Genomic DNA, 57,671 nt, shown 5'->3' with positions numbered 1-57,671 from the left:
GGCGACGGACAAGCTGACTTGTATTTTGGGATGCGCCTGAATAAACTTTGCTAACAGTTGCGGCATGAAGTAGTTGGCAGTGCTGACAACCGAAATGCTCAATTGCCCGCGCTCCAAGCCTTTCATTTCATCGAACACCGATTCCATCTCCAGCATCAGTTGCAACATGGAGCGAGCATAGTGCAGAAATTCGGTACCGGCAGCAGTGAGGTGCAATTTTTTGCCAACCTGCTCGAACAAAGCCAATCCGACAGCACTCTCTGTTTGTTTGATCTGCATCGATACGGCGGGCTGCGACAGGTACAGCTCCTCCGCAGCACGCGAATGGCTCAAATTGCGGGCGACGCTCTCAAAAACCTGTAATTGGCGCAGAGTGATAGGCAACATAAAACGATTTATATCATAAGTAATGCTTATGGTTGACATAAAAACAATTGACTATTGATTATGATATGCGAGCGTATAGTTCGCTCCGTAGTTAATTCCAAACAAAGAGGAGAACAAAGATGGATCAATCGAATCGTTACTCGGATCTGAGCCTGAAAGAAGAAGATCTGATCAAGAATGGCAAGCACATCCTGGTGGCATATCACATGCGTCCTGCAGATGGCCATGGCTATTTGGAAGCAGCAGCCCACTTTGCAGCCGAATCTTCTACCGGTACCAACGTGGAAGTTTCGACTACGGACGAATTTACCAAAGGTGTCGACGCACTGGTTTACTTCATTGATGAAGTAAAAGGTGTGATGAAGATCGCGTACCCATCAGTATTGTTCGATCGCAACATCACCGACGGCCGCGCCATGATCGTGTCCTTCCTGACCTGCGCAATCGGCAACAACCAGGGCATGGGCGACATCAAGCATGCGCAAATGCAGGATTTCTACGTTCCGCCCGAAATGCTGATGCAGTTCGACGGTCCCTCTATCGACATCTCCGATATGTGGCGCATTCTCGGCCGCCCGATCAAGGACGGTGGCTATATATCCGGCACCATCATCAAGCCCAAGCTGGGTCTGCGTCCTGAGCCGTTTGCCAAAGCGGCATATCAATTCTGGCTGGGTGGCGACTTCATCAAGAACGATGAACCACAAGGCAACCAGGTATTCTGCCCGATGAAGAAAGTAATTCCATTGGTTTACGACGCGATGAAGCGTGCAATGGACGAAACAGGCGACGCGAAATTGTTCTCGGCAAACATTACCGCCGACGACCACTACGAGATGTGCGCGCGCGCCGACTACATTCTGGAAACTTTCGGACCGGATGCAAACAAGGTAGCTTTCTTGGTAGACGGTTTCGTGGGCGGTCCCGGCATGATCACAACAGCCCGCCGTCAGTATCCGCGTCAGTATTTGCACTACCACCGTGCCGGTCACGGCATGATCACCTCGCCATCGGCAGTTCGCGGTTACACCGCGTTCGTGCTGGCCAAGATCTCACGCCTGCAAGGTGCTTCCGGTATCCACGTAGGAACGATGGGATTCGGCAAGATGGAAGGTGGCGCCGATGACCGTAATATCGCTTACATGATCGAGCGCGACTCGGCAGATGGTCCTTACTACCATCAGGAATGGCTGGGAATGAAGCCGACGACACCGATCATTTCCGGCGGCATGAACGCTCTGCGTTTGCCGGGTTTCTTCGAGAACCTCGGTCACGGCAACGTGATCAATACGGCAGGCGGCGGTTCCTACGGGCATATCGATTCTCCGGCAGCAGGTGCGATCTCTCTGCGCCAGGCTTACAACTGCTGGAAAGAAGGTGCTGACCCGATCGCTTACGCCAAAGAGCACAAAGAGTTTGCACGTGCATTCGAATCATTCCCGAAAGATGCGGACAAACTGTATCCGGGCTGGCGCGAAAAGCTGGGCGTGCACAAGTAAATTCAGAAGTTTTGAATCTTTACGCGCCCCCACAAGCTGGGGGCGTTTTTTTCCGGGATTCAAGACCGTTCTGCATATGCGGTCACATTGTGGAAATTGGAGCAATTCATGACGAACATAGAACAATACAAAGTTCACGAAGAGCCGTTCTATCAGGAACAAGGCAATGAAGTAAAGCTGTACCAGGCAGCCTACGCTGCGCGCCTGCCTGTGATGGTGAAAGGTCCCACGGGTTGCGGAAAATCGAGATTCATCGAATACATGGCTTGGAAGCTGAACAAGCCGCTGATCACCGTTGCGTGCAACGAAGACATGACCGCCAGCGATCTGGTTGGGCGCTATCTGCTGGATGCAAACGGGACGCGCTGGCTGGATGGCCCGCTCACCACCGCCGCCCGCATCGGTGCGATTTGCTACCTTGATGAAATCGTCGAGGCGCGCCAGGACACCACAGTGGTGATCCACCCGCTGACCGATCACCGCCGCACCCTTCCATTGGACAAGAAAGGCGAGATGCTGCAGGCTCACCCTGATTTTCAGCTGGTGATTTCCTATAACCCCGGTTACCAAAGCTTGATGAAGGATCTGAAGCAATCCACCAAGCAACGATTCACGGCATTTGATTTCGACTATCCGGCAGCAACTGTTGAAGCCGGGATTTTGAGCAAGGAAGCGAAGATCGATATCGTGCTGGCAGCCCAACTGGTAAAGATCGGACAGGCAGCACGCAATCTCAAGGGACATGGATTGGACGAGGGAATCTCCACGAGATTGCTGGTTTACGCAGCAACCCTGATGAAAGGTGGCGTCGAACCCAGGGATGCCTGTCGCATGGCCCTGGTGCGTCCTATCACCGACGATGCAGACATACGCGATACTCTGGATCACGCGATCGACGCAACTTTCGCCTAGTAAGATGACACTACAGACCGTCAACATGCCGGAAGAATTGCAGCCCTACTGGAAGCAGCTTGATTGCGGCTTTCCACGTGTGGCTGAGGTGTTCCCGGATTGCATGCGCGAGGCGCAGGCTTTGTTGTCGGATGAAGGATTGACCGCGTACATCGAACACGCGCGATTCCTTGGAAAAATGGGCCGTGGCGCAGAGCCTATCCTGATCTTTCTGGAAGAGTGGCCGGAAGTCGCCAAAGTGGCTGGCGAGGAAGTGCTATCAGACATCATGGGATTCGTCCGCAAGATGTCGAAATCGCCAAACAGCAAGGCAATCGCCCCATTTCTGCAGTCGCTCCCCGCGACCGCGCGCAGGCTGCACACTCATGAGCAACTAAGAAACTACATTGCCATCGCGCAAGATCTGATGGAATCGACTACCGGCTCCGTGCATGGCATACACCAGACCTTTCCCAGTCCGGGATTGCCGGAGATGTTCAAGCAGATATCGCATTTGCTTGGGCAAATGTCGCTGGCAGGCCTGAAAAACTGGGTGGAATACGGCGTGCGGTATTACGAAGACCACCCGGAACGCCAGACCGAATACTTCAGCCTGCAGTCGGCAGACAGCAAGGCAGTGTTGATGCGCGAACGAAACGGTACGTTGCTGGTGAACAACGAACGCAAACTGGGCATGTATCTTCGCGGGCTATGGCAGGACGAAGATATGCTCATACCCTATTCCAGCGCATACGACGAACTGAGAAAGCCCATTCCCTATTACGACAAATTGGGTATACGCCTTCCCGATGTGTACGAAGATGAGCATGGCATAAGCGGACTGAATCGCTACCGTGCCGCGCTGGCACATATCGTCGCACACCGGCGTTGGACAAAAGCCATCATTGCGGACAATCTGAGCCCATTCCAGCGTATGGCTGCCGAGTTTCTGGAAGACAGCCGCGTGGAATTCCTGGCGATGAAAGAATATCCGGGACTGCGCCGCATCTTCCTGGCATTGCATCCCGTTCCAGAAGAAGATGCATGCGATGCGGAAAAAGAATCAGGGTTGCGTCATCGTCTGGCGATGCTGTCACGAGCCATACTTGATTCGCACCACCCTTATATAAACCCGTATGTGATCGAGTATGCGCAACGCTTCCATGGATTGATGGAGAGCGGGAAATCCAGCACACAGGAAATGGCCGATCTGGGCGTTGCCTTCATTACTAAGACACGTTTGCAAAGCGACAACCTGCCCAAGACCCACTTCAAAAATACCTTGGTGGACTATCGGGACGATAACCGCCAAATGTGGAAGTTCATCGAAGAGGGTGATGAGGAGGAGGCGTTCGATGAACCGCGCAAGATTGAACCGGGTGAAGAATTAAAGGGTTTGCCTCCCAGGCATTACCACGAATGGGATTACAAGAACCAGAGTTACCGCCCCGATTGGGTAAGCGTATATGAAGGATTGCATCCCCAAGGGAATGCAGCGGACATCGATCGTTTGCTGGAAAAACACGCGGGACTGGCCAAGCGCCTGAAGAAGATGCTAGAGCTGCTCAAGCCGCAAGACAAGGTGCGTATCCGCTATCAGGAAGAAGGTAGTGAACTGGATCTGGATGTGGCGATTCGTTCGCTCATCGACTACAAGAGCGGTGCCCAGCCCGATCCCCGCATCAACATGAGCCATCGCAACGACGGGCGCAGCATTGCCGTCATGGTGTTGCTCGATCTGTCCGAATCGCTCAACGAGAAAGCGGCAGGCAGCGAACAGACCATTCTGCAATTGAGCCAGGAAGCAGTTTCCCTGCTGGGGTGGGCGGTGGAAAAACTGGGAGACCCGTTTGCGATTGCGGGCTTTCATTCCAACACGCGACATGACGTGCGCTACCTGCACATCAAAGGATATAGTGAGCATTGGGACGATCAAGTTAAAGGCCGCCTGGCAGCGATGGAAGCGAAATACTCCACCCGCATGGGAGCAGCGATGCGCCATGCCGCGCATTATCTGGAAAAGCAGCAAGCCGACAAGAAGCTGATGCTGATCCTTACCGACGGGCAACCATCGGATATTGATACCAAAGACGGGGAACTTCTGATCGCGGATGCACGTCAGGCGGTACAGGAGCTGGACAGGCAGGGCATCTACAGCTACTGCATCAATCTCGATCCCAAGGCGGACGAGTATGTGGCAGACATATTCGGCAGGCAGTACACCATCATCGACAAGGTGGAGCAATTGCCGCAGAAGCTGCCCGAGTTATTCATTTCACTGACCAAATAGCCGTAGAGAGCAAATCGTAAAACCTGTAAAATTCATCAACTAAAATTCAAATCAGAGGAGAGCAGTAATGAGCAAGAGTTTGATCCAGTTCATCATCGAAGAACAGCGTCACATCCCCAATGCCAGCGGCGATTTCACAGGCTTGCTGAGCGATGTTATTTCAGCTTGCAAACAGATTGCCCATGACGTGAACAAGGGTGCATTGATCGGGGTACTTGGCAGCGCGGGCAGCGAAAACGTACAAGGCGAGACCCAGAAGAAACTGGACATCATCACCAACGAAGTGTTCATCAAGGCCAATGAATGGAGCGGCCACCTGGCTGCGATGGCTTCGGAAGAGATGGATGACATCTACCCGATCCCTGCCAAATATCCCAAGGGCAAGTACCTGATCACGTTTGATCCGCTGGACGGCTCTTCCAACATCGATGTGAACATCTCTGTCGGCACCATCTTCTCCATCCTGCGTTGTCCCGAAGGCGTGACCAATCCGATCGCTGCCGATTTCATGCAGCCCGGCACCAAGCAAGTATGCGCGGGTTACGCGCTGTATGGCCCGAACACCATGATGGTGATCACCACCGGTCAGGGTGTGAACGGCTTCACGCTGGATCGCGATGTGGGCGATTTCTTCCTGACTCATCCGAACATGACGATTCCGGAAGATACCGCCGAGTTCGCCATCAACATGTCCAACCAGCGCTACTGGGAAAAGCCGGTACAACGCTATGTTGAAGAGTGCGTGAAAGGCAAGGACGGCGGCCGCGAGAAGAATTTCAACATGCGCTGGGTTGCGTCCATGGTGGCCGAAGTACACCGTATCCTGACGCGCGGAGGCATCTTCATGTATCCGTTCGACACCAAGGATCCAACCAAGCCCGGCAAACTGCGTTTGATGTATGAAGCCAATCCGATGTCGTTCATCGTTGAACAGGCAGGCGGTGCAAGTTCCACCGGTCGCGAGCGCATCATGGAATTGAAGCCCACCGGCTTGCATCAGCGCGTGCCGGTCATTCTTGGTTCGAAGAAAGAAGTCGAACGCCTTGTGGGTTACCACAAGGGAGCCTGATTGATGTCCAGGCCGCTCGTTTCGATCGTGATGGGTAGCAGCAACGACTGGGAGATCATGCAACAGTCCGCGCGTGCGTTGCAGGATTTCGGTGTGGATTTCGATGCGCGAGTCATCTCGGCGCACCGGTCGCCCGACCTGTTGTTCGATTACATCAGGGAAATGAGTGCGCAAGGCGTGCAATGCTTCATCGCCGGCGCCGGCGGTGCGGCCCATCTTGCCGGTGTGATCGCCGGAAAGACGACGTTGCCGGTTCTGGGTGTGCCGATCCCATCGAAATATCTGAAAGGCATGGATTCGCTGCTCTCGATTGTGCAGATGCCGAAAGGCATACCGGTAGCCACCTTCGCCATCGGCGAGGCGGGCGCTGCGAATGCAGGCCTGTTTGCCGTTTCCATGCTGGCATTGAACGACAATAAATTGGCGCAGAAACTGGCCGATTACCGCAAGAAACAAGCAGAACAAATCGCCGCAACCACATTACCGACCTTGAATTGATATGAGCGCACTGCACGAATCCAATCTACCCAGCCTGAAATTCCTGCATCGCGGCAAGGTGCGAGACCTGTATGAAGTCGACGCCGATCATCTGCTGATCGTTCAGACGGATCGCTTGTCCGCGTTCGATGTGATTCTTCCCACGCCGATTCCAGGCAAGGGCGAAGTACTGACGGCCGTATCCAATTTCTGGTTCAAGAAATTGGGCAATGTCATTCCCAATCATCTTTCCGGAATCGATCCCGAATCCGTTGTGAAAACCGATGCCGAGCGCGCGCAAGTTCGCGGCCGCGCCTTTGTCACCAAGAAACTCAAGCCGTTGCCGATAGAAGCGATCGTGCGCGGCTATCTGGTAGGCTCCGGCTGGAAAGATTACAAGAAGACCGGTGCTGTGTGCGGCATCCAACTGCCTGCGGGATTGCAGGAAGCACAAAAACTGCCGCAACCGCTATTCACGCCTTCAACGAAAGCGGCCATAGGCGAGCATGATGAGAACATTTCGTTTGAAGAAGCCAGGAAACTGCTGGGTGCAGAGTTGGCCGAACAAGTGAAGAACGCCACGCTGGCGCTTTATACACAGGCTGCTGATTACGCATTGACACGCGGGATCATCATCGCGGACACCAAATTCGAATTCGGCGTGGACAAAGCGGGCAAGCTCTATCTGATTGACGAGGCCTTGACACCGGATTCCTCACGTTTCTGGCCTGCAGACCAATACAAAGTCGGCAGCAATCCGCCCAGTTTCGACAAACAGTTTGTACGCGACTGGCTGGAATCTTCAGGTTGGAACAAGCAACCGCCGGCTCCCCAGGTGCCCGCAGATGTTCTGCAAAAGACCGCGGACAAATACCGCGAAGCGCAGCGCTTGCTGACGGGCACATGAACACGATTCCACGCAAACTGCTCGAGGGCTTTCAGCGTTTCCGCGAGCGGCATTTCAAAAGCGACGACAGCTTATACCAACAACTGGTGACGGAAGGGCAAACACCCAGGACTATGGTGGTGGCGTGTTGCGACTCGCGCGTGGATCCGGCACTGGTGCTGGATTGTGAACCGGGGGATCTGTTTGTCATCCGCAACGTTGCTAACCTCGTTCCCCCTATCGAAGGCCGTGCCGGACATCACGGGACGACCGCCGCCATCGAATATGGAGTGCGCAACCTATGTGTCGAACACATCATCGTGCTGGGCCATGCACATTGCGGCGGTATTGGGGCGCTGGTGAGGAGCGGCGGCGTGAGCAACCCCGGTTCGTTTATCGACGACTGGATGTGTCTGGTTGAGAGCGCACGCAGAAGCGTAATGGCAGAGATGCCGAATGCAAGCCTGAAAGAACAGACCAGAGCCTGCGAGCAGCGCGCGATACTGGTTTCGCTGGAAAACCTGATGACGTTTTCATGGGTACGCGAACGCGTCGAGGCAGGAAAACTCAGGCTACACGGGTGGTATTTCGATATAGAAAACGGGCAATTGCTGCGATACGATGAAGCTGTCCGTGACTACATTGCACTGTGACCAGATTACTTGGTACCGGTACTTCCCGGTGACTGTCCCTTCAGTTCGCGATAACGCTGCTTGTCAGCATCGTAACGCGCTTTGACTGAAATCATTTCCTTCTGACTGGCATCAAGGTTCTTTTGCAGGTCGGCAACCCGTGCTTCGGCGGCGGCGATGTCTTCGGTGAGGGATTGAGGAACTTTGTGTCCTGCCTTGGTACGGGAATCGCTTTCGCGATGCAGGTCGTCAAGGGAAGCCTGAGCGGACTTGAGCACAGTGCTATAACTATTTACGCGGGCTTCAACCTGCATCAAATTCCGGTCACGCGCGAGGTCAATTTCCTTTTCGCTGCTGTAACTGTTCAGTAATGCCTCGTCATGCCGACTTGCTGCCAACGCCGCCTTGTCAGCATCAGTTTCAACCTTTGGAATTTTAAGTTTTTCGGTGTCGAAATTCTCGTTGCGGTCAGTTATGCGCCCATTACTGAGCTGCTTGGCATCACGGTTGGCGTATTCAGGCGGGATGGTCTCACCGTAATGTGTCGTTCCGCTGTCGTCCACCCATTTGTACAGTTTGGCTTCGGCATTGAGGCAGAATGCAGTACATGTCACGACACCAGCCAGCAAAAACATAAACCTAGATTTGATCATTCTTCACTCCATAGCGGTCTCGATAAGCTTGCACCGCGTGCAGATTTTGCACCAACTCGGCTTGCCCTTGCAAATAACCAAGTAAATCATCCAGCGCAGAAATGGAAATGACAGGAAGCCCGAAGTCGCGCTTTACCTCTTGCACAGCCGAAAGTTCACCCTGACCGCGTTCCATCCGGTCAAGCGCGATGACAACCCCGCACGGCGCTGCGCCGCCAGCGCGGATAAGTTCTATGGATTCGCGGACTGAAGTGCCTGCAGAAATGACATCATCAATGATGAGCACTCTGCCCTGAAGCTTTGCACCTACCGTGCTGCCCCCCTCACCGTGGTCTTTTGCCTCTTTGCGGTTGAAACAATACGGTACGTTACGGCCCATTTCCGACAAAGCAATGGAAGTGCCCGCTACCAGCGGAATGCCCTTGTATGCCGGGCCGAACAGCATATCGAATTCGACATTCGAAGCAAGGATGGCCTGGGCATAGAACTGGCACAGTTCGCGCAATGCTGCACCATCCTGGAACAAACCGGAGTTGAAAAAATACGGCGACAAGCGCCCGGCTTTGGTCTGGAACTCGCCAAAGCGCAATACATTCTGGGCAACGGCGAAGCGGATGAAATCCTGGCGGTAAGCGTGCATGAGAAGCAAGTGTACGGATTAATGAATGCCACTATTATAATGCGCACGTCCATCTATCGAGAGAATTCATGCGCATCATCACCCTCAACCTGAACGGGATCCGTTCCGCCTGCAACAAGGGCATGCTGGAATGGTTCGCCAAACAGAACGCAGATATTCTGTGCGTACAGGAACTCAAGGCACAAGCCGCTGACATGACGCCGGATATGCTCGCCCCGCTTGGCTACCACGGCTATTTTCACTACGCGGAAAAGAAGGGCTACAGCGGCGTAGGAATCTACAGCAAGCGCAAACCGGATAACGTGATAATCGGCCTGGATATTCCCGAATTTGATGCCGAAGGACGGTACATTGAGGCACAGTTTGGCAACTTGAGCGTGGTGTCGTTGTACCTGCCTTCCGGCTCCAGCGGCGAAGAGCGTCAGGCCGTGAAATTCAAATTCATGGAAGCCTTCATGCCGCATTTAAAGGCGCTCTATGCCAGCGGACGCGACATCATCGTCTGCGGCGACTGGAACATCGCCCACACCGAAAAAGACCTGAGGAATTGGCGCGGCAACAAAAAGAATTCAGGCTTCCTGCCGGAAGAACGCGCATGGCTCACCGAACTGTTCAACGAAGTCGGCTTCGTCGATGTATTCCGTAAACTGCACCCCGAGCTCGAGGCCTATACCTGGTGGTCCAACCGCGGCCAGGCATGGGCCAAGGATGTGGGCTGGCGTATCGACTATCAGATTGCCACACCTAGCATCGCCGCGAAGGCCGTCACGACGGGCATCTACAAGGAGCAGCGATTCTCCGACCATGCGCCGCTGATGGTGGATTACGAGAAAAACTTGGCCTAGCGGCTGGGTGTATCCGATGGCGGAACAGCCGAAGCAACATCGCTTGTCACCTCAACCGAACTTGCCGGAACACGCTCGGGTACTGGTTCAGTCGCAATGGGTTTGGCCGCCTCTGGCGTTCGCTGCATCACTGCAGCACGCTTCTTTTCCAGCGCAGCGTTGCCCAGATTGGTCATAGCCTCGGTCAGTAAGTATTTAGCCAAGATGATCACGGCGATGGTTACCAACAAGATCAATGCCAGGCGTATTAGTCTGCGTTCGTTCATGCAGCCAGTTTAGCAACGCGGCAGCAAGGCGCGCAATCAGGGGGAAAAATGAAAACAGGGAACGAGCCATTGTGGCTAATGATCACCGGCAGCATTCTGCTTGCCCTCACCGCCATCCATCCGCACGACTACACCACCTGGTGGATGGAGACCGCACCGATTTTCATCGCAGTTCCCGTCTTCGTTGCCACCTATAAAAGTTACACCTTAACGCCACTGGTCTATCGCCTGTTGTTCGTGCATGCGATCATTCTTATGGTCGGCGGGCATTACACCTATGCCGAAGTTCCATTGGGATACTGGATGGAGAACTGGTTCGGATTTGTGCGCAACGACTACGACAAGATCGGCCATTTCGCACAGGGATTCGTGCCTGCCCTTCTGTTCCGCGAATTGCTGCTGCGAAGCTCGCCGCTGCAACGCGGCAAACTGCTGTTCACGCTGGTAACGGCGTGTTGCCTGGCAGTCAGCGCGAGCTATGAACTCATCGAATGGGTGGCAGCGATCACCATGGGGCAAGGAGCAGACGCATTTCTCGGCACGCAGGGCGATCCGTGGGATACGCAGACGGATATGTTGATGGCGCTGATCGGGGCGGTTTGTGCGCAGGTGGTGTTGGCGAAAGTGCAGGATCGGCAACTGCGCACCGTTCGTGCTGAGCTTGTCGAAGCATGAACGATATTCAAACCCAACACCGTCGGTGGTTGCCCGACAGCAAGTCACTTTTCTCGTCTTGCCGAGAAAAGTAACCAAAAGAGGGCGCCCCCGGTGCGCCGCCTACTTCGTGGGTACCCTGCGTTGCTCGACTGGTCAGGCGGCTGCGGAACTCGCGCTACGCGCTCAGACAGTCCTCGCCGAAATCCCCTGACCAGCCTGCGCTACTCGGCGGCGCACAGGGGAAGACAAGCGGTGCAATGCGCTACGCTTATTGCACCCTACGCTGGCTAATTACAGCAGCGATAGCCCTAGGGAGTCGGAAAAGCTGCGGCCCAATGAGGTGACCACGATAGTTTGTGAATTCATTGGCCAATTTGTATAGCTCTTCTGACGTGACTGCACGAGTGGGAACGTTTGGCCTTCCAGATTGAACGTAGTCTGTCTTATCGAAACCGGCATAAATGCGACCATGAATAACAGCATTTCTGTCTTCGAATAAACCAATTCCTGCTCGAAGTACGCCGGGTAGTTTTACTAATTCTTCGCTTTCAAGACGCTCAACAATTTGAGCTGCATGCTCTAGCTTGCGACTAATTTGCCAACGTTGAATTTTCTCGTCAAATGGATGGATAGGAGAAAGTAAACGAAGAATGTCATCAACGTCTTCTTCGACCCAAGCTGAGTACATGGAGATGAAGCCGAGACCCCGAACAATGTCACCATCGTCTTGCACCATAGCTTGGCTCCTAGCTAAAAGTGGACACCTTAAAATGCATTAGCAGCGATACCTTTAAGAAACATTAACTGGACGTCAATTTGATGCATTCCTTGATGCTTCATTCCACGGCGCAACCTTGAACAACAACAGCATCCCCGGTATCGCCAGCAGCGCGCACAAAAAGAAAAAATTCATCCATCCCATCGTCTCGACCAGCCACCCTGTGGCCGCATTGGCAAAAGTACGCGGCATTGCCATCAGGCTGGTAAACAGGGCGAATTGGGTTGCAGTGTAGGCCGGGTGGGTGGTGCGCGCCATGAACGCGACGAAGGCCACTGTGCCCAGCCCCACCCCCAATGCTTCCATCCCGATGACCAGCGCCAACTGGGCACGTTCGATCCCACTGATCTCGGCGTGATGGCCGACCGAAGCCAGCCAGGCGAAGCCGAAGATGGATACCACCTGGACCACCCCGAACAGCCATAACGCGCGGTTGATGCCAATCTTGACCATCCAGAGCCCGCCCAGCAAACCGCCGATGATGGACGGCCATAGTCCTGCATTCTTGGCGATCAGGCCGATATCGGATTTGGAAAAGCCCATGTCGAGGTAGAAGGGCGTTGCCAGGGCGGTGCACATGCTGTCACCGAGTTTGTAGAACAATAAAAATGTGAGGATGAGCAGCGCGCTCTTCCAGCCTTGGCGGGTGATGAATTCGTGGAAAGGCTCAACGACGGCTTCGCGCAGGGTTTTGGGCGGTGAGGCCCGGTGCGGTTCCTTTACCATCATCGTCATGGCCATGCCGGGCAGCATGAAAAGCGCGGTGATGATGAACACCATGCTCCACGGCAGATGATCGGCAAGAATGAGCGAAAGTGAACCGGGCACCAACCCGGCGATGCGGTATGCATTGACGTGGATCGCGTTGCCCAGGCCCAGCTCGGCATCACTTAAGAGTTCGCGGCGATAGGCGTCGAGCACGATATCCTGCGTGGCGCTCAGCACGGCAAGCAGTGTCGCCACCCATGCGATTGCAACAAGATCGGTGGTCGGCGAGAAACCACCCAGGGAAGCGATCACAGCCAGCAGGCCGATCTGGGTCAGCAGCATCCAGCCACGCCGCCGTCCCAGCATCGGTGCCGCGTAGCGGTCCAGCAAAGGCGACCATAGAAACTTCCATGTATAGGGAAACTGAATCAGCGCGAACAGGCCTATGGTTTTCAGGTCGACTTGTTCGCTACGCAGCCACGCAGGCAAAAGATTGAACAGCAGGAACAGAGGCAGGCCGGAAGAAAATCCCGTGAAAACGCAGATGAGCATGCGCTTCGTAAAGAGTTGCTCCCAAACAGTCATGGATCAAGCGTCGAGACGGAAGCGATACACCGCGGTGCTCCCGAGCAGGTTAGGCATTGCATGAACGTTCCTGCCGCCTGCCATTACATGCCGTCCGAGTACACGAATATGCAAGTGCGCACAAAGAAATTCGAAATCGTCCAGCGTGCACAGGTGAACGTTGGGCGTGTCATACCACTGGTACGGCAATTCGTCCGAAACCGGCATGTTGCCCAGCAACACCTGCAAACGGTTTTTCCAATAGCCGAAATTGGGGAAGCTGACGATGCCTTCGCGTCCCACGCGCACGATTTCATTCATTAAGGCCTCGGTGTGGCGCGTTGCCTGCAATGTCTGCGACAGGATGACGAAATCGAATGACTGGTTTTCGAAATCGGCAATGCCGGATTCAAGGTCACTCTGGATCACATTGACGTTGTTGGCGATACAGGCAGCAATGTTGGCGTCGCTGATTTCCACACCGTAACCCTGCACCTCGCGCGTTTCGCGCAGGTAACGCAACAGGCTACCGTCGCCGCAGCCGAGGTCGAGTACGGACGAACCTTGAGGTATCCAGGCCGCGATGGCCGCGAAGTCAGGACGCGATTCGATGATAGAGCTATTCATGCAGCCCCTTCCCGCGCTACGCGATCCAGATAATTGCGCATCACCGAGAAATACTGTTCGTCATCCATCAGGAATGAATCGTGACCGTGTTGTGAAGAGATCTCCGCATAGCTCACATCCAGCTTGTTGTGCAGCAGCGCATGTACGATCTCGCGCGACCGCCCCGGTGAAAAGCGCCAGTCGGTGGTGAACGACACTACGAGGAATTTTGCCCTCGCCGCGGCAAATGCGCGATTCAGGTCACCGTCGAGTTCGCGCGCCGGATCGAAATAGTCCAGCGCCTTGGTCATCAGCAGATAAGTGTTGGCATCGAAATACGCAGCGAACTTGTCACCCTGGTAGCGCAGGTAAGACTCGATCTGGAACTCGATATCGAAGTTGAAATTCAGTTTTCCCGAGCGCAGCTCACGCCCGAATTTATCTGCCATCGCATCGTCGGAAAGATAGGTTATATGTCCGAGCATGCGCGCCAGGCGCAGGCCGCGAGTGGGTACTACGCCATGCTGGTAGAAATCGCCGCTGTGAAAATCCGGATCGGTCAGGATGGCGCTGCGCGCGACGTCATTGAAGGCGATGTTTTGCGCGGTGAGATGAGGCGCCGAAGCGATGGCCAGTACATGCCGCACGCGCTCGGGATAAGACAATGCCCACTGCATCGCCTGCATGCCGCCGAGACTACCGCCGATCACGGCAGCGAATTGAGTGATACCGAGTAGCGTGGCAAGGCGCGCCTGGGACTCCACCCAGTCTTCTACCGTGATGACAGGGAAATTCGCGCCATACGGTTTGCCGGTCTGGGGCTCTATGCTGGAAGGGCCGGTCGAACCGTGACAGCCACCGAGGTTGTTCAGCGCGATGACGAAAAATTTCTTGGTGTCGATGGGCTTGCCCGGTCCCACCATGTTGTCCCACCAGCCGACGTTCTTCTCGTTGTCGGCGTAGAACCCGGCGACATGATGATGGCCGGACAGTGCGTGGCAGATCAGGACCGCATTCGATTTGTCGGCATTCAATGTGCCGTAAGTCTCATACACCAGTTCATAGCGCGACAGCACCGCACCGCTCTTGAATGTGAGCGGTGTATCAAAGAATGCGCGCTGTGCGCTGACGATGCCAACCGAAGCGTTCAATGGAACCCCAAAAAGAAAACCCGCGCAGCTTGGGCTAGAGCGGGTCTCCTCGCTTTAGCTGGTATATTTAACGTGCCCCGCAAGCTGAACTCAAATCGGCACATGGCTAAAGTGTCAGTGTTTTGCTGTATCGTGTCAACCCCAGCGACTGCGCGGGGTTTGGAGGTACGGGATAAGAATCACGATGCGCTACCGAACAGTCATTCTTTCAACCATCTCGCTGCATCCAGCGCAAAATAAGTCAGTATCCCGTCTGCCCCCGCACGCTTGAACGCCAGCAACGCTTCCAGTACGCAGGCTTCCTCGTTCAGCCAGCCGTTCTGGGCTGCGGCTTTCAACATGGCATATTCGCCGCTCACCTGATAGACGAAAGTAGGTGCCTTGAATTCGTCTTTCACACGTCGCACGATATCAAGGTAAGGCATGCCCGGTTTGACCATCACCATGTCCGCGCCTTCCTGCAGATCAAGGCCGACTTCCCATAGTGCTTCGTCGGAGTTGGCAGGATCCATCTGGTAGGTGTACTTGTTGCCCTTGCCCAGATTGCCGCTGGAGCCGACCGCATCTCGGAACGGGCCATAGAAGCTGGAAGCATATTTGGCGGAATACGCCATGATGCGGGTGTAGATGTGATTATGTGCATCCAGCGCCGCGCGTATCGCACCGATCCGTCCGTCCATCATGTCCGATGGGGCAACGATGTCGGCACCGGCAGCTGCATGGGATTGCGCCTGCTTCGCCAGCACTTCCACGGTCTCGTCATTCAGGACATAACCGCTGTCGTCGATCAGGCCATCCTGACCATGAGTGGTATAGGGATCAAGCGCGACGTCGGTCATCACGCCCAATTCCGGAAAATTTTTCTTCAGCGCGGCAACTACGCGCGGTACAAGACCATTAGGATTATAGGCCTCGCGCGCATCCAGGCTTTTCAACGGCGCATCGATGACCGGAAAAATAGCCATGACCGGAACGCCCAGCTTCATGCATTGCTCCGCATCCTTGATCAACAAATCCAGTGTCTTTCGTTGTACGCCCGGCATGGACTTGACGTCCTCGGCCTTGTTGCTGCCTTCAAGTACAAAGACCGGATAGATGAAATCTTTCGGAGTGAGTATATGCTCTCGCATCAGGTCGCGTGAAAACGCGTCACGGCGCATGCGGCGCATTCTGCTTTGGGGAAATTGTCCGAGTGTTTGCATGGTTATTCCTAAAATTAACAAAATTTCCGGAACTATTTTCGCACAGTCCCGTCTGACTCTCCGAGTAGCGAAAGCTGCTTCCCGTTTCTCCTCCCTGAGCGGGCGTCTTTACCCTGTAAAGACTTTTGATGCCCCTGACCTCCCCCTTTGGTTCAGGGGCGTTTTTTTACCCATAAAATCCAAATGGCGTCGCCATACGGCGTTGCCCTCGCAAAACCTTGCTTGCATACTTAGTGTATGCGGCGCGGCGGCTTTTCTCCAGGCGCCTTGTCTGGCTTAGCCATTTGAATTTTCTGAATCTGCGGCGAACCAGCTCGCGATTACCGCCTCCGCCTCATCCGTGCCCAGTTTCTTAAGACTGGAAAACAATTGGGCTGTGCACTGCGGAAAATGTTCCTGCAAAAATTCTCTGACATCGCGCAGTGTTTGCGTGGATTGCTGGCGGCTCAGTTTGTCCGACTTGGTGAGCAGGATATGGATGGGTTTCCCGGTAGGGGCAAACCAGCCCAGCATGCCCTGGTCGCGCTCGGTCAGTGGATGCCGCGCATCCATGATGACTACCAAGCCACACAACTCATCGCGGGTTTGCAGGTACTCGCTCAACAATGCTTCCCAATGCGCCTGGACATCCGGCGGCACTTTGGCATAACCGTAACCGGGCAGGTCGACCAGGAATCTGTTTTCGCCAAGAGAAAAATAATTGAGGTGTTGTGTACGTCCCGGTGTCTTGCTGGTGTAGGCAAGACGCGTGTGGTTGGCCAGCGTATTGATGGCGCTCGACTTGCCTGCGTTGGAACGCCCGACGAACGCCACTTCCTTGCCGCCATGCCACGGCAAGTCCTTCATGTGATTGACGGTGGTAAAGAACTCCGCTTGTGAAAAAAGTCCCATTATGAGCGCACCAATAAATTCATTATTTGGGCGCACCGCGGCGTTGCACGGTGCTCGCTCTTTCGCCTACCTATCTGGTATGTCTCGGTCGCTGCGCGCCGTGCGCCTTGCGCTGCATCCCAAAATTCCGAATTTATTGGAGCGCTCATTTCCAGGCCGCGAAGATCTTGTCTGCCGCCGCGACGGTCGCCGCGATGTCGGCATCGGTGTGCGCAGCAGAAACGAAACCAGCCTCGAAAGCGGACGGCGCAAGGTAGTGGCCCGCGTCCAGCATGGCATGGAAGAAACGGTTGAACGCTTCCTTGTCGCCGGCCATCACTTCGGCATAGCTGGTCGGCACAGTCTTGCTGAAATACAAACCGAACATGCCGCCCACCGATTGTGCGCAGAACGGAACTCCGTGTTTTTTGGCTGCTTCAGTCAAACCCTCGGTAAGCTGCTTCGCAAGTTGCGACAAGCGTTCATAGAAACCGGGTGCCTGGACCAGCTTGAGCGTAGTCAGGCCTGCCGCGACTGCAACCGGATTGCCGGACAGCGTACCTGCCTGGTACACAGGCCCCAGCGGTGCCAGACATTGCATGATGTCGCGGCGTCCGCCGAACGCGGCGGCGGGCAAGCCTCCGCCCATCACTTTGCCCAGCGTGACCAAGTCGGGCTTGATGCCGTAATAGCCTTGCGCGCCCTGCAGGCTGACGCGGAAGCCGGTCATCACTTCGTCCAGGATCAACACGGCGCCGTATTTGGTGCAAAGGTTACGCAGCGCATCAAGGAATTCGCGCTTTGGCGCGATCAGATTCATGTTGCCTGCGACCGGCTCGACGATCACCGCAGCAATTTCCTTGCCCATTTCGGCAAACGTCTTTTCCAGTCCGGCTGCATCGTTGTAATCCAGTACAGTGGTCAGCGCGGCAATTTCGGCAGGCACGCCGGAAGAACTGGGTTGGCCGAACGTCAACGCCCCGGAGCCAGCCTTGACCAGCAGCCCGTCAGAGTGGCCGTGGTAACAACCTTCGAACTTGACGATGCGCGAGCGGCCGGTGAAACCGCGTGCCAGACGGATCGCCGTCATGGTGGCTTCGGTGCCGGAACTGACCAGACGCACCATTTCCAGGCTAGGCAGAAGCTTGCACAACAATTCGGCCATCTCCAGTTCGCTCGCGGTCGGTGCGCCGAAACCCAGGCCCTGGGCTGCTGCATCCTGCACTGCTTTAACGACTTCAGGATGGCAATGACCGGCGATCATCGGCCCCCAGGATCCGACGTAATCGGTATATTTCTTTCCGTCGGCATCCCATACGTAGGCACCCTGCCCGCGCTGGAAGAACAGTGGCGTGCCGCCCACGGAACGAAAGGCGCGCACCGGAGAATTCACGCCACCGGGGATGCGTAGTTGGGATTGCTCGAAAAGAGATTCGTTTTTGGAAGTCATGGGATTGTGAAAAGTCATTGCTTATGTCCTGCTGAAAAGTGTTGAAAATCCATGTGCGGCAAGTTCGATATCCGGTGCCTCAAACAGGGCGGTGATCACCGCCAATGCATCTGCACCGGCATTGATCAAGGCTGGGCCGTTGAGCTGCGTGATACCGCCGATAGCGACAATGGGCACGCTCAGCACGTCGCGAGCCGTTCGCAATAATTCTACGTCTGCTTTGACCGCACCGGGTTTGATACTCGAAGAAAAAAACGCGCCGAACGCCACATAATCCGCTCCTTGATGCACTGCTTCCTGCGCAAGCGAGGCGCGATTATAGCAAGACACACCGATGATCCTTTGCTTGCCCAACAGGGCGCGAGCTGCGGCAACACTGCCATCTTCGCCACCCAGGTGCACCCCGTCCGCGTCGACTTGTGCCGCAAGCCCCGCATCATCGTTCACGATGTAAATCGCACCAAATTCTTCGGTGAGTGCGCGCAAGGCCTGCGCCTGTCGCAATTTCAATGCGGTATCGGCGGATTTATTGCGGTATTGCAGCACCCGTGCACCGCCCTTCAAGGCCAAACGCACGCATAGCAACAACTCTTCTGTATCAGGGCGGTCCGGCGTGATGGCATAAAGGCCGCTAATGGTTTGCTGCAAGGTCAAACTGATCTCCGAACAACGAGTCTCACCTACATCTTCCCCGCCCACACCTTATCGGGGTTGTATTCGTTCAGTCCCGCCTTTAATGCCGGGTTTCGCTTTCATCTTCCGCGTCTTCGTCGCGCGCCCAGAACAGGCGATCCGGAATGTGTTGACCCATGCCGGGACGGAAACCGTATTTCAACGCTTCCCAAGTGTATTCCTGCGCTTCGTGCACGGCGTCTTCCATCGACAATCCGTTCGCCAGCAGTGCGGCGATCGCCGCGGCCAGGGTGCAGCCGGAGCCGTGATAGATGCCGGGCAGGCGCGGCCACGTGTCGCTGCGAACCAGACCGCGCTCGCCATACAGATTGTTGATCACCTTGGGCGTGTGCTCATGGGTGCCGGTGATCAACACATATTCGCAGCCCAGCCGCAGGATACGCTTGGCACACTCGGACAACTCCGGATCGTCGCCTTCATTTTCCTCATCAACGATGAGTCGGCGAGCTTCCATGCTGTTTGGCGTGAGGATAGTCGTCTGCGGCAACAGCAGTTCGCGCAGCGCATCCAGCATGTCTTCGTTCGCCAGTTCGTCGCCGCGGCCGGAAGCCAGCACCGGATCGAATACCAGCGGAATATCCGGATAATCCGAGATGATCTCCGCGATGACAGCGATGTTTTCCACGCTGCCCAGCAGCCCGATCTTGAACGCGGCGACGGGCATGTCTTCCAGCACTGTACGCGCCTGATCCGCCACCCAATCGGAATCCACGGGTTGCACATCATCGACGCCGCTGCTGTCCTGCACGGTGATGGCAGTGACTACAGACAGCGGGTGACAGCCCATGCTGGCGATGGTCAGGATGTCGGCCTGCATACCCGCCCCGCAACTGGGGTCGGTGGCGGCGAAGGTGAGAACGATGGGTGGAATGTCAGACATGATGGGACGCCGACTGGCTTGGATATGGTGAAGCGTGATTCTAACCGAAACCGGACTTATGCGCGCCCGCTCAACAGCCTGGTGATGCTGGCGAATTCCGCCACCCCCAGATTTTCGGCACGCAACTGCGCATCGATGCCGAGTTGCGCGAAGTCCGCTTCGCCCAGACGGCTCTTGAGCGTGTTGCGCAAGGTCTTGCGCCGCTGGCCGAAGGCCGCAGATACGACTTTGGCGAACAGGGCTTCGTCTTTCACCGTGATCTTGTCGGCGGGTATCGGAATCATGCGCACGATGGCGGAATCGACCTTGGGTGCAGGGCGGAACGATTCCGGCGGCACGTCGATCAGCTTTTCCATATAGAAGCGGTATTGCAGCATCACCGACAGCCGTCCGTATTCCGGCGTCGAAGGTGCGGCAACCATACGTTCCACGACCTCGTTCTGGAGCATGAAATGCATATCGGTGATGCGTGCCGCGTAGTCGGAAAAATGGAACAGCAGCGGCGAAGAGATGTTGTACGGCAGATTGCCGACGATACGCAAGGGTGCGGGAAGCCCGGCGAAATCGAATTTCAATGCATCGCCTTCGTGAATGACGATCTTGTCCTGCGGATAATCTGTTTTCAGGCGGGCGATGATATCGCGGTCGATCTCTACCACATGCAGTGTATTCAACAGCTTCAACAGCGGCCTTGTCAGTGCGCCAAGTCCGGGGCCGATCTCCACCATGTTGTCGTCGGCTTTGGGGCGGATCGCACGGATGATATCGGCAATGATCTGCTCGTCGACCAGGAAGTTCTGGCCAAACTTCTTTTTGGCCTTATGCGCGCTCATTGTGCGCCATTTCCGAAGCGACCCTGATCGCCTCAAGCAGGCTACCCGCTTCAGCTTTGCCCGTGCCCGCCAGTTCCAATGCGGTGCCGTGATCGACCGAGGTACGGATGAAAGGCAGCCCCAGTGTGATGTTTACCCCGCCGCCGAAGCTGGCGTGCTTGAGTACGGGCAGCCCCTGATCGTGATACATCGTCAGTACGGCATCGCACTCCTGCAAACGGTGTTGGGCAAACAGGGTGTCGGCAGGCAAAGGCGCGCTGACATTCATGCCTTCGGCACGCAGCCTGTTCAAAACAGGGATCATCACATCAATTTCTTCGCGTCCGAGGTATCCGTCTTCTCCGGCATGAGGATTGAGTCCCGCGACCAGGATGCGGGGTTGAGCGATGCCAAATCGGAATTGCAGATCGTGTTGCAGGATGCGCAGCACACTTTCGAGCAATGGCGCAGTGATGGCATCCGCCACCTCCCGCAACGGCAGGTGCGTTGTCACCAGCGCAACACGCATGCCCCCGCCGGCCAGCATCATCACCACTTGCGGAGTGTGAGACTGTTCGGCAAGAAATTCCGTATGTCCGGTGAAGGCGAAGCCCGCATCGTTGATGACACTCTTGTGCACGGGTGCAGTGACCATACCCGCAAATTCACCCGACATGCAGCCCTGCACTGCACGGCGCAGGGTTTCCAGCACATAAGTGCTGTTTGCCGGATCAAGCTTTCCGGCCTGAGCGGAGTGAACCAGGGGAATGTGCAGTACGCTGAGTTTGCCGGACAGGTGGGGCATGGCAGCAGTGTGGTCATGCAGCTGAAGGTCGATACCAAGTTCAGCAGCACGCTGTTGCAACAACGACTTGTCGGCAATGATCACCAGCGGTTGTTCATGCCGCGCCAGTTGCACGCACAGATCGGGGCCTATACCGGCAGGTTCGCCCGCAGTGATGGCGAGAGGTCGCTGCATTACTTCGATTCGTTGTGATACTCGACAAAAGCGCGGTCACGCAACTGGCGCAACCAGTCCTGATATGCTTCATCCGACTTGAAAGTGCGGATGGCATTGCGTGCACGCAAACGCTTCTGTTCGACACTTACATCGGTATTGCGGCGCTCCAGTACCTGAATCAGGTGCCAGCCGAAACCCGTTTGCACCAGACCGCTGATCTGACCGACCTTCAATGCATCCATTGCGCTTTCGAACTCGGGTACGGTTTCGCCGGGAGATAGCCAGCCCAAATCGCCGCCCTGGGAGGCACTGCCGTCGTCGGAATGCAGTCGCGCTTCCTCGGCAAAATCGGCTCCTTTGTCGATGCGCTGCTTGATTTCCTGCAAGCGGCTCTTTGCTTCGTTCTCGGAAACCAGCTCACTGGTCTTGATGAGAATGTGTCGAGCATGCGTTTGCGTGACAACGACGGCTGCATCCTTGTTGCGCCGGTCCAGCAATTTAATGATATGGAAACCGCTCGGGCTGCGCAGGACATCACTTACATCGCCGGGCTTCATCTTGGCCAAAGCATCGGCAAACATGGGTGGCATACGATCGGCCGGACGCCAGCCGAGTTCACCGCCCTTCAGCGCATCCTGGGCATCCGAATAGCCGGCCGCAACCTGCGCGAACGAAGCGCCGCCGCGCAACTTGGCAAGGGCCTGCTCTGCACGGCCGCGATAGTTCTGAATCTTGTCCGCACTGGCTTGTTCGGGAACGACCACAAGAATGTGGGCGAGCAGCAATTCATCGCCCTTTCCTTCCTGGCGCTCCTGATTGCTCAGATAATTGTCGACGTCGTTTTCGCTGATGACCAGCTTGCTGTCGACTTCCCTTTCGCGCAGGCGTACCGAGATGATTTCGTTGCGTATCTCTTCGCGAAATTCATTGAAATTTGTGCCATCCTGTTCCAGTTTTGCGCGAAAAGCGGCCACCGTGGCAAACTTGTTCTGCTGCGCGATGCGCAGGATGGTTTTGTCCAGTTGGGCATCGTCGATACGCAAACCGCTTTCCTTGGCAAACTGCGAAAGCAACATCTCGGTGATCATGCGTTCGAGAACTTGCCTTTCCAGTACGCTTTTGTCGGGCAGTGCGGTCTTTTGGCTTTGCAACATCTTTGACACACTGACGACGCGCTTTTCCAGCTCGAGGTGAGTAATAACATCGTCGTTTACGATGACTTCGATACTGTCGAGGGGAACGCCCTGCTTTTGCGATTCTGTTGCAGATGCAAACGCTGCAAAAGCAAACAGAATTAAGGCGAATATTTTTTTGCTCAAAATTTTCTCTTTCGTTTATTTTTCGACTCAACGCAGGCCCGGGTCAGGCTGAGCGGCAGGCAGACTGTTCATCTTGGTGTAACCGGGCACACTGAGGCGCAATGCATCCAGCGGATCGGAGCCGATGCGTACCAGATCGTTCAACTCAAGTTGTATGAAGATACCGGTGGCTTTAACATTGATAGCTGTCACGACACTTTGCGCAACGAACCGCATCGTCCAGCAAGCCTGATTATACTCAAGCCCGAACAGCGACTCCACAGGACTTTTATCAATCAGTGAATAGCTCCAGCTCGCCACACCAAGCCAGTGGCCGAATAGCGGCCATTCGGTGGAGATATCCGCCTGGCGCAGGGCGTAGGGCAAGCCAGTATTCAGGGCCAGGGCTTGACTTGTGTAACGGTAACCGAGATTCAATACCTTGCCGGGTTCCGGTTTGTAGTTCGCCGTCACGTTATACATCATGGTTTCCGACTGATTGGGGTTGTATTCGTAAAGGCTATTCATTGTCCAGGCTTTGGACAGCCTTCCGCCCAAGCCCGCCAGAATATCCGAACGGGCAGCGTTTTCCGTAGGCGCATACATGTACACCTGAGGTGTCTTGAAACTGAAGCGCTCTCCCAGCATTACGCGCAAACGCTCTGTGCCTCCCTCGTTATCGATCAGGCGCGAAGTCATTGCCATGGATACTGCATTGGCATCACCCACGCGATCGCTGCCAAAAAAGCGGTTTTCGGTGAATAGCTGCCCAAAGGTAAGCGGAGCCACTGCCGAGTCGAAAACAGGCAACTGGCTCTGGTCCCGATAGGGAATGTAGGTATAAAAAAGACGGGGTTCGAGGGTTTGCAAATAACTGCCGCCGAAAAGAGAAGGCAAGTCGCGTTCTAAAGTCATGCCGCTGTCCACGCTGAAGATGGGCAGGGCGCGCGATGCATCCGGCAATGCCGATGTATTGTTCGCGCCCATTTTGTATTGCGTATAGTGCAGACCCAGTTTTGGCGTCAGGTAATAACCGAGTTCGTCTATCAGCGGGTAGCTTACGGAAGGGTTGAGCACCAGACGCTCTCCGTTGACCAAAGTGTCGTGGTGAAAGTCATCATATTCGCTGGCAAGACGGACATTGGCGTCACCCAAATTCTCTTGCCCATTCAGAAGCAATTGCGGTTGACGCCTGTAAGGTGGCACGACCGGTGCGAGAGGATCTTGCAGGGTCTGGAAGCTTTGCACCCGCGCTACGGCCGCCCACGGACCGGTGTTATAGGTCAACGCGTTGTCACGCATCAGAATGGTTTGCGAGGTACCCATTACTGTAGTAGCGAGGTCGCGAAAATAATTATCGTCCGATACTCTGCTGACATCCATGGCATAGCCAAAACCGTCACCCAGATTTTGGGTGTGTTTCATCGACAGAAAGGAACGTGAAGTGCCGGTCAAGTGGTCATTCGCTAACTCTTCATAATGTAATTGTCCGGAATAGCTTGGCTCCAGGTAACGGAACTCGCTATTGTATTGCGTGCCGCGCTTGGCGATCCATCGCGGCGTAAGAGTCGCATCCGCGTTAGGTGCCAAGTTCCAGTAATAAGGCAGGGAAAGTTCCGTACCGCCTGTGCTGGTGCTGCCGAAACTGGGTGCCAGGAAACCCGAGCGGCGACTGTCGTTCAGGGCAAAGTCCATCCACGGTGTATAGAGTACGGGCACGCCTTTGAAATCCACCACTGTTTGATGTGCAACTCCGATTTGCGTCGTGCGATCGATATCCAGTTGATTGGCATTCAGCAACCAATCGTCGTTTCCGGCCGGGCACGTCGTAAAAGTCGTATTATCAAAAGAGTAGCTCTTTTTCCCGAGGATATGCATTGTTTCTGCCGCGCCGCGCGCGTGATTATCGGGAAACTCGAACTGCGGTTGACTCATCTCGCCCAGGTCGGTGGCAAGGTTCAACTTCAATACGGGTCCTGTGGCAATAACACCGGGTTGTTCGAGTCGCACCGCGCCTTCAGCGAGTACATCCTTGCTGACTTGTCCATAAATCAGATGGTTGGCGCTCACAATCTGTCCGTTCTGGCGCAATTCGACATCGCCGCTCGCCTCTATCTGATCGTCCTTTTTGGCTTCCACATGTTGCGCATTGATGAATGCGGCTGCACCTTCTACTTCGACCGGATGCCGCTTGAACGTGCGATCCAGCTTCAATTGCAATGCCGTATCTTCGGCATGGCCGAGTAGGGGAAACAGTCCTAGTACAAGAATCGCAACGGGGGAAAAGCGAAAAGGCATGGTGCGGGGCAAATATATTTAAGGTGCTAAAATCGCACAAAACCATCATTAAGGCAATCAAATGCAGCGTCAAAAACAGCTAATTGACTGGCTTTCCAGCCTGTACCCGAATCAAACCTTCACGATTGCCCCCGCTTCTGCCGATGCCAGCTTCCGCCGCTACTTCCGTGCCACGTTCGCTGACGGAACAACCAGGGTCGCAATGGATGCACCACCGCAACATGAAGATTGCCGGCCGTTCCTGCATGTGGGCAAATTGTTCGAGGACGCGGGCACGCATGTGCCGCATGTCTATGCGCAAGACCTGAAGCAGGGGTTCCTGTTACTGTCCGATCTCGGCAACACGACTTATCTGCAAGCATTGACGCAGGAGAGCGCAACCCGGCTTTACGGTGCAGCGACCGACGCGTTGATCCAAATCCAATTGGCTTCACGCGAGAACGAACTGCCACTTTATGACGAGGCGCTATTGCGCCGCGAGTTGAACCTGTTTCCTGAATGGTACATTTCCAGGCATCTGGGTGTGACGCTTAGTGCAAAACAACAAGCCAAACTGGAAGAAGTATTTGCCCGCATACTTGCAAATAACCTTGCACAACCAAGCGTGTATGTGCACCGCGACTATCATTCTCGCAACTTGATGCTGATTGAAAAGAACAACCCCGGCATCCTGGATTTTCAGGACGCGGTATTTGGCCCCATCACCTACGACCTTGCCTCCCTGTTCAAGGATGCCTACATCCGTTGGGAAGAAGAAGAGATCATGCATTGGATCATTCTCTACTGGGAGAAGGCACGTAAAGCCGGTTTGCCGGTGCGCGAAGATTTCGGCGAGTTCTACCGCGACTACGAAATGATGGGTGTCCAGCGCCACATCAAGGTACTCGGCATCTTCGCGCGGCTGTATCACCGCGACGGCAAGGATGGCTACCTGAAGGACATGCCGTTGGTGATGGACTATTTGCGCCTAGCGTGCGAGCGCTACATCGATCTCAAACCGCTTCTTAACATTCTGATCGAACTGGAAATGCAGGCGCATCAAACGGGAGCCTCCATTTAATGCTGAGCTTCTCCCCCTATCCAAATCCCCCTCGCTGCGCTCTCCCCCTGCGCAAGCGGGAGAAAGAGCAATCGTGAAAGGCGTAACCCCTTGATCGCGATGATCCTTGCAGCCGGCCGCGGCGAACGGATGCGCCCGCTCACCGACCACACGCCCAAACCCCTGTTGCAGGCAGGAGGCAAGCCGCTCATCGTGTGGCATATCGAGCGGCTGGTCCGCGCGGGTATCAGTGACCTCGTTATCAATCACGCTCACCTTGGCGTACAGATCGAGCAGGCATTGGGCGACGGCAGCGAGTTTGGGGCAAACATCCGTTATTCGGATGAAGGCACCGCGCTGGAAACGGCGGGCGGCATCGCGTTCGCCTTGCCCCTGCTGGGGAGCGAGCCCTTTGCGGTCGTCAACGGCGATATCTATTGCGATTACGATTTTTCGCGGCTTCTTGCGCGCGCCGAGCAGATGCGGTGCAGCCAGGACACAGTGCATCTGGTGCTGGTGGATAACCCGGAACACAACGCCAAGGGTGATTTCATCCTGCAGGGAAACCGCGTCATCCCCGAATATCCTGCCGAATCCGGTATCCCGAATCCGGCATCCCGAATCCTGACTTTCAGCGGCATCGGCCTGTATCGGCCTTCGCTGTTTTCCCATATGAAGCGCGGGGTCAAAGCGCCGCTGGCACCTTTGTTGCGCGAGCAAATTGTGCTGGACAGGGTCAGCGGCGAGCATCATCGCGGCATGTGGGTCGATGTGGGAACGCCGCAACGGCTGGATGAACTCGACAAGCAGCTGCGCGCACCGCAGAATGGTCGCCATGACTGACTTCTCTCATTTCCCCGAACGCCGCAAACGCCTGCAAACACAGATGCAGCAGGGTATTGCCATTATTCCCACCGCGCCCGAAGTGGCGCGCAATGCGGACACGCATTACGACTATCGCCACGATAGCCACTTTTATTACCTGACAGGCTTTACCGAACCGGAAGCCGTGCTGGTTCTGATCGCAGGCGACAAGATGCAGACCATACTGTTTTGCCGCGAAAAGAACGCGGAACGCGAGGTCTGGGATGGCTTCCGTTACGGTCCGGACGGGGCGAGTGAGAAATTTGGCTTCGACGCTGCTTATCCCATCGCGCAGCTGGACGAGAAGCTGGTCGAGCTGATGGGCAACCAGCCTGTGCTGTATTACCCGGTCGGTGCGGACACCGGCTGGGATGCGCGCATCATCAAGTTGCGCGAAGCCGTGAAAGCGAAAGCGCGCAGCGGCATCCGGGCGCCAAGCGAAATCCGCGACGTGCGCGAACCGATCAACGAAATGCGCCTGATCAAGGACAAGCACGAACAGGACATCATGCATCGTGCCGCTAGGATATCCTGCGGCGCACATCGCCGTGCCATGCGCTTCACCCGTCCGGGTCGGCACGAATACGAAGTGGAGGCCGAGCTGCTGCATGAGTTCTGCCGCCATGGCGCGCGCCATCCGGCCTACACCAGCATCGTCGCGGGAGGTGCGAATGCCTGCACGCTGCACTACGTGGGCAATAGCGCTCGCCTCAACGACGGCGACCTGCTGCTGATCGATGCGGGTTGTGAGCTCGACGGCTATGCTTCCGACATCACGCGCACCTTTCCGGTGAACGGCAAGTTCAGCGCCGCCCAGAAAGACGTGTACGAGATCGTGCTTGCCGCACAGGCCGCCGCCATCTCCGCCGCGATACCCGGCAAGCTGTGGAATGCACCGCATGAAGCCGCACTGCGTGTGCTGGCGCAAGGGTTCATCGACCTGAAGCTCTGCCAGGGCTCGGTAGAATCGGTGCTGGAAACCGAAAGCTACAAACAGTTCTACATGCACCGCACCGGGCACTGGCTGGGCATGGACGTACATGACGTCGGCGAATACAAAATAGGGGAGCAATGGCGGCCCCTGCAACCCGGCATGATGCTTACCGTCGAACCCGGCTGTTATATCCGCCCGGGCGACAGCGTGCCGCGCGGCCTGTGGAACATCGGCATCCGCATCGAGGACGACGTGCTCATCACGGCGAAAGGCAATGAAGTGATCACGCAGGATGCACCGAAGTCCGTCGGCGATATCGAAGAGGCGATGCGCCATGAATGAGAACAGGTGCGATGTCGCGATCATAGGCGGCGGCCCTGTCGGCGCTGCGCTGGCGATTGTCCTGCAGGGCAACGATCTGAACGTGGTATTGCTCGAAGCGCGCGAATCTGAGATCAACACCACCGACCCGCGCGCATTGGCATTGTCGTACGGCACGCGCCTGTTGCTGCAGCGGCTGGGCGCGTGGAACAGGATACAGAACGTCAGCGGCATCAAGACCATCGAAGTCACCCAGAAGAATTCACCCGGCCATACCACCATGCATGCCGACGAGATGCAGGTGTCGGAGATGGGTTATGTCCTGCCATACACCGCGCTGCATGCCGCTTTGCAGGAAGTCCTGCACAACGCGGACATTACCTGCCTCTATGGAGCCACGGTGAGCGATCTGGGCAGCACGAACGAAAACACCGTCATCACTTATCAGTACCAGGGACAGCCGCGCACGCTCACCGCGCGTCTTGCTGTCGTCGCCGAGGGCGGCAAGTTACTGGAAGCATCGCACCCGCCGCAGGTGCAGGATTACGGTCAAAGCGGCGTGATCGCCCATGTCACCAGTTCGCAGCCTGCCTGCGGCAAGGCGTTCGAACATTTCACCCCGCAGGGCCCGATGGCGTTGCTGCCGTATCTGGACGGTTACGAACTGGTCCTGACGGCCTCTCATGACAAGGCGCAAGAGATGCTGACCTGGGACGACCGGACGTTCCTGCAAAACCTGCAGGAACATTTCGGCGACCGCGTCGGTACGTTCCTCAGCGTCGGCAAACGCAGCTGCTACCCCTTGCGCCTGAAGCGCGCACCTGACATCACGTTTCCCCATACTGTGCTTATCGGCAATGCCGCACAGACCCTGCATCCGGTGGCAGGACAGGGTTTCAACATGGGTATTCGCGACGCGTGGGAACTGGCGCAGGCCATACTCGACAGCGCGCCGGAAAACATCGGTTCGGCAGCGATGTGTGCCGCATACCGCAAATCGCGCCGCATCGACCGCAATGCGGGCATCCGCTTCACCGACGGTCTCGTGCGCCTGTTCTCAAATGACTTGCCGCTGCTGGGACATGTACGCTCTGCCGCACTGACGCTGCTGGATTGCCTGCCACCGGTCAAAAAATTCGTGGCAAAGAGGATGATGTTCGGCGCAAACGGCTAATGAATACAGAGCAGCAAAAATCACAACTTTCGATTCTGTTTGCTGACATCAGTGGCAGTACCGCGCTTTACGACAAGTTCGGAAATGAACTGGCACTGCATCTGGTCTCGCGCACGCTGGATGTCCTGAAACAGGAAATGGCCAGGCATCAGGGCACATTGATCAAGACCATAGGCGACGAGATCATGTGCACATTTGCCAGTGTCACCGCTGCGGTGAATGCCGCGCGCGATATGCAGATGGCAATGGAAGAACAAGATCCCGTCAACGGACAGCATATCAATGTGCGCATCGGCGTGCATTGCGGCGATGTTATCCGGGAATCGGGAGATATATTCGGCGATGCCGTCAATGTCGCCGCACGCGTCACTGCGATCACCAGAGCCAGGCAGATACTGACGACCCAGACCGTGGTGGATCAGTTGTCGCAGGAACTGCGCAAGAAAGCCCGTCCAGTCATGCGCGGCGAACTTCGCGGCAAGGAAGGTACGCTCTCCATCTTTCAGATCATCTGGGAAAAAGACGATACGATGAGCACGCGCATCGGTATGTCGGCATTCCGCAAACCCGCTGAAGCGCTAAGCCGGCATGAATTGCTCTTGCGCCATCGCCAGCAAGTATTGACGATCAACGAGAAGGCAAGGAGCGCGTTATTGGGGCGTGACGAAACCTGCAACCTCATGATTCAGAGCAAACTGGCATCACGCCAGCATGCACTCATCGAATACAACTTCGGTAAATTTCTGCTTACAGATCACAGTGCAAACGGCACATACATTCGTTTCAGTGACGGACAAGTCATCCAACTCAATCACCAGAAGATCGTACTGCATGGTGCCGGGCAGATCAGTCTCGGCCAGTCGTTTTCGGAAACGCCCGTCGAAGTGGTTGAATATATCCTGCAGTGACCAGCCAAACGGGCCGGTCGACCAGCACTTACAGGCCGATCTGCCCGCGTCCAAGTTCGATCACCAAACCCGAAACAAAAATCCGCCCGCGCGGCTCTACCCGCAAACCCAGTAACGACGGGCGTCCCACGGCAGCACCCTGATGGATTATTTGCCGGAAAGGGAGTGCCACGCCAGTGGCAACGAACCATCCGCCGAGATTGGCGCAGGCAGAACCGGTGGCCGGATCCTCTGCGATCGAGCGCGTTTTGGGAAAGAAGAAGCGCGAGACAATTTCGCCGGCATCATTCGTCGTCCACACATAGGACATGCTTGCGCCGCGGATGGGCGAGAAAGCGTGTTGCGCCATCAGTTTGATATCCGGTGAAGCGCGCTCGACGGCTGCGACGGAACGCAACGGGATGATCAACTGTTCGCTGCCGGTATCGATCCACAACGGCCGTTCGCCGATATCTGCAACCTCGAGCCCCAGCATCCGGGCCAACTCGGCATGCGTAGCCTCGATGGGGCGTGTCCTGGCCGCATTGGCCTGCAGTTCCCAGCGGTTGCCCTGGGCTGCGACCGGGATGATGCCTGCCTTCATCTCCAGCGTGAGGCTGTCGCCGGCATGGTTGAGCGAACGCACGACCTGTGCCGTGCCCAGCGTGGGATGTCCGGCGAACGGCATTTCGAAGGAAGGGGTGTAGATGCGAACCCGCGCATTAGCGCGCTCGCTGGGGAAAATGAACGTCGTCTCCGACAGGTTCATCTGCCGCGCGATCGCCTGCATCTGTTCGTCGGTCAGGCCATGGGCATCTTCAAAAACCGCGAGCGGGTTGCCGGAGAAGGGATCGTCGGCGATGGCAAACACATTGAGCAGGCGAAAAGTGTAAGAGTTCACTGCGCCAGTCGTTTCAACAGTTTTTCGTGTATCCCGCCGAAGCCGCCGTTGCTCATCACCAGAATTTGGTCGCCGGATTTTGCCGCGTCAGCGATGGCTTCAATCAACTGGTCCAGGTCATCCTTGACCACGGCCTTGCCGCCGAGCGGGGCGAGCGAAGCGGCAGCATCCCAGCCTAGGTTTGCGCCGTAGCAGAACACCAGGTCGGCATCTTTCAGGCTGCCGGGCAGGGCATTCTTCATCACGCCCAGCTTCATGGTGTTGGAGCGCGGTTCCAGCACGGCGAGGATGCGCGCCGTGCCGACTTTGTGGCGCAGCCCGGCGACAGTGGTGTCGATGGCCGTGGGGTGATGCGCGAAGTCGTCATACACGGTGATGCCGTTGACTGTGCCGCGAACTTCCATGCGGCGCTTTACGTTCTTGAATCCGTTGAGTGCTGCCAAGCCTTGTGCGACGGGAACACCGGCATGGCGTGAAGCGGCCAGCGCGGCGAGTGCATTCATGCGGTTGTGTTCGCCCATCAGGTCCCACTTCAATGCGCCCTGCACCTTGCCGTTGAAACTCACTATATTGTCTTCGTCAATCTGCCAACCTTGCGCCGATACTCCCTCTCCCCCCGGGAGAGGGTTGGGGTGAGGGAGAGTCCCGAACTTTTCCACCGGCGTCCAGCAGCCGCGCTTGATCACGCGTCCCAAAGATTCCTCGCGCCCGTTGCTCACCACCAGCCCGTTGCCCGGCACGGTGCGCACCAGATGGTGGAACTGCGTCTCGATGGCCGCCAGGTCGGGGAAGATGTCGGCGTGGTCGAATTCGAGGTTGTTCAGGATCGCGGTGCGCGGGTGGTAGTGCACGAACTTGGAACGCTTGTCGAAGAAGGCGGTGTCGTATTCATCCGCTTCAATCACGAAGAAACCTCCATGACCCCCTCTCCCACCGGGAGAGGGTTGGGGTGAGGGCAAGCGCGCCGAGATGCCGAAGTTCTGCGGCACGCCGCCGATCAGGAAGCCGGGATTCAATCCCGCATGTTCCAGTATCCACGCCAGCATCGACGTGGTGGTGGTTTTGCCATGTGTGCCCGCCACACCCAGCACCCACTTGTCGCGCAGCAAGGTATCGGCCAGCCATTGCGGGCCTGAGGCATACGGCAGATTGCGGTTGAGTATCTCTTCCATCAGCGGGTTGCCGCGCGATACCACGTTGCCGATCACGAACGCATCCGGCTTCAACTCCAGCTGTTCCACACCCCAGCCTTCGATGAGCTCGATGCCCTGGGCTTCGAGTTGCGTGCTCATCGGCGGATAGACGTTGGCGTCGCAACCGGTGACGCGATAGCCCGATTGCTTGGCGATGGCGGCGATGCCGCCCATGAAGGTGCCGCAGATACCGAGGATGTGGATGTGTTTCGTTTGGCTCATCGTCAATTCCAATTTAGTCACTCCGGCGCAGGCCGGAATGACGAGTTAAGTCCTAAAAATAAAATACACCGCACCCATCAGGCACAGCCCCGCATACAGATAATCCATCTTCAACGGCTGGTTCATGTACAGCACAGCGAACGGCACGAAGATGACCAGCGTGATGACCTCCTGCATGATCTTCAACTGCCCGAGACTGAGCTGGGTGTAGCCGATGCGGTTGGCGGGAACCTGGATCAGGTACTCGAACAGCGCGATGCCCCAGCTTGCCAGCGCCGCCACATACCAGGGCGAATGGGCGAAGTTCTTCAGGTGTCCGTACCATGCGTTATACGGCGTGTTCAATTACACTTGCCTTAAGTACTATTCTGACGTATTTTGCTGTTATACGAAGGTCAAATTTTACTATGATTGATTATGGGTTCAAAGTGGTTTTTCCCGAGCCACAGTTTTTGAAAGAAGCGGGATTCGGAAAAGTTGCCCGCCTTCCTTTCATCTTCGACGGTGAACCTGGATATGCGAGGCTGCCAAACCAGTTTCTGATCGACAAGGGGCTGGGATATTGGGATCCGAAGTGGCGTGGTGCCAAGCGCAATCCGCTTCCGCCAACACGGCAATCGATGAAAGACTATGCCTACTGGTTGGCGAACGCCTTGGAATGGGCGAAGAAGCGAGGAGGCATTGATCTGATGACCGCGGATTACACCGACGTATTGATCAATCGCTACCAGGACGAGATGCTGAAAGGAATCTGGTCGCTCAACAATACGCCACTGGCTCCGGAGACAATCAATCCAAGGGCTCAGATCGCCCTTGAATATCAGATGTGGGCTGCAGACAAGGGGCTGCGCGAGCCGTTCCTTGTTCCAACGGTTACCAGCATCTACGTAGCAGGTTCGCATAACAACAGTAAATCCCACGAGGTGAAGTCTGTTGAGTCGAGAAAGGGTAAGGTCAAGGTCAACAAGCGTACACTTGTATTTCCGAGCGATGAGCAGATCGCAGCATGGCGTATGCGCGTCTATGCTAAACCGATAGTAGGCAAGACAGAAGGGCTGATTGCAGATGTCATACTCAGCACCGCAATCCGCCGCGAAGAAGCGTCATGCTGGCGTGTGGACACCCTGCCGCTCGATCCCAAGGAATGGAAGATTGTCAATCCGGATCAGCCCGAGGAATTTCAAAGCGTCATAGTTACGGTCAAGTACGGAGCCAAGGGAAAGGAATACGCCATTGATGAGCATGGTGACAAGCTAGGACCCGAGGGAACCATACACGTGCCCATATGGCTGGCTCGCCGGATTGACGAGTATCGAAACAACGACCGATTGCTGGCACTGAAGCCTGCCCTGAGGCAGGGGAAAACGGCAGAGGCGCAGCGGCGCATCCTGAAGCAAATGGTACATCTGTTTATCAATCCAAAGACCGGCAAGCGCTACACCGGTGATCAGATTTACCGCTTTTGGACCGAGGCTAATGGGCCGGACCATTGGAGTCCGCATTTGGGCCGAGACTGGTGGGCCTGCACCTATCTGTGGGAGCGTATGAAACAGCATACGGAACTGATACAGCAGGTCCTGAAAGTCCCCAACATGCAGAAGAACAACCACCCTATGCTTCTCGCGTTACGTGACACCGTTCAAACAGTCATACAGCTTGAGATCAGGCCCCAACTTCGCCATGCGAGTGCTGCAACATCGGAAATCTATCTCCAGTGGCTGTTCAATCAGCTGCGTGTCCCACTCAACCAGACGCGCCGATGGGCAGAGATGGGGGTGGATGAATCGACTGAGGAAGAACGCGCATGAGCATTGGAAACAAGACCAAGGACTACCTAAAGGAACATGCTGGCGTTGAACTGATCTCATCAGCCTCGGCACCCAAAAATGATGACCCACTGCGTTTCTGGACTGGTCATCCCACTGAAAATATCCTCGTCGATCTTCACCCGTTTGCTATCGGCGCGTACCAAAATCCACACCCCAGCGGCGGCGGCAACTGGGCCGGTCCTTTCCACGGTCGCCCAGTCTTGATTCGGGAACTGGCCCCAGCGATCCACGCACGATGTACCTTAGCTTCACAAAGTACGTCCCAAGGCTACTTGGCAGTGTTGCGGTTCTGGTGGCGACTTTTCGATGCTCTCGAAGCGATCCCGGATCAAAATGGGAAAACATTGGCCCGTGTCGAATCGGTAGCAGACCTTCATGCACTGCATGAGTCAGCGGCACACCAACGCAACATGTTACCTATCTACTTCACAGGTTTCGTCTTACTAGCCAACGATGCCAGAAAACTGCACAAGCCCCGCTTGTCCCGCCTGTCCTGGATTGCGCCCCGGCGAGATGATCCCGTACGGCGCCTCATTCCACAGGACCAGGCCAAGGCGATCAAGATACAGCTCAAGCAGGACTGGGAAGCAGTGCGCAACGCGTGGTCTCGCCATGACGCGATTCGTGCCGAAGCACAGCGGCGCGCTGCATTTGCCGACGATCCAGATGGTGGTGCCTGCAGTGGCGAACAATCGACCCAGCTCAGTGACGAGGCTGAGCGCCTTCTAAAGAACTGGGAGCACTTTCAACGCATCCAGCAAGCCTCAGGCCGGCTTCTGCCGTCCGGCGAGCAGTTGATGGATGGTATGAGTCGACCTGCTCTACACTATGAAGGGCTGGAACTGAAGGTCATGCGCGCCATTAGTTTTCCCACAGTAGAGGAAGCCGACGTCGCCTACCACTTAGCCTTGATGGGCAGCGGTTGGAACCCCAGTACGCTCGGACGGATTGATGCCAGTAAGCCCGACATAATCTTCGATCACCCCAAGAGTGGTGCGCAGAGGGTTCTTGCCTCCGAGGAGGTTGAGGAGGTCACCATGAAGGCCGACAAGCCACGGGCGCGTGGCAAGACGCAATATTTCACTGGCCTCAAGAAACACAAGTCAAGCCCGCCGATGATCGTTGGGGCCTATCTAGAACGCTCGGCACCTTTGCGCGAGCAACTGCGACAAGATTGCGACGCGGCGAAAGCTGAGTTGGACCGACTGCGTTCAATGACGGCGAATCAAACTGACATAGCGCGTCAGTTGAAAAAGGTGCAGGAACTACAGGAAGGTTGCCGAAGTGTGTGGCTTTACCTCGACGGGAAAGGCTGTATCAACTGGCTAGATTACAAACATTGGAACAGATACAAAAGAAATTCGGGCAAACTCGTCAGTTACCTTGACTTGGTCTTGGAGCGTCTAAACAAACAACGAGTGTCACGGGGCGAGCAGCCGATCCCCTCCGTAACGCCTTCCGACTTTCGCGACATCTATGGTCGCATGGTGTATGTCCAGTCCGGCGGCAACATCCTCGCTGTCATGCTTGCATTGGGGCACTCCTCAACTCAATCCACCAATAGTTATCTTGAAAACAATATCTTTAACGAAGAGAGCGACGAGCACGCACGGCGCTTCATGACCAGTCTGTTCTCTGAATTAGAACTGGGGCGGATCGATCTCACGATACTTGCGCATCTGGTACGCAATGGCCCGTTGACTCCGGAGATGCAAACGCGCCTTGAAGAATTCCGTCGGCTGATGCGCAGTCGAGTAGGTGTTGGCTGCGCCGATCCACGGCACCCGCCCGGGCACGTTGCGCCAGACCATCACGAGGGAAAATTGTGCGGAACGCAACTCTGCCTTCGCGACTGCCCTCACGCCAAGTTCCTGCCCGAGTCGATCGACGGCATTGCCATGCGCGTCGAGGAACTAGTCGCGATGTACGATAATCTGCCGCGCGAAACCTGGCTGCGGGGCGAATTTCCAGAGGAACTTGAGGCTGGCGAGTGCCTCCTCAACAAACTTTTTAAGCCCGGGATTGTGACGGCGGCACGAGAGAAGTGGCGCGGTAAGATCGCCAGTGGCGATCACCTGGTCCCGGGCATGGGGCCGATACCTGAACAGGAGTCCGCATGAATGCGCCAGAATCCTCGACACTCACGCCTGCTGATCCCGCAGAAGCGGCGCGACATAAGGTCCTGCAACAATTCAACGTGGAAGAGATTCAGCATCTTGTGCAGACTGATCTGCTGTTTGCTCAGAGCCTCGCCGGCCATGGAAACGTCTGGGGTGTTTGGCAGACCCCAGAATCTATATCGCCCGGGCGTCAGCATCAATGTAGTCGAAACATCGACCTCTATCAGCGCCTCCGGGACTACCTCGCAAAGGAGCCTGTGTCCAGTGCATCGCTGGACGCCTTGATCGAAGAAGGTGCCCTGCTCCTGACGCGCCTCGCTTTATTAACTCGTCTCGGACAGAGCGGTAGCATGACTGCGCGGCTGAAGCCCTCGACAGTCGCCATGTACCTCTATCAATATTGGCCAAAAATCACTGCACGGGCAATCTGGAGGAAAGCTATGGATCCGGACGCCGCCGCCGGACTGATGTGTTGCCTGACCGACGATGACGTGCGGGAATTCAAAGAATACAAGCAGACGCGGCTTGAACTTGAACGCCTTGATAGACTGGTGTTACTTGGCTTGTGGTCAGACGCTCCGCCATTGCCTGACATTACCAAGACGACCGATCCTTCGGGCATAGCCGAAGCACGGCCATCCCAGTCAGTACAGATTCCCCATCCTCCAATCCCGGATGAGTACATGGCCGCCATTGGCCCGCGTGTCCTTTGGGTAGTGCGCGACCTAGCTCCCTCTCTACTGTGCTTGTTGGAAGAGATTCCAGTCTTTCTGGGGACCGTCGACTGGTCTCTAGATCGTTCGACAATCCTTATGTCTCTACAGATCTTCATTGCGGACCATCTGCAGCAACACACATGGAAAGATCACATGGGTCAGCCGTTAGCGCCACCCTTTCCGCTGGCAATCGCAACCCATAACAAAAGTGGTCATGATGTAGATGTGTTCGAATGGCCCCCTCGCACGTGGTCCCATCTCAAGATATTGAGCTTGACACTGCAATCAGCCCACTTGTTCCTCACATTGCTTGCGAGTGCCGGGCGGATAGGTGAAGTTGAAATGCTGAATTGCGACTGCGTCGCGCCGACGAACGACGGCAAGGATTACTTGGCTGGGCGGACCTACAAGCTCAGCGGCAACCTCTTTGGCGATGCTAAGCAGTGGCCGGTGCCTGAATTGCTCGTCCAGTGCCTGGGGCAACAAACGCGACTTGCGAAGGTTTGGCGCCAACTACCACAGGTGGCTCTAAATAGGGGCCTTCCTGAAAATTCCAGCAGCGATGACAGTCTGTGGGTGAGTGTGGGTACATCAGGTGGAAACAAGCAAGAAGACTCAAGTCTAAACATCAACGCAGCATTAATGGCGCTTGCAAAGCGCGTTGGCATGGACCCCAAGCCAGGAGGCAAGAACCTGCATGCCCACCGCTTCCGCAAGACTATAGGACGTTTGGCGGGCATCGCCCTATTCAATTCGCCATTGGTACTCAAGCGGCTTTTTGGTCACAAGTCGATCGAGATGACGCTGCATTACATTCTGTGCGACCCGGACATCCGAGCCGAAGCGGAAAACGTGTTGCGCGAGTTGCGCATTATGCATTGCGCCGAAGCGCTGGAAGAAATTCACGAAGCGATGGACAGTGGCGCCTCGCTGCCGGGCAATGGCGGCCCGGGGGCTTCGCGACTGGTTCAGACGGTAATCCACGAACAGGAGCGGTTGAAAAAGAAGGGGCGAGTATGGGACAACGGCAGCGCCCACGATCTGGCCTTCCTACTCACTGCTAACGGTCAGGGCTGGCGCCTCATCAGGGAAAACATCGTCTGCGGCAAAGCGCCTGGGGAAAATGGGTTGTGCCAGCAGAGCCGAAACAAGGGAGAACCGAATACCTCAAACTGTAAGCCTGAGTGCGACAACCGCATCGTGCTGATGCGGCATCGGCGGGATATCGAGGCAATTGCCGAGCAATATCTCGACATTGCACACCAAGCCATGAAGGACGGGCAGGTGCTGGTGCTGGCACACACCATGGATAACCTGCGCGAAGAACTCGAAGCATTCCTTGATCTTAAGGAAAAGTTCCTTGCCGACCCTGCGGTTCAAGCGTTGTTCAAATATTGCGAGGAGGTCGGGGCATGAGCGAACAGCACAAAGCTGCTGCGATGAAGCGAGGAACGGAGCGTACCGCACAAATGGAGCAAGACGTGGCCGATGCCATGCGAGCCATCGTGGAGGAAATGCAGGCCAACAACGGAATCTATCCCCACAACGGCGGAGCAGTTTCCATGGCCGAGCTAGCGAGACGCGCGGGGATTAACGAGTCGACGCTATACAAGAAAGACAATGCATCGCTCAAGGAGCGAGCAAAGCTATGGCTCGACACCCTCAAGAAAAAGGAAACCGTGGGGCGCATGCGTGTTCGAAAGACTCACGCTGAGCGTGCCGATTCATGGGAAAAGAAATACAAAGCGCTGGAGTTGCGCCACATCTGCACCGAACTTGAACTCCAGTCGTTACAAGCGGAGGCGCAAAAGCTTCGAGATGACAATGCAGCCCTGCTCGAACAGATGCGCGTGTCCGGCAGGTCCAAGGTTACCCCTATCCCGAAAAGGAAAAACTGATGCCCCGCCCCAGCGTCATCCCAGGTATCAAAGCTCGCCTTGAAAAGGCAAAGGATAAGAAGCGAATGATGAAGATTCTGGGAACTGCAGAGTTGATGGAAGCGATGAAGGCTTGATGGCCTTTTGCTTCGCATATAAATTGCGGCGATGGAATGCAGAATCTGAATGAAACTGGTCTGTGGATGAAACTAGCCTATTATTGACTTCGCGTTTTTACACAGTCTGGGCCAATACCGGACGCTCACGGCGGTCCTCCAAATAGGGAAAAGAAATATGCAAAATGAAATTGAAAAGCGAAAGAAAGCAGCAATCGCCGCCATACGGAGTGCATTTGGTTCCGAAAATGATGAGTCTAGTGCTGACCTATTCGTAGAACATCACCTAGAAGAAATCGAAAGCGAATATTGGCAAAAACATCTCGGTACCGCAAAACCAGAACCAATTAGCGTACTCGACATCCTTGTACTTCGGTCACACTGGGGCGGTGAGGATGAAATTGAAACATTTGACTTTACGCTGCCTGAAAATGTAACGGATTATGTAATAAGCGTTCGCTTTGATGAATCTGGGCTAGTTGAAGATATATCAATGGAGAGCTAAAAAAGGAAAATCTAACGACTGCAAACTGGCGGGGAGCGGACGTTCGCAAGAAAGATGATCGTGGGGCGTAAACCGGCCATCAACGGACACTTACGAATGACCGCCTTGCATTCAAAAAGTGGGACACAATTTGCTACAAGCCTGTTACAAATCTTTATGGAGAAACTGTATTCCAATTCGCAGTTGGTTCGTTAATGGTCTTGTCGCGAATTATCAGCGATACCCATTCAGATTCATCAATACAGCTTCAGAAAGGAATATCATGAAACCTCTGCTGCCAATCGCTTTTGCATCACTAATGCTCGCCAGCGTGTCTGCCTTTGCAGAGCAGCCTATTATCAATCTCTCAGTCGGTGGAGAGGTTGCACCGGGTGTCTATGGCCAAGTGCAATTTGGTAACGCATCCCCACCCCCCGTTGTCTTAGCGCAGCCTACGATAATTGAGAGGCAGCCAAATATTGTTATGCAACCGATCTATTTGCATGTACCACCCGATCACCAGAGGAATTGGGCTAGGCACTGTCATGAATACCACGCCTGTAACCGACCTGTATACTTTGTAAAATCGCGTGAGTATGAACCGGGTTATCGACAAGAAATGCGGCACGATGACCGGCGTGAAGAGCGCAGGGACGACAGGCGTGAAGAGCACAGGGACGACAGGCGCGAAGAACGCAGGGACGAAAGATAAGGTTAATCAGAAATTGATTGGCGGAATTATCGTAGCAAAAAATTGGCGATAATTCCAAAATGCCGCCGTCGCTAAAAATAGCCAGGCGGTATTTTGATAACGCATTGAATGCCCGCTAATGATTTTAACGAAGCTTCAAAATGACAATTTTACTGTGGATATCCACCCCCGACTGAAGGTGCTGAAATTTGCCCATCTCGGTTCTTGATAGCCGATGCCAAAGGTTATCTTCTTCCTATTATTAATATCAAAACGGCCGAAATTTATTCCGTACGTCAGCACAAGCTGCTCCCTGCCGTCATAAGCACCCTTGCACCAGTGGGTGTAGTTTGCTTCAATCTCCGGCCAAAAATTCTGCAAAATATGTGCCTGCAATGCGAAAATCCATGACAGAGGTATGCCTGTTGTCGAAAGATTATTATTCGGCACACTTGCCGACAAGGAACTCTGAATGTTGATTCCGTATTGCCTTGTACCCCATCCCTTTCCGGCAGCGAAGGTTGGAGTCAAGATGGTATTGTGAGAAGAAAATTGGTCACTGCCAGTTGGCATGCTCAGACCAAACGAACCACTTACGATGTAGTTGCCATTTTCCTCATTGGCTGCTATGAATCGGAATCTGCTGAGGAAGGTTTCATCGGCCCAGCCTGAGGTGGCAGCCTTAGGCGTTTCCCTGTCTAGATACGCAGGAATGCCAATTTGAACCTCGACATTTTCACCAAGAATTAATTCCAGCCCTTTTCCCATACCGTAATTTGTAAGCTTGGAACTGTTGGGGAAAGATTGCTGATTATAGTTATAGCGAAGTCCTTGAGTTAGTCGTGGGGAGGGCATACTGAGCAGTGGCTCCCAATGTGGCTGAACTTCCTGAGTCTTCGTGACATTGTCCAACCAGTGAGAAAAGAAACTACTGTCCGGTTCAGTGCCTTCGTTAGAGGCAAAAGAATTTGTCACTGAAAATACCGATAACAGGATAATTATAGTGCCCTTTGTGTTCCAACTTTTCTGCTGGAAATGACTTGTTGACAGTAATCTGGATTGCTTCATTCGCGGCGTTGTTGAGAAAACTATTGCTGTGCCACACAGTTTAAACTGAAGCCACTTATTCCCGATAATTACATTTGTTCATATAATCATACCTTATTGGAATATATGAGTTATTCGTAGCAGTGAACGTGCACGACATTCGAATAGCATTTGATTTACTGATTTTCCATACTCACTGTATCCGCTTACGAGAAGCTGAATGGCAATAATGGGCGAGAAAGAAATGCTAGCATTGCACAATCACTGCCCGAAGCGGTCGGTCGATACAGACTGCATTGGGTTAGGAACCGAAGGTCGCGAATGTCTGCTTCTGCAAGAGCAGACGGTCGCAGCCTGCACAGAACTTCATTGGTGGGATTTAAAAGTTAGGACGACAAGATGAAAAGCTATTTACTGAGAACACACACATTTGTAACGTTGATGGCTGTCATGTCTTTATTCAACGCCGTCAGTGTGAATGCTCAAACACAGCAAGAGCATGTGCACAATATGTCGCACAGTGTAATGCCTTTCGATATGGCGAAGACAGTGCATATATTTAAGATGACTGAGTCTGGGGGTGTGCAGACGGTCGTTGTGAAAGACATAGAGGACACCAATCAAATCGCGCTCATTCAGCATCATCTGCATATGGAATCTGAGATGTTCCGGCATGGAAATTATTCAGATCCGGCATCACTGCATGGCGCAGATATGCCTGGGTTAAAGGAACTGCAAATTGGCGCATCCAGCATAAAAGTCTCATACACAGCCCTTCCAAACGGCGCAGAGATTACATTTGAAACGACCGATCTTCACTTGTTAACCGCACTGCATCGTTGGTTCGGAGCTCAACTGTCAGAACATGGAGCCGACGCTAGAGCAGAATGAGCAGGCTGCGGAACAAATATCGTCAGTTATGAATAATTAATGATGGTCCGCTTAGGAGATGAGCGGTCATTGACACCCAATTTATCAAACAGACGACTTCCGGCCAAGAACGGAACTTCGCGACAGTCCGCTATTCGGCAACCCGCACGAAGGAACTCTCCCATCAATAACTTCCCTTTCAACCTATAGCTGTGTACAAAAGTTTGCACGAAGGCATTGCTCGCCGTGATTTCACCACCCATGAAAAGGGAAACGCCGTCAACGCCTTCAATGCCAACCATGGCGAGTTCCAATTAATGAGCCGTCATCCATTTCTGCGAGCATAGAAACGACAGCGGTGGTGGGAAAAAAGACGTGCTGAATTCGAGTGTCGGAATTGTAAAGAATTTGGCCTTGTGACAGCGGAACCAGTTCCATGTCCACGACTTCGCTCTTCTGTAGACAACGCAGCAAGAAGCTGATTCTTGGTAGGCTCGTGACGGATGCCCATGCTTTTATTTAGACGGATGGGAGTTCCATTGTAGGAATAGAAAACCAGAGATGTTCATCATAAATCAAATTATTTGAAAGTTATGTCCATTTTCAGATAGACAGCAACTGCAGTTAGCAGTACTCTGAATAGGGTTTTATGCTTTAGTGTCCTCATCACGGACTGTGATCGTTGTAACCGTAGTAACTACCTGATTAACTCAACTATTTACGGTAGTTTGGGGGAATTTTGTTGTTAGAAGTATGTTTGTATAGGCTCTCAGACAGCTATCTCTATGTTGTAGCAGTCTGTAATAGAGTTATTTATTAATTGCGGATTTAATTTTAAGTGCACTTTTGACTTGATCCGCCAACCAGGAAAAGTGACATGGCTAAGTTTTGTACTCAATGTGGTTTTCAAAATGAAAACGATATTAATTTTTGTGGGCAGTGTGGGCAGCAGTCAGGGGCGGCAGTATTATCGAAAGCCTCATCGGAAAGCTCCGATTCTTCTCTATCCGTAATCTCAGTGGTGGTGTCAATATTTATACCAATTATCTTCCCTCTGATCATGTGGCTCACACAGAGAAACCAGAATAAACATGTTGAAGAAACCGCAAAAGAAGTGTTGAACTTTCAACTGACATACATTGTGTGCTTGGTTATTCTCATGATTGCGTTGGGGATTCTATCCTTCATGGGCGCATTATTGTCTCACGGGATAGGTGCTTTCTTTGGTGTTATGTTGATGGGGTTTGTTAATTTCTCTATGGGAGTTGGATACTTGGTTCTTATGATTATCGCTGCCGTCAAAGTTAGTAAAAAAGAATCCTATAAATTTCCACTTACAGTTCGATTGATACGGTAGAGTTTTATTGAGGGATTCCATTTAATTTTAATGGCAGATTCAAGAATGAATCGTCGATTCAGTAATTGTTAGACCTACCCAACGGCCCCTCTTCAGAGGGGCAATTTAAATTGGGGAGCTGGTCAGATGCACCAATTCAAAAGCCCAGCTAAACAGATGATTGATATCTTTGCCCAGCATATTTTTAAAAAAAAAGGATAGTTTTATCATGGCATTTTGTCCCTCATGTGGTAACGAAGTTAACGAGAATGCAACCTGAGCAAATCGTGCGGTTGTTCAATTCTTTGATGTTGGTAGGTATTAAGGGCACCTAAAACATTTAATGCTGTTGTATTGCAAACCATAAATAAATTCGCTGAAATGATTGGCCGTCATTGGGATGGAATAGCTTCTTATTGCAAGCCGGAGAATAAAGTTGCGTTGAGATTTGTCGAGGGATTCAACAACAAAATACGAATCATCCAGAGAAGATCGTATGGACTGCGTGATGAAGATAACTACGACTGAAAATCATGACTTGCATGTTGCCAATCCTATAAAAATGCCAATGAATTCCCAAAAGTTCGCCTATTAAAACGCGATGAACCATTAACTTATGGCGGGAGTGTTTTTGCATGCAAGCTTTATGGCTATGTTGGTTTAAGTAAAAAGCCCGCATGAGCGGGCTTTTGTCGGGCCGAAGCAGACTTACTTCTGGTAACCGCTTTCGTTCTTGTCAGCCACAATCTTGACCAGTCGTGGATTGTGAATTCCTTCGAACATCAACTCACCCTGCGCCTTGTAGTAATCGTCCCAGAAATAACCATTTTCGGCATCATTAACGCCATAAGGCACGGGAATATGATCCAGCAACTTGTTGTGATGTGTCCCAGTGGCGGTAGGCGGGCCGAGAATATCTGTAGCCTCTTTCCTACTCATTCCCAACGTCAGTTTGGCAAACTTGCTATGCGGATCAATAGTTCCTTCAATGGTTGGCTGAGTAGCGCAGCCGGCAAAGATCGCGTATAAAACTGTGAGCAATACAACTTTGATGCTTTTCATGTATTTCCTTTCGATTTAACGTACAAGTGATTAAAGATCAGATGAGGTATTTAATCTGAATATTGCATAAATAGGGCGAATAAGATAGTAACTATTTGACGGAATCGGAGTTATCTATAAACCGATTCGCAAAAAAATGCCTACTGCTTCACGCCCTGCTACCGATTTTTCCCCAGAACAACTCTGCATTCCGCCTGCTGCGGGCTATACGGTTCGCGAAGCGCTTTCACGGGCGGGGAAATATCCTCTGCCTGTGGGCCTGGATACAGGGTGCCGTGGATCGTCGTATCGGCCTGATCGATCGACTGACGGCGGCCATTGGCGATGGCCGTGAGCCGCCCAAATTGTTGCTGATAGTTCGACTATTATCGGGCAACAAATTTACATGCTCGGCTGTCCGGTAAGGGTTAGGAACAGCAGGTCGTGAAGGTCCGGTGTCGGGTTAGCTACGGACGGTGGTGTTAGCAAAGGCAAACAGGCAAAATTCGGCCAATAACGGTCACACGCAATGAACATCTAGTTCATTCAGTACTTCAGTCAAAGGAATGATTAATGGGCAACGAATCCAATGCTTCATTGCTGGTTAGCTTGATCGCAAGTTTTGCTTTTGTGTTTATATCTTCATCTTGTATAGCAAGAAGTGACGGCAACGAAGCACCATTATTTAGAGACAGCGTCTTTGCAATGGCTAAAATTAGCCAATCTGATGCAAGGGGACTAGGTTTAGATTATCCAAATGTTGTGGCATTTTTGGGAAATAAAAAAACCTATATGCTGTTTGAAGGTGGTGATGAATTGCAGAATGTTGGTCAAGAGCTTGATGGTAACTATTTCATAGTTCGTAATATATACCAAGGGTTGTTTATTAAAGATAACCAGGTTTGGGGAAGATTGCTTTTGGTATATTACAAAGGAGACGTAGATGTTAGTGCTGAAGAGAAATCCATACTCGAAAAAAGAGGCTTCGAAAAACTTCGTTCTGGAGATTATTTTCGAGGTTATTCCAAGCTAGTCAATGTAAAGGGAATAGCTTTTGAACCGGTAGCTATGACCGGTGACCAGAAACAACAACTCAAAATCAGTCGGGACCTTGATTTTTACAATTCCGAAGTAAGTCCGCCATCGGTTTTTTCCAAGATAAAAACAGTTGCTACTACTATCGTTACCGCACCACTAGTAGTAGTTGCCGGCGTGATGTGGGGGATGACCGTCGTTATTATGAGCGTTACGGGATCCCACTAAATTGGGATCACAAATTTAGTGGGAAAATAGATGGCCAGCTATCGGAAATCTTCTAAGTCTGCTTTCGAGCAAGCAACAGACGGTGGCGTTACCGAATGCAACCCGTCAGAATGCGGCCACTAGCAGTCTTTTCAGGTCGTTGTCCAGTTTTCCTGTAATCATATGGGGGCAGCATTTAACAAGAGTTATGGGGATACCATGAAACACCGTATGATTGAAAAAATTCTAACTTCCATCCTACTGCTAGCGGGGTTGTTAATGGCAACCCAGATTTTCGCTGCGGATACTGCCGTGCCTGATGATCAGACAAACGCTGAAGTGGAAATGGAAAAGACATGCGCGCAATTAAAAGACCTGCAGCCGCCCAAAGCCGATCTACCTTCCCAAAATCAGCGGGACAAACTTGTGAAGTGCGATGCGAGTCAACTTTATTACGATACTGAAAATGATCCCAAGACAACCCAAAACAATTGGGACAACGTGCGGGCATGCGCATTTACCAGAGATGATCGTGACGTGCTGTTGATGCTGTACGTCAATGCACTAGGTGTGAAATTCAATCCGGACCTCGCTATCAAGTACGCATGTATCGAAGATGAGGGAATTGGAGACTCCAGTATTCTTGTGCCGGACATCACAGATATAAAGAATGCAGGTGGGCCACCACGGGAAGCATTCGATACGTGCAAATACGCAGCTAACACGCTTGAGATAAATTATTGCCAAGGCATAGCAGAAAGGCAAGCTGACAAGGCTGCGAAGCGCGAACAGGATGAAATGAGCATCAACATGAGTGCGGAGCAGAAAGCGGCGCTTGCCAAGTTGCAGCAGACGGCTAAGGATTTCGCCGATGCATGCGGAACTGATGCGTATATGGAAAACATCGGCGGGTCTATCAGGAACCAGGCCGCTATATCTGCCCAAATGGATGAGAAGGGTTTCTTCCAGAGGAGTATCGAGCAAGCCGAAAAGGGCAAGCTTCCAAGCTACACCCAATCGGAATTCGCTGAACTCGATAAGCGACTCAACCAGGCTTATCAGACTTACCTGCGCGCGACGCCAGAAGCGAAAGGTCCATCACCTATCGATTCGGCTCTTACCAAAGATGGGGTTAAAAAGACCCAGAGGCTCTGGCTGAAATACCGCGATGCCTGGGTGGAATACGGACACTTACGCTACCCTTCAGTGCCTGCGCATGCATGGAAAGCTATGCTGACTGAGCGGCGCAATACGCAGCTGACTGAGACAGATAAAACTCCATAGCGAGTGAAGTCTGTTCATGAGCGTTCGGGAATGCGCTATGTCCCTTGTGGGGAGAGAAACAGACGTATGCGGGTATGATGAACTTGGGACAAAAATCGGCCAACAACGGACATTTGCAGCGATCCTCCAATAGGGTAAGTGATGGGTAAATTTCGATTAATGGCATTTGCTGCTGCAACACTGTTCGCCGTGTCTGTTGCAGCCGAACAACCAAAAATTCCTGCTTCAGCAGTTGTTGCTCAGATGTATAAAGATTTCAAATGGGAAACAGAGCCGGGAGTTACTGGCAAGGTAACCCTATTCGACTCCCCTCCAGAAGTATTAAGCAAATATTTCGACAAGACGCTTGTTGATCTGGTAACAAAGCGCAGAAACTGTAATTACCAAATGTGTGGTCTCGATTACAGCCCTATGTGGAACAGCCAGGATCCAGATGGCGTTTCTGTGACCATTAAAAGTACCGCTCGCGCTGACGTAGTAACTGTAGATGTGATTTACTTCAATGGTACATCTAGGTTGACCTATTACTTAAGGGAAACACCTGCGGGGTGGCGAATCAAGGATATGAAGAGTCCGTATGGTTCACTTGTGACGTTATTAGATGTTCCAGAACCTACGACTATTGTAGATTCGTTATTTGATGCGTCTTACGATCAAGGAAGTGTGCACTTTGAGATGATCAAAACACAAACGTTTTTGCCTAGTTGCCAAAAGTTCTTCTCCGACATAAATCCTTTACCAGAAGACCTAACACTCTATTCTTCTTATACAAGAGGATCGACGGCAATCTATATTGCTGGCATCGGGGATAACATAAAACTTGTTGTACTTAGAAATGGTGATTGCGATACGACCAACTTCCCGATACATAGTGTTAACCAAAAAGTAAATTCTTATACCCATGAGCCGGTAAAGCCAATCCTAACCGATGAGGAGGTCACAGGCGTTTTTGAAGACTATCTTGTCCGGCATGCCAAAGCATTTGGCGGTAAAGATGCCTTCTTTAAATGGTTGGATGAGGAAACGAATAGGATAGCAATATCGTGCAAAGGACAGTCAGAGTGGATATGTCCTGTCACCTATCACGGGCTACAGCCGAAATTACAAAAGACATTAGGCGATTTCAGAAAGAATTAGTCTACGGTTGAACGGCAGAAAACTGGCTGCGATTTCAACCGGTCGATGCAACACACTAGAATCTGCGTAAGCAGAAGGAGTGTTGCAGATGAAACGAAGAACCCGGATTTATTATACTGAAAGTCAAATAGCGTTAATGTGGGAGCGCTGGCAGAAAGGTGACTCTCTCCAGCACATTGCCCAACTGTTCGATCGAAACCATTCATCGGTCGAAGGGATTCTAGCCAAGACTGGAGGAATACGGCCGGCACAACGACGCCGTTCCAGACTGGCGCTGACGCTTCCTGAGCGAGAGGAAATATCGCGTGCGGTGGTAGCTGGCCAGTCGGCTCGCGCGATTGCAACCTCCCTCGGGCGTGCTCCATCCACCATCAGTCGCGAGATCAAGCGCAACGGTGGTCAGGAATGCTATCGGGCCAGTAAAGCTGACCAGGCTGCTTGGGATCGGACACTTCGCCCCAAGACCTGTAAACTGGTTGAGAATCGAGCGTTGGCGCACATCGTGGCCGCTAAGCTCCAAGGGCTGTGGTCACCGGAACAGATTGCCGGATGGCTGAAGCAGACATACCCAAGCGACGAAAGTTACCAAGTGTCACACGAGACCATCTACCGCAGCCTCTATATCCAGGCCAGAGGCGCATTGAAGAAGGAGCTTCTGGCGCACTTGCGGCGGACTCGCGTCATGCGTCGTTCACGTCATCATACTCAGAAGACAGAAGATCACGGCAGGATTATCGACGCCGTATCGATCAGTGAGCGTCCTGCCTCGGTTGAAGATCGCGCGGTACCGGGACACTGGGAAGGAGATCTGTTATGCGGCAGTGGTAGCAGTCAGATTGCGACCCTCGTTGAACGCCAGACGCGTTATGTGATGTTGGTGAGGATTCCCAGCAAAGATACCGAGATCGTCATCAACGCACTGATTAAGCATGCTCATAAGTTACCGCAGGAACTCTACAAATCGCTGACCTGGGATCGTGGCACGGAACTGTCCGACCACAAGCGATTCACGCTGGCAACCGACATCAAAGTCTATTTCTGTGATCCGCAGAATCCTTGGCAACGTGGAACGAATGAGAATACCAACGGCTTATTGAGACAGTACTTCCCCAAAGGAACAGACTTGTCGGTACACTCTCAATCGAAACTCAATGCAGTTGCTCGTCAGTTAAATGAACGTCCACGAAAGACGTTAAACTTCGAAACACCAGCAGAACGGTTTAACCAATGTGTTGCATCGACCGGTTGAAATCGCAGGCGAGAAGCAGTCATTCGCAGTTAACATGAAGAAGGGGGCTAATTTCGGCCAGAACCAGTCATTCGAGGGAGCCCTCCAATTAAGAGTTTCGGCACTGAAAAAGGGGCGGCATGAAACAAACGGTGCGAATACGTACCCACAATCCGCCAAACTAGCATCATTCCATGTACAGAATTGAGTTGAAATCCGAAAGTTCACTTCGGAGAAATTGCGATGACCAAACACCTGGCAATAATCGACCAGCAATGGTTATTCGCGGTAGTCTCCCAATTCAAGGATATCTGTTTTGGATAACGGTCAGTCGTCGAAAGTAATAGGCCAAATGGCATATTGTTCTGCGCTAAGAAGTCATGTAGTGTCCGAGCTCCTTCTAATAGTGTATTTGTATGCTCTCTCTGCTTATGGAATAACTTTTGGAGACTAAATGATTTTGCTGAGATATTGCGCTGTTGTTCTGGTTACGGTTTTTGTGACGGCTTGTGGAGGGGGGGCGACTTCAACCGGGAGCGCATCTAGCAACAGCACTCCCTCTGCAAATAATCCATCCGCTTGCAGTGCAACATCAAAGTTCGCTTATGTTAGCAATTCCGGATCCAATAATATCTCGGTTCTTAACTTCAATTCCGCGACCGGTGCTTTGACTACAACAACAAGCGGTACATTTAGTCCGTATACATCAGCCGTAAATCCCGTGTCAGTTGTGATTGACCCAACGTGTAGATTCGCTTATGTCCCCAGTAATTCGAGCAACAACATCTCTGCTTACGCTATCAATTCGTCTACTGGCGCGCTATCTCAAATAGCTGGAAGTCCTTTTGTGACTTCGACCCCCAATTCGATTGCGATTGACCCGACGGGAAAGTATTTATATGTAGCAAACTATAATTCGCACAATGTTTCAGCTTATACCATTGATACATCGACGGGCGCACTAACCCAGATAACCGGGAGTCCATTTAGCGTTTCCTCAGTACCGTCCACATATCCTTCATATGTCGCGGTTGATCCAAATGGAAGATTTCTCTATGTCGTGATTATCAACTACGGCATCTCGGCATATTCCATTAACTCAACGACTGGTGCATTGTCTCTTGTAGCAGGGAGTCCATTTGCAAATGGTTCTGGATCGGCAAGTGCTGGAGGAATAACGATTAACGCGTCTGGAAATATTGCGTACGTTGCGGACGGAAACAGCGCGACAGTAAATAACGTCTACGCGTATAGCATTAATGCCATCACAGGTGTATTGACGCAGATAGTTGGTAGTCCCGTTGCCGCAGGTAGTTACGCGACGTCCGTCACAATCGACCCGACTGGCAAGTTCGCTTATGTTCCAAATGCGCTGTCTAATACAGTTTCCGTCTATACAATAAACTCTCTAACAGGAGTGATGTCCCAAATACCCGGCAGTCCTTTTGCTACTGGTACGTATCCTACTTCAGCAAGTATTGATCCCAGTGGCAGTTACGCTTATGTCTCCAATGCGAACGGTAACAGCATCTCGAGTTACAGCATCAATATAACTACTGGTGCGCTTACACCCCTACCAAGCAGTCCGTTTACCGCAACTCAGTTATACGCACCTTGGTCGGTTACATTTTAAAGCTAGCTGGGCGGTTGAATGACCGCAAGTGAGCGGACATGATTACATTGATTGACAATGGTCGCCTCTCGGCCAAGAGCCGCCGGCCGCAAGTGTCCTCCAATAATTAGTTTCAGCAATGAAAAATGGCAACATGAAACATATCAAGCGGATCGTTCTGGGATGGCTGGCTCTGATGATATTTGCCCAGCTGCCGGAACGGATAAATGAACAATAAGCACAAACGGAGATGTAGTCTATGAATCTGGGTCTTTGGTCGCTGTCTGCAAGAGTAATATTGTTTGTGTTCGTTGCGATGATCGCTGGCTGTGGCGGAGGCGCTGTCACAGATGGCGCAACCAGCGGAAGCCCTTCAGGGGGCGGCACTGCAACCTATACGATCGGCGGTACGGTCAGCGGTCTGACCGGAACCGGCCTTGTGTTGCAGGATAACGGTGGCGACAGCCTGACTCTTGCTGCCAATGGCATCTTCACCTTCGCCACCAAAATTACCAACGGCGGCACGTACAACGTCACCGTGTGGGCTCAACCCATTGGGCAGACCTGCTCCGTAACGGGGGGCAGCGGCACGGTGTCGGCCAACGTGAGCAGCGTAGCGGTGAATTGCGCCAAGAACACCATTCCGCGCTACGCCTTCGTCGCCAACACCACCAGCAGTAGTGTATCGACTTACGTGGTGGATATTACAACCGGACGACTCAAGTTCATCGGCAAGGTTGCGCTGGGTTCAAGCCCAACGTCTGTCACGGTTGACCCTTCGAGCAGGTACGCCTATGTGGCAGATGGTAGCGGCGTGGCGCAATTCACCATCGGCGCCGATGGCGTACTCACCCCCATGATTCCAGCAAGCGTTGCCACAGGGTCGATGCCGCAAAACGTCACCATCGATCCCTCCGGCAGGTACGCCTTTGTGGCAGATTTCCTGGGCAACTACGTCTCGCAATTCACCATAGCCGCCAATGGCACGCTCACGCCGATGACACCGGCCACCGTCGCGTCGGGCTCATACCCGAGAAACGTCAGCGTCGATCCTTCCGGCAAATATGCCTACGTGGTAAACAGCTATTCCGGCACGGCCGGCAATAGTATCTCCCAATACATCATAGGCGCGAACGGGGCGTTGATGCCGATGACCCCGGCAACGGTTGCGGCGGGCGGTTCCCCAAATTCCGTGACAGTCGACCCTTCCGGCCGGTATGCCTATGCGGCGAATTCCGGCAGCGCCAATATCTCACAATATACGATCGGCGCAAACGGCGCGCTCACGCCCATGGCCTTCGCTACAGTCGCATCCGCTGCTAATCCTTACTTTGTCACCGTTGATCCTTCTGGCAAGTACGTCTATGTCGCAAACAACGCCGGTAACAATGTATCCCAATACACCATCGGTGCGGGCGGCGCGTTGACGCCGATGGCTACGGCGACGGTTGCAGCAGGTATAGCCCCAACCTGCGTAACCGTCGACCCATCGGGCAAATATGCCTATGCGACGAACAATTTCACTGGCGCTGGCGGCAACAGCGTTTCCCAATACTCTATTGGCGCGGGTGGTGCGTTGACGCCTCTGGCGCCAGCCACGCTAGCCACGCCTGGCCCCAATTCCATCGTCATCACATCCGGAGTAGCGCCGGTGCAGGCGGTGCCGAAATTCGCTTATGTGGGCGCCGTGCAAATCCTGCAATACAACATAGGTACAAACGGGGAATTGGCTGCGATGACTACCCCATCCGTCGCGGGAGGCGGGAATCCAATATCAATTTCGGCTGATCCAACCGGTCGCTATGTCTACGTACCCGATGCTACAACCAATACTGTGTATCAGTACACCATCGGTGCGAACGGGATGCTAACGCCGATGTCCGTCCCTGCGGTCGCTGCAGGAACGCAACCCTCGTCCATCACGATCGAGCCGTCTGGTAGGTATGCCTATGTGACGAACCGGACCAGCGCAAACATTTCGCAGTACACCATCGGGGCAAGTGGTGCGCTGACACCGATGGCTACCGCCGCAGTTGCTGCAGGTGGAACAATTCCTCTTTCCATTATCATTGATCCAACAGGGCAGTACGCATATGTAGCCAACTACAACAATGTTGCGCAGTTCACTATAGGCACGAATGGCGCATTAACGGCAATGGCCACGCCCACAGTGTCCGCCGGGACAGACCCATCTTTCGTTGCCGTCGACCCTTCTGGGCAATATGCCTACGTGGTGAATAATTTTAATGGTACTGGCGGCAATTCAGTCTCGCAATATACCGTCGGTGCGAACGGTACATTGACACCGATGGCTACACCGACAGTTGCAACGGGCAATCAACCGTGGTCTATGGCTGTGGACCCTTCCGGTAAATACGCATATGTCACGAATAATGCCAGCACCAATATTTCACAATACACCATTGGCGCAAATGGTGGATTAACTCCAATGGCCACAGCCACAGTTTTGACGGGTGGGGTGGGGAGCTGGGATATTGCGATTGACCCCGCTGGAGCGAACGTCTACGTGGTTAACTATTACGGCAAAAACATCTCGCAATACACCATGGGTGTCGGCGGCATGTTATCGCCAATGACGATTCCCACAGTTTCGGTGCCGTCCAATCCTGCCGCCATTGTAACGGTAGGCGCTTATCAATAACGGAATACATGGGCCAATCGCGTTCACTTCTCTGAATGACCGGCAACGATCAGCCCGAACTTGGAAACAACTAAGCGATGCTAAGCAGACACACTGCCTGAATATTTCGTCAACCCCCTTCGGGTTAACGTGAGACAAATGAAGAAATGAAAATCGAACGGCAGCTGTGCAAGCTGGAAGCGGACGTTTCACAGGTAAGATGATTGAAGGTCGTAAACCGGCCAACAACGGACTGTCGTGAATCTTTGAAGAACTATGGCAAAAATATCTAAATGGATAACGCCTCGACTGGCTGACATGCTTGGATTGGCGTTACTTCTTGGTTTGGTATGGTTCTTTGCGGCGCTTTGGTCCGGCACATTGCCTTTCACAATTGAGCCAGTTTTATCATCAAAAGATCGGATTGCGGCAAATGAATCAACTTCTTCCGCATCAGGCATTATAGAGGCATCGAATAATCCATGTGGTGGTGTAGATCGCAACTTAACAGAAGAACAAAAGGTCAAGCTTGCCCCGATTATTGCCAGCGAAGAAAAAGTGCATAAAGTTGATGTTCTAAAATTATTCAGGTACGAAAAGTGGCAAATTATCTACATTGAAAACTATGTTTCAGATGAGCCCTATCTATTCTATTCAGATGATCCGATGACTTCTAAGCCAGTTGCTGCGTGGAGTGGTGCCGCCACAATCTATGAAGAGAGTGCTATAAAAGAGTGGACGCTAAAGAACGTTCCAGGCATTCCAAATAAACTGGCAAGTTGCTTTGCTTGGCATGTGACTCCAAAGCCTATAAATAGATAGAAACAAAAGTGTCCGCTTTCAAGGGGGAGCGACCGTTGGGTATGACGATCAACATGGGACAGAAACCGGCTGCGATTTCAACCGGTCGACGCAACACTCTAAAATCTGCGTAAGCAGAAGGAGTGTTGAATATGAAGCGGAGAACTCGGATTTATTATACTGAAAGTCAAAAAGCATTGATGTGGGAACGCTGGAAGAAAGGCGACACGCTTCATCAAATTGCCCAGTTGTTCGATAGACATCATCCTTCAATACAACGTATTTTGGCAGAGACAGGAGGAATACGACCCGTACAACGGAAACGTTCTCAATTGTCACTGACTCTAGCTGAGCGTGAAGAGATATCTCGTGCGGTAACTGCAGGTCAATCAGCTCGCTCGATTGCAGCATCCCTCGGGCGGGCGCCATCGACCATCAGTCGCGAACTCAAGCGCAATGGAGGCCAAGAGGACTATCGTGCGAGTCAGGCTGAACAGGCGGCGTGGGATCGGGCGCATCGTCCCAAACCTTGTAAACTAGTCGAGAACCGAGCATTGGCACACATCGTAGCCGATAAGCTCAAATGGCAGTGGTCACCGGAACAGATTGCCGGATGGCTGAAGCAGACTTACCCAAGCGATGAAAGTTACCAAGTGTCACACGAGACCATCTATCGCAGTCTCTATATCCAGGCTAGAGGCGCATTGAAGAAGGAGCTTCTGGATCATTTGCGGCGTACGCGAGTCATGCGTCGTTCACGTCATCATACTTTGAAGACGGGCGATCACGGCAGGATCACAGATGCCGTATCGATTAGTGAACGTCCTGCCACGGCAGAAGACCGCGCAGTACCAGGTCACTGGGAAGGGGATCTGCTATGCGGCAGCGATAACAGTCAGATTGCAACCCTCGTTGAACGCCAGACACGATATGTAATGCTAGTTAAACTCCCCAGTAAGGATACCGAGACTGTCATCAATGCGCTGATTAAACATGCTCATAAGTTACCGCAGGAACTCTATAAATCGCTGACCTGGGATCGAGGCAGTGAGTTAGCCGATCACAAGCGATTCACGTTGGCAACCGACATCAAAGTCTATTTCTGTGATCCTCAGAATCCTTGGCAACGCGGAACGAATGAGAATACCAATGGATTACTGAGACAGTACTTCCCTAAAGGAACAGACTTGTCGGCACACTCTCAGGCGCAACTCAATGCGGTGGCTCGTAGACTAAATGAACGTCCACGAAAGACGTTAAAATTCGAAACACCGGCTGAACGGTTTAACCAATGTGTTGCATCGACCGGTTGAATCCGCAGCCATAAGCCGTCCTTCACGACCGGCTGCTTTCCGGCAAGCAATTTGATAACTTCTAGTTCGGTTTCATGCCAGGAACAGACCATCAGTTGGATTGCAATGACCTCCCGGAACTCGGCTAATGCCGATGCCGACGCTGAAGACTTACTGGGTAAACTGTTTGTGTAAAGTGCCGGAATGTCCACTTTAAGTAAGAATGCCACGTGATGGTCGTTCACCAAATTCTTTTGACCTTTCGGTTTAAGTCCACTAGGAAAAAAACACACAATCACCTTTCTTTACGAATTATTTACACTTTGAAGGTCATATTTTAGAAAGTCTTTATCAGACTTTTTCTAAGATACGAATCAGTTAAATTGTTTGGAAAAATAATTCGTAAAGGAGGACCAATGAAGCGCATCACCCTTATATTGAAAACATCGGAAGTTCTGCCAGTTCGTAAAGCCGCATGCATTGCGGGCGCGAACCATATTGTTGTTCACACCATGTCTCATCGAGAATATGCCTTGGTTCCAATCCAGCATGTCTCACCAGAAGACGAACTTGTTAAGCTTGACGTGATGGTTGTCGATAGTCATTTTGATGAAGTTGTTTCCACAATCCTTACGACTGCACATTTCGGTAAGATCGAAAAAATAAGCTCGATCAATGCAAAACATGCCTTGTTCAGCTTCAGCGAGTTGGCAGCATAACGTATCGCTTGTTTGTGCTTTGTGATGGATATATTTTGGAGGTGTAATCGTGAATTTCAATTTCACTAAAGTAACAGCCATTGTTAATGAAATAGGCCGTCCAACCTTCGGCAGGCTTTTTGCTAAGCAAAATAAATCCAGCAAAGTAGTTGTCATCGATCGCCAATATCAAGGAAGCCATAATGTCGGCATGTATGGACTGTTGGTTTCAACCGATGACGCGCACAATCGCTAATTCAAATCGCGAATTAGATCGGATGTGTCAATCAATACGCCACAAGGCTATCCATACTGTTTACTGATTGCTACGGCTGGAGTAGTACGATTATTTGTATATTCGCCTGAGTTAACTTAATCAGAAATTGGAGATCATCATGCAAAACGCGTTCACTGTACATTGCATCCCTTGGAAAGCAGGAGCTCCTTTATTGCAAGAAATTCGAGTGGCCGCTAGTGAGATGGGACTCATGGGCAAAGGCGATACGCTTACTGACAACCTGGACAATCAATATAGACATGCTCTTGCGTTAAGCAAAAATGGCAGGGCCCTCGGCTGTGCTCGTCTTACTCCTAACGGCCATATAGATCGC

56 protein-coding genes and 1 pseudogene (2 of these 57 only partly in view) are annotated in these 57,671 nt (G+C 53.2%); 34 read left to right on the top strand and 23 right to left on the bottom strand.

Features of this window, described 5'->3' with window-relative positions; translation table 11 throughout:
• Positions 1–387 carry the start of a LysR family transcriptional regulator gene (locus QOY30_RS17785; RefSeq protein ID WP_283745951.1) on the bottom strand. Its footprint begins 537 nt before the window's first position, so the window shows 387 of its 924 coding nt (coding positions 1–387); it begins with the start codon at positions 385–387; the stop codon falls past the left edge of the window.
• A 119-nt stretch (positions 388–506) separates the two neighbouring features.
• Here QOY30_RS17785 and QOY30_RS17780 point away from each other — a divergent pair, with 119 nt between their 5' ends.
• The 7 genes from QOY30_RS17780 (at position 507) to QOY30_RS17750 (ending at position 8,152) form a co-directional block, all read left to right on the top strand.
• A complete protein-coding gene (locus tag QOY30_RS17780) occupies positions 507–1,886 on the top strand; it encodes a ribulose-bisphosphate carboxylase (RefSeq protein WP_283745950.1) in 1,380 nt (459 codons plus the stop codon).
• A gap of 108 nt (positions 1,887–1,994) precedes the next feature.
• On the top strand, positions 1,995–2,798 hold the full coding sequence (locus tag QOY30_RS17775; RefSeq protein WP_283745949.1) for a CbbQ/NirQ/NorQ/GpvN family protein: 804 nt from the start codon (positions 1,995–1,997) through the stop codon (positions 2,796–2,798).
• Between the two features lie 4 nt (positions 2,799–2,802).
• Entirely contained in the window at positions 2,803–5,067 is a 2,265-nt protein-coding gene (locus QOY30_RS17770) for a nitric oxide reductase activation protein NorD (protein ID WP_283745948.1), read from the top strand.
• 67 nt (positions 5,068–5,134) lie between these two features.
• The gene (locus tag QOY30_RS17765; RefSeq protein ID WP_283745947.1) at positions 5,135–6,136 is read left to right on the top strand and encodes a class 1 fructose-bisphosphatase; all 1,002 of its coding nucleotides are present in this window, start codon (positions 5,135–5,137) and stop codon (positions 6,134–6,136) included.
• Positions 6,137–6,139: 3 nt separating this feature from the next.
• Positions 6,140–6,634, top strand: coding sequence for a 5-(carboxyamino)imidazole ribonucleotide mutase (gene purE, locus QOY30_RS17760; protein WP_283745946.1), 495 nt, complete (start codon positions 6,140–6,142; stop codon positions 6,632–6,634).
• A gap of 1 nt (position 6,635) precedes the next feature.
• Positions 6,636–7,520: a phosphoribosylaminoimidazolesuccinocarboxamide synthase gene (locus QOY30_RS17755; RefSeq protein ID WP_283745945.1), complete on the top strand. Its 885-nt coding sequence runs from the start codon at positions 6,636–6,638 to the stop codon at positions 7,518–7,520.
• Entirely contained in the window at positions 7,517–8,152 is a 636-nt protein-coding gene (locus QOY30_RS17750; RefSeq protein WP_283745944.1) for a carbonic anhydrase, read from the top strand. The genes QOY30_RS17755 and QOY30_RS17750 overlap by 4 nt, the downstream gene beginning before the upstream one ends.
• 5 nt (positions 8,153–8,157) lie before the next feature.
• Here QOY30_RS17750 and QOY30_RS17745 read toward each other — a convergent pair whose 3' ends face one another.
• Both QOY30_RS17745 and pyrE read right to left on the bottom strand, forming a co-directional pair.
• Positions 8,158–8,784 carry a DUF4124 domain-containing protein gene (locus QOY30_RS17745; RefSeq protein ID WP_283745943.1) on the bottom strand — a complete coding sequence of 209 codons (627 nt, stop codon included), beginning with the start codon at positions 8,782–8,784 and terminating at the stop codon, positions 8,158–8,160.
• Positions 8,771–9,424, bottom strand: coding sequence for an orotate phosphoribosyltransferase (gene pyrE, locus QOY30_RS17740; protein ID WP_283745942.1), 654 nt, complete (start codon positions 9,422–9,424; stop codon positions 8,771–8,773). Before pyrE ends, QOY30_RS17745 begins: the two co-directional genes overlap by 14 nt.
• Before the next feature lie 68 nt (positions 9,425–9,492).
• Here pyrE and QOY30_RS17735 point away from each other — a divergent pair, with 68 nt between their 5' ends.
• Positions 9,493–10,269: an exodeoxyribonuclease III gene (locus tag QOY30_RS17735; protein ID WP_283745941.1), complete on the top strand. Its 777-nt coding sequence runs from the start codon at positions 9,493–9,495 to the stop codon at positions 10,267–10,269.
• On the opposite strand, the gene QOY30_RS17730 is transcribed toward QOY30_RS17735, so the two are convergent.
• The gene (locus tag QOY30_RS17730) at positions 10,266–10,535 is read right to left on the bottom strand and encodes a hypothetical protein (protein WP_283745940.1); all 270 of its coding nucleotides are present in this window, start codon (positions 10,533–10,535) and stop codon (positions 10,266–10,268) included. The two genes, QOY30_RS17735 and QOY30_RS17730, sit on opposite strands and share 4 nt — an antisense overlap.
• A gap of 48 nt (positions 10,536–10,583) precedes the next feature.
• Between QOY30_RS17730 and QOY30_RS17725 the strand changes: the two genes are divergently transcribed.
• Entirely contained in the window at positions 10,584–11,210 is a 627-nt protein-coding gene (locus tag QOY30_RS17725; protein ID WP_283745939.1) for a DUF2238 domain-containing protein, read from the top strand.
• A 250-nt stretch (positions 11,211–11,460) separates the two neighbouring features.
• Here QOY30_RS17725 and QOY30_RS17720 read toward each other — a convergent pair whose 3' ends face one another.
• From QOY30_RS17720 to QOY30_RS17660, 13 genes are all read right to left on the bottom strand, one after another.
• A complete protein-coding gene (locus QOY30_RS17720; protein WP_283745938.1) occupies positions 11,461–11,928 on the bottom strand; it encodes a hypothetical protein in 468 nt (155 codons plus the stop codon).
• Positions 11,929–12,003: 75 nt separating this feature from the next.
• Positions 12,004–13,263: an AmpG family muropeptide MFS transporter gene (locus tag QOY30_RS17715; protein ID WP_283745937.1), complete on the bottom strand. Its 1,260-nt coding sequence runs from the start codon at positions 13,261–13,263 to the stop codon at positions 12,004–12,006.
• Positions 13,264–13,266: 3 nt separating this feature from the next.
• Complete coding sequence (gene metW, locus QOY30_RS17710) at positions 13,267–13,869, bottom strand: methionine biosynthesis protein MetW (protein ID WP_283745936.1); 603 nt, start codon at positions 13,867–13,869, stop codon at positions 13,267–13,269.
• Positions 13,866–14,999 carry a homoserine O-succinyltransferase MetX gene (gene metX, locus QOY30_RS17705; protein WP_283745935.1) on the bottom strand — a complete coding sequence of 378 codons (1,134 nt, stop codon included), beginning with the start codon at positions 14,997–14,999 and terminating at the stop codon, positions 13,866–13,868. The genes metW and metX overlap by 4 nt, the downstream gene beginning before the upstream one ends.
• A 200-nt stretch (positions 15,000–15,199) precedes the next feature.
• Entirely contained in the window at positions 15,200–16,201 is a 1,002-nt protein-coding gene (gene hemB / locus QOY30_RS17700; RefSeq protein WP_283745934.1) for a porphobilinogen synthase, read from the bottom strand.
• Between the two features lie 276 nt (positions 16,202–16,477).
• Complete coding sequence (gene yihA, locus QOY30_RS17695; protein ID WP_283745933.1) at positions 16,478–17,092, bottom strand: ribosome biogenesis GTP-binding protein YihA/YsxC; 615 nt, start codon at positions 17,090–17,092, stop codon at positions 16,478–16,480.
• A 145-nt stretch (positions 17,093–17,237) separates the two neighbouring features.
• Positions 17,238–18,521, bottom strand: a complete 1,284-nt coding sequence (hemL, locus tag QOY30_RS17690) for a glutamate-1-semialdehyde 2,1-aminomutase (protein WP_283746087.1) — start codon at positions 18,519–18,521, stop codon at positions 17,238–17,240.
• Between the two features lie 21 nt (positions 18,522–18,542).
• Positions 18,543–19,175, bottom strand: coding sequence for a thiamine phosphate synthase (gene thiE, locus QOY30_RS17685; protein ID WP_283745932.1), 633 nt, complete (start codon positions 19,173–19,175; stop codon positions 18,543–18,545).
• 79 nt (positions 19,176–19,254) lie between these two features.
• A complete protein-coding gene (thiD, locus tag QOY30_RS17680) occupies positions 19,255–20,094 on the bottom strand; it encodes a bifunctional hydroxymethylpyrimidine kinase/phosphomethylpyrimidine kinase (protein WP_283745931.1) in 840 nt (279 codons plus the stop codon).
• Positions 20,095–20,150: 56 nt separating this feature from the next.
• Positions 20,151–20,927 carry a 16S rRNA (adenine(1518)-N(6)/adenine(1519)-N(6))-dimethyltransferase RsmA gene (rsmA, locus tag QOY30_RS17675; protein ID WP_283745930.1) on the bottom strand — a complete coding sequence of 259 codons (777 nt, stop codon included), beginning with the start codon at positions 20,925–20,927 and terminating at the stop codon, positions 20,151–20,153.
• Entirely contained in the window at positions 20,914–21,885 is a 972-nt protein-coding gene (pdxA, locus tag QOY30_RS17670; RefSeq protein ID WP_283745929.1) for a 4-hydroxythreonine-4-phosphate dehydrogenase PdxA, read from the bottom strand. The genes rsmA and pdxA overlap by 14 nt, the downstream gene beginning before the upstream one ends.
• Positions 21,885–23,189, bottom strand: coding sequence for a peptidylprolyl isomerase (locus QOY30_RS17665; protein ID WP_283746086.1), 1,305 nt, complete (start codon positions 23,187–23,189; stop codon positions 21,885–21,887). Before QOY30_RS17665 ends, pdxA begins: the two co-directional genes overlap by 1 nt.
• Before the next feature lie 24 nt (positions 23,190–23,213).
• The gene (locus QOY30_RS17660) at positions 23,214–25,463 is read right to left on the bottom strand and encodes an LPS-assembly protein LptD (protein WP_283745928.1); all 2,250 of its coding nucleotides are present in this window, start codon (positions 25,461–25,463) and stop codon (positions 23,214–23,216) included.
• Positions 25,464–25,524: 61 nt separating this feature from the next.
• Here QOY30_RS17660 and QOY30_RS17655 point away from each other — a divergent pair, with 61 nt between their 5' ends.
• From QOY30_RS17655 to QOY30_RS17635, 5 genes are all read left to right on the top strand, one after another.
• On the top strand, positions 25,525–26,523 hold the full coding sequence (locus QOY30_RS17655; protein WP_283745927.1) for an aminoglycoside phosphotransferase family protein: 999 nt from the start codon (positions 25,525–25,527) through the stop codon (positions 26,521–26,523).
• A gap of 99 nt (positions 26,524–26,622) precedes the next feature.
• Positions 26,623–27,345: an N-acetylmuramate alpha-1-phosphate uridylyltransferase MurU gene (murU, locus tag QOY30_RS17650; RefSeq protein WP_283746085.1), complete on the top strand. Its 723-nt coding sequence runs from the start codon at positions 26,623–26,625 to the stop codon at positions 27,343–27,345.
• A complete protein-coding gene (locus tag QOY30_RS17645) occupies positions 27,338–28,642 on the top strand; it encodes an aminopeptidase P N-terminal domain-containing protein (RefSeq protein ID WP_283745926.1) in 1,305 nt (434 codons plus the stop codon). The genes murU and QOY30_RS17645 overlap by 8 nt, the downstream gene beginning before the upstream one ends.
• Complete coding sequence (locus QOY30_RS17640; RefSeq protein WP_283745925.1) at positions 28,635–29,795, top strand: FAD-dependent monooxygenase; 1,161 nt, start codon at positions 28,635–28,637, stop codon at positions 29,793–29,795. Before QOY30_RS17645 ends, QOY30_RS17640 begins: the two co-directional genes overlap by 8 nt.
• Entirely contained in the window at positions 29,795–30,703 is a 909-nt protein-coding gene (locus tag QOY30_RS17635; protein ID WP_283745924.1) for an adenylate/guanylate cyclase domain-containing protein, read from the top strand. Before QOY30_RS17640 ends, QOY30_RS17635 begins: the two co-directional genes overlap by 1 nt.
• Positions 30,704–30,731: 28 nt before the next feature.
• On the opposite strand, the gene QOY30_RS17630 is transcribed toward QOY30_RS17635, so the two are convergent.
• From QOY30_RS17630 to QOY30_RS17620, 3 genes are read right to left on the bottom strand one after another with little or no spacing between them, the layout of a single operon-like run.
• Complete coding sequence (locus QOY30_RS17630) at positions 30,732–31,583, bottom strand: PhzF family phenazine biosynthesis protein (protein WP_283745923.1); 852 nt, start codon at positions 31,581–31,583, stop codon at positions 30,732–30,734.
• Positions 31,580–32,998, bottom strand: a complete 1,419-nt coding sequence (gene mpl, locus QOY30_RS17625) for a UDP-N-acetylmuramate:L-alanyl-gamma-D-glutamyl-meso-diaminopimelate ligase (RefSeq protein WP_283745922.1) — start codon at positions 32,996–32,998, stop codon at positions 31,580–31,582. The genes QOY30_RS17630 and mpl overlap by 4 nt, the downstream gene beginning before the upstream one ends.
• A 45-nt stretch (positions 32,999–33,043) precedes the next feature.
• On the bottom strand, positions 33,044–33,343 hold the full coding sequence (locus QOY30_RS17620; RefSeq protein ID WP_283745921.1) for a DMT family protein: 300 nt from the start codon (positions 33,341–33,343) through the stop codon (positions 33,044–33,046).
• Between the two features lie 62 nt (positions 33,344–33,405).
• Here QOY30_RS17620 and QOY30_RS17615 point away from each other — a divergent pair, with 62 nt between their 5' ends.
• The 5 genes from QOY30_RS17615 to QOY30_RS17595 all read left to right on the top strand — a co-directional run bounded on the left by QOY30_RS17615 (position 33,406) and on the right by QOY30_RS17595 (position 40,161).
• Positions 33,406–34,806, top strand: coding sequence for a site-specific integrase (locus tag QOY30_RS17615; RefSeq protein WP_283745920.1), 1,401 nt, complete (start codon positions 33,406–33,408; stop codon positions 34,804–34,806).
• A complete protein-coding gene (locus QOY30_RS17610) occupies positions 34,803–36,947 on the top strand; it encodes a hypothetical protein (protein ID WP_283745919.1) in 2,145 nt (714 codons plus the stop codon). Before QOY30_RS17615 ends, QOY30_RS17610 begins: the two co-directional genes overlap by 4 nt.
• Positions 36,944–39,079, top strand: a complete 2,136-nt coding sequence (locus tag QOY30_RS17605; RefSeq protein ID WP_283745918.1) for a site-specific integrase — start codon at positions 36,944–36,946, stop codon at positions 39,077–39,079. The genes QOY30_RS17610 and QOY30_RS17605 overlap by 4 nt, the downstream gene beginning before the upstream one ends.
• A complete protein-coding gene (locus tag QOY30_RS17600) occupies positions 39,076–39,561 on the top strand; it encodes a hypothetical protein (RefSeq protein WP_283745917.1) in 486 nt (161 codons plus the stop codon). Before QOY30_RS17605 ends, QOY30_RS17600 begins: the two co-directional genes overlap by 4 nt.
• A 273-nt stretch (positions 39,562–39,834) precedes the next feature.
• Positions 39,835–40,161 carry a DUF2004 domain-containing protein gene (locus QOY30_RS17595; protein ID WP_283745916.1) on the top strand — a complete coding sequence of 109 codons (327 nt, stop codon included), beginning with the start codon at positions 39,835–39,837 and terminating at the stop codon, positions 40,159–40,161.
• A gap of 826 nt (positions 40,162–40,987) precedes the next feature.
• On the opposite strand, the gene QOY30_RS17590 is transcribed toward QOY30_RS17595, so the two are convergent.
• Positions 40,988–41,806 (bottom strand): hypothetical protein, encoded by an 819-nt coding sequence (locus QOY30_RS17590; protein ID WP_283745915.1) that lies wholly within the window; start codon positions 41,804–41,806, stop codon positions 40,988–40,990.
• Between the two features lie 471 nt (positions 41,807–42,277).
• On the opposite strand from QOY30_RS17590, the gene QOY30_RS17585 reads away from it, so the two are divergent.
• Positions 42,278–42,769, top strand: a complete 492-nt coding sequence (locus tag QOY30_RS17585) for an aspartate carbamoyltransferase (protein ID WP_283745914.1) — start codon at positions 42,278–42,280, stop codon at positions 42,767–42,769.
• Between the two features lie 26 nt (positions 42,770–42,795).
• Here QOY30_RS17585 and QOY30_RS17580 read toward each other — a convergent pair whose 3' ends face one another.
• Positions 42,796–43,050 (bottom strand): hypothetical protein, encoded by a 255-nt coding sequence (locus tag QOY30_RS17580; RefSeq protein ID WP_283745913.1) that lies wholly within the window; start codon positions 43,048–43,050, stop codon positions 42,796–42,798.
• A 575-nt stretch (positions 43,051–43,625) separates the two neighbouring features.
• On the opposite strand from QOY30_RS17580, the gene QOY30_RS17575 reads away from it, so the two are divergent.
• Both QOY30_RS17575 and QOY30_RS18170 read left to right on the top strand, forming a co-directional pair.
• The gene (locus QOY30_RS17575) at positions 43,626–44,105 is read left to right on the top strand and encodes a zinc ribbon domain-containing protein (protein ID WP_283745912.1); all 480 of its coding nucleotides are present in this window, start codon (positions 43,626–43,628) and stop codon (positions 44,103–44,105) included.
• Positions 44,106–44,438: 333 nt separating this feature from the next.
• Positions 44,439–44,612, top strand: coding sequence for a transposase (locus QOY30_RS18170; protein WP_502958698.1), 174 nt, complete (start codon positions 44,439–44,441; stop codon positions 44,610–44,612).
• A gap of 180 nt (positions 44,613–44,792) precedes the next feature.
• On the opposite strand, the gene QOY30_RS17570 is transcribed toward QOY30_RS18170, so the two are convergent.
• Positions 44,793–45,146: a hypothetical protein gene (locus tag QOY30_RS17570; RefSeq protein WP_283745911.1), complete on the bottom strand. Its 354-nt coding sequence runs from the start codon at positions 45,144–45,146 to the stop codon at positions 44,793–44,795.
• A gap of 136 nt (positions 45,147–45,282) precedes the next feature.
• Here QOY30_RS17570 and QOY30_RS17565 point away from each other — a divergent pair.
• The 12 genes and pseudogenes from QOY30_RS17565 to QOY30_RS17510 form a co-directional block, all read left to right on the top strand.
• Positions 45,283–45,481: pseudogene (locus QOY30_RS17565) on the top strand (IS1380-like element ISCARN98 family transposase); the annotation flags it as partial.
• A 217-nt stretch (positions 45,482–45,698) separates the two neighbouring features.
• Positions 45,699–46,388: a YidX family protein gene (locus QOY30_RS17560; RefSeq protein ID WP_283745910.1), complete on the top strand. Its 690-nt coding sequence runs from the start codon at positions 45,699–45,701 to the stop codon at positions 46,386–46,388.
• Positions 46,389–46,586: 198 nt separating this feature from the next.
• Positions 46,587–47,651, top strand: coding sequence for a lysozyme inhibitor LprI family protein (locus QOY30_RS17555; RefSeq protein WP_283745909.1), 1,065 nt, complete (start codon positions 46,587–46,589; stop codon positions 47,649–47,651).
• Positions 47,652–47,792: 141 nt separating this feature from the next.
• Positions 47,793–48,788, top strand: coding sequence for a hypothetical protein (locus QOY30_RS17550; RefSeq protein ID WP_283745908.1), 996 nt, complete (start codon positions 47,793–47,795; stop codon positions 48,786–48,788).
• Positions 48,789–48,876: 88 nt separating this feature from the next.
• A complete protein-coding gene (locus QOY30_RS17545) occupies positions 48,877–50,037 on the top strand; it encodes an IS30 family transposase (protein WP_283745907.1) in 1,161 nt (386 codons plus the stop codon).
• A gap of 433 nt (positions 50,038–50,470) precedes the next feature.
• On the top strand, positions 50,471–51,649 hold the full coding sequence (locus QOY30_RS17540) for a lactonase family protein (RefSeq protein WP_283745906.1): 1,179 nt from the start codon (positions 50,471–50,473) through the stop codon (positions 51,647–51,649).
• Between the two features lie 238 nt (positions 51,650–51,887).
• Complete coding sequence (locus QOY30_RS17535; protein ID WP_283745905.1) at positions 51,888–54,290, top strand: lactonase family protein; 2,403 nt, start codon at positions 51,888–51,890, stop codon at positions 54,288–54,290.
• Positions 54,291–54,545: 255 nt separating this feature from the next.
• The gene (locus QOY30_RS17530; protein WP_283745904.1) at positions 54,546–55,091 is read left to right on the top strand and encodes a hypothetical protein; all 546 of its coding nucleotides are present in this window, start codon (positions 54,546–54,548) and stop codon (positions 55,089–55,091) included.
• A gap of 131 nt (positions 55,092–55,222) precedes the next feature.
• Positions 55,223–56,383, top strand: coding sequence for an IS30 family transposase (locus QOY30_RS17525; RefSeq protein WP_283745884.1), 1,161 nt, complete (start codon positions 55,223–55,225; stop codon positions 56,381–56,383).
• Positions 56,384–56,778: 395 nt separating this feature from the next.
• The gene (locus QOY30_RS17520; protein WP_283745903.1) at positions 56,779–57,081 is read left to right on the top strand and encodes a hypothetical protein; all 303 of its coding nucleotides are present in this window, start codon (positions 56,779–56,781) and stop codon (positions 57,079–57,081) included.
• A gap of 49 nt (positions 57,082–57,130) precedes the next feature.
• Positions 57,131–57,316: a hypothetical protein gene (locus tag QOY30_RS17515; protein WP_283745902.1), complete on the top strand. Its 186-nt coding sequence runs from the start codon at positions 57,131–57,133 to the stop codon at positions 57,314–57,316.
• A 139-nt stretch (positions 57,317–57,455) separates the two neighbouring features.
• Positions 57,456–57,671, top strand: the 5' portion of a protein-coding gene (locus tag QOY30_RS17510) for a hypothetical protein (protein WP_283745901.1). 111 nt of this gene lie beyond the right edge of the window; the window shows 216 of its 327 coding nt (coding positions 1–216); the start codon lies at positions 57,456–57,458; its stop codon lies beyond the right edge, outside the window.

The organism is Sideroxydans sp. CL21, from assembly GCF_902459525.1.
Taxonomy (GTDB): Bacteria; Pseudomonadota; Gammaproteobacteria; order Burkholderiales; family Gallionellaceae; genus Sideroxyarcus.
This window is presented reverse-complemented; position numbering and strand designations above follow the sequence as displayed.

Excerpts from the sequence above, each read along its gene's own strand:
- QOY30_RS17780 (WP_283745950.1), top strand. The coding sequence starts at position 507 with ATGGATCAATCGAATCGTTACTCGGATCTGAGCCTGAAAGAAGAAGAT.
- QOY30_RS17775 (WP_283745949.1), top strand. The coding sequence starts at position 1,995 with ATGACGAACATAGAACAATACAAAGTTCACGAAGAGCCGTTCTATCAG.
- QOY30_RS17770 (WP_283745948.1), top strand. The coding sequence starts at position 2,803 with ATGACACTACAGACCGTCAACATGCCGGAAGAATTGCAGCCCTACTGG.
- QOY30_RS17765 (WP_283745947.1), top strand. The coding sequence starts at position 5,135 with ATGAGCAAGAGTTTGATCCAGTTCATCATCGAAGAACAGCGTCACATC.
- purE (WP_283745946.1), top strand. The coding sequence starts at position 6,140 with ATGTCCAGGCCGCTCGTTTCGATCGTGATGGGTAGCAGCAACGACTGG.
- QOY30_RS17755 (WP_283745945.1), top strand. The coding sequence starts at position 6,636 with ATGAGCGCACTGCACGAATCCAATCTACCCAGCCTGAAATTCCTGCAT.
- QOY30_RS17750 (WP_283745944.1), top strand. The coding sequence starts at position 7,517 with ATGAACACGATTCCACGCAAACTGCTCGAGGGCTTTCAGCGTTTCCGC.
- QOY30_RS17745 (WP_283745943.1), bottom strand. The coding sequence starts at position 8,784 with ATGATCAAATCTAGGTTTATGTTTTTGCTGGCTGGTGTCGTGACATGT.
- pyrE (WP_283745942.1), bottom strand. The coding sequence starts at position 9,424 with ATGCACGCTTACCGCCAGGATTTCATCCGCTTCGCCGTTGCCCAGAAT.
- QOY30_RS17735 (WP_283745941.1), top strand. The coding sequence starts at position 9,493 with ATGCGCATCATCACCCTCAACCTGAACGGGATCCGTTCCGCCTGCAAC.
- QOY30_RS17730 (WP_283745940.1), bottom strand. The coding sequence starts at position 10,535 with ATGAACGAACGCAGACTAATACGCCTGGCATTGATCTTGTTGGTAACC.
- QOY30_RS17725 (WP_283745939.1), top strand. The coding sequence starts at position 10,584 with ATGAAAACAGGGAACGAGCCATTGTGGCTAATGATCACCGGCAGCATT.
- QOY30_RS17720 (WP_283745938.1), bottom strand. The coding sequence starts at position 11,928 with ATGGTGCAAGACGATGGTGACATTGTTCGGGGTCTCGGCTTCATCTCC.
- QOY30_RS17715 (WP_283745937.1), bottom strand. The coding sequence starts at position 13,263 with ATGACTGTTTGGGAGCAACTCTTTACGAAGCGCATGCTCATCTGCGTT.
- metW (WP_283745936.1), bottom strand. The coding sequence starts at position 13,869 with ATGAATAGCTCTATCATCGAATCGCGTCCTGACTTCGCGGCCATCGCG.
- hemB (WP_283745934.1), bottom strand. The coding sequence starts at position 16,201 with ATGCAAACACTCGGACAATTTCCCCAAAGCAGAATGCGCCGCATGCGC.
- yihA (WP_283745933.1), bottom strand. The coding sequence starts at position 17,092 with ATGGGACTTTTTTCACAAGCGGAGTTCTTTACCACCGTCAATCACATG.
- hemL (WP_283746087.1), bottom strand. The coding sequence starts at position 18,521 with ATGACTTCCAAAAACGAATCTCTTTTCGAGCAATCCCAACTACGCATC.
- thiD (WP_283745931.1), bottom strand. The coding sequence starts at position 20,094 with ATGTCTGACATTCCACCCATCGTTCTCACCTTCGCCGCCACCGACCCC.
- rsmA (WP_283745930.1), bottom strand. The coding sequence starts at position 20,927 with ATGAGCGCGCATAAGGCCAAAAAGAAGTTTGGCCAGAACTTCCTGGTC.
- pdxA (WP_283745929.1), bottom strand. The coding sequence starts at position 21,885 with ATGCAGCGACCTCTCGCCATCACTGCGGGCGAACCTGCCGGTATAGGC.
- QOY30_RS17660 (WP_283745928.1), bottom strand. The coding sequence starts at position 25,463 with ATGCCTTTTCGCTTTTCCCCCGTTGCGATTCTTGTACTAGGACTGTTT.
- QOY30_RS17655 (WP_283745927.1), top strand. The coding sequence starts at position 25,525 with ATGCAGCGTCAAAAACAGCTAATTGACTGGCTTTCCAGCCTGTACCCG.
- murU (WP_283746085.1), top strand. The coding sequence starts at position 26,623 with ATGATCCTTGCAGCCGGCCGCGGCGAACGGATGCGCCCGCTCACCGAC.
- QOY30_RS17645 (WP_283745926.1), top strand. The coding sequence starts at position 27,338 with ATGACTGACTTCTCTCATTTCCCCGAACGCCGCAAACGCCTGCAAACA.
- QOY30_RS17640 (WP_283745925.1), top strand. The coding sequence starts at position 28,635 with ATGAATGAGAACAGGTGCGATGTCGCGATCATAGGCGGCGGCCCTGTC.
- QOY30_RS17635 (WP_283745924.1), top strand. The coding sequence starts at position 29,795 with ATGAATACAGAGCAGCAAAAATCACAACTTTCGATTCTGTTTGCTGAC.
- mpl (WP_283745922.1), bottom strand. The coding sequence starts at position 32,998 with ATGAGCCAAACGAAACACATCCACATCCTCGGTATCTGCGGCACCTTC.
- QOY30_RS17615 (WP_283745920.1), top strand. The coding sequence starts at position 33,406 with ATGATTGATTATGGGTTCAAAGTGGTTTTTCCCGAGCCACAGTTTTTG.
- QOY30_RS17610 (WP_283745919.1), top strand. The coding sequence starts at position 34,803 with ATGAGCATTGGAAACAAGACCAAGGACTACCTAAAGGAACATGCTGGC.
- QOY30_RS17605 (WP_283745918.1), top strand. The coding sequence starts at position 36,944 with ATGAATGCGCCAGAATCCTCGACACTCACGCCTGCTGATCCCGCAGAA.
- QOY30_RS17600 (WP_283745917.1), top strand. The coding sequence starts at position 39,076 with ATGAGCGAACAGCACAAAGCTGCTGCGATGAAGCGAGGAACGGAGCGT.
- QOY30_RS17595 (WP_283745916.1), top strand. The coding sequence starts at position 39,835 with ATGCAAAATGAAATTGAAAAGCGAAAGAAAGCAGCAATCGCCGCCATA.
- QOY30_RS17585 (WP_283745914.1), top strand. The coding sequence starts at position 42,278 with ATGAAAAGCTATTTACTGAGAACACACACATTTGTAACGTTGATGGCT.
- QOY30_RS17580 (WP_283745913.1), bottom strand. The coding sequence starts at position 43,050 with ATGGTTGGCATTGAAGGCGTTGACGGCGTTTCCCTTTTCATGGGTGGT.
- QOY30_RS17575 (WP_283745912.1), top strand. The coding sequence starts at position 43,626 with ATGGCTAAGTTTTGTACTCAATGTGGTTTTCAAAATGAAAACGATATT.
- QOY30_RS17570 (WP_283745911.1), bottom strand. The coding sequence starts at position 45,146 with ATGAAAAGCATCAAAGTTGTATTGCTCACAGTTTTATACGCGATCTTT.
- QOY30_RS17560 (WP_283745910.1), top strand. The coding sequence starts at position 45,699 with ATGGGCAACGAATCCAATGCTTCATTGCTGGTTAGCTTGATCGCAAGT.
- QOY30_RS17555 (WP_283745909.1), top strand. The coding sequence starts at position 46,587 with ATGAAACACCGTATGATTGAAAAAATTCTAACTTCCATCCTACTGCTA.
- QOY30_RS17550 (WP_283745908.1), top strand. The coding sequence starts at position 47,793 with ATGGGTAAATTTCGATTAATGGCATTTGCTGCTGCAACACTGTTCGCC.
- QOY30_RS17545 (WP_283745907.1), top strand. The coding sequence starts at position 48,877 with ATGAAACGAAGAACCCGGATTTATTATACTGAAAGTCAAATAGCGTTA.
- QOY30_RS17540 (WP_283745906.1), top strand. The coding sequence starts at position 50,471 with ATGATTTTGCTGAGATATTGCGCTGTTGTTCTGGTTACGGTTTTTGTG.
- QOY30_RS17535 (WP_283745905.1), top strand. The coding sequence starts at position 51,888 with ATGAATCTGGGTCTTTGGTCGCTGTCTGCAAGAGTAATATTGTTTGTG.
- QOY30_RS17530 (WP_283745904.1), top strand. The coding sequence starts at position 54,546 with ATGGCAAAAATATCTAAATGGATAACGCCTCGACTGGCTGACATGCTT.
- QOY30_RS17525 (WP_283745884.1), top strand. The coding sequence starts at position 55,223 with ATGAAGCGGAGAACTCGGATTTATTATACTGAAAGTCAAAAAGCATTG.
- QOY30_RS17520 (WP_283745903.1), top strand. The coding sequence starts at position 56,779 with ATGAAGCGCATCACCCTTATATTGAAAACATCGGAAGTTCTGCCAGTT.